Genomic DNA, 56,714 nt, shown 5'->3' on the forward strand with positions numbered 1-56,714 from the left:
CACCCGCGCTGGCATCAAAACCACCGATCGGGGGAAAGTGGGAGGGACCGACCGGGGCCCACCAGGGGCCCCCTTGGAGTGTGACCCCCATGCCGGAGCGATCCCGGGACAGCCGGGAGGACCCCGAGAACCTCCCCGAGGCCCCCCTCAGCGACGCCGAACGTCGAAGGCGCCGCGCCCAGTTCCTCCGTGATCTGGCCGAAGCGCGCGAGTTGCGGCGCCGGGTGCAACCGCGCCGCGTCCGTGCGGCACGCATGCGACAAGCGATGCGTATGCGGACGTTCCGGGGGTGATCCCACGACCGTCGACGCCCGTCCCGCGGCCGTGTCGAAAGTGACACCCGACACGTTCTGAGGCGTGCGTGACGCGGCCCGGAGCGCCGCGCCCGCCGCTCCCCCACCGTGGATCAAGGCGCTCCCGCCCCGGCGGGAAGCGGCTCGCGAAGGGCGCGCGCGGGGGGCACGACAGCGGTCGCCCGAGGTGGCGCACACCCCGGGCGGAGCACGCGACGCGCACACAGCAGGCGGAAGACCCCTCCTCAGGCCGTGGTTTCTGCCACGATTCCGATGGGCGGGGCACTCGCACCGTACGGCCCGCCCACAACCTCCGCCGGGGGGAACCCCAAGCGGCACGCCTCAGACCAGTGGGAGAGTCACGGTGTACTTCGCCGCACTGCTCGCGCGCACCGAAGACGGGTGGGAAGCGAGCGACACGGAGCTAGACGATGTGGAGTCCCTGTCGGACCTGGCCGAACTGGCCCGCGAAGCCTCAACCGACGACGACACCGTCCTCGTCCTCCTCGAACAGGAGGACGCATGGTTCGGAGTCGTCCGCGTGGACGGTGAGGAAGACCCCCGCCTGTACGTGTCGGACGCCGTCGCGGCGTCCCGCAGCTCGTACGGGGAGATCCTGATGAACGAGCTGATCGGACGGGAGTACGGGGACGACGACGTCGACCTCGACTCCCTCGATCTCGACGGTACGGAGGACGGTGAGCCGGAGGGCTCGACCTCCGACGAAGACGGGTCCACCGAAGCCGACGGCCCGGACGCCGTCGCCTCGGGGCCGCTCGGGGACGCGGAGCTGCTCGGCGACCTCGGGGTCCCCGGCCGGGAGCTGCGAACCCTGGAACCGGGCGACGCGCTGGGCGGCATCGCCGAGGCCCTGGGTGCTTCGGAGATGCTCGAAGCAGTGCGTTAGCGCACCGCCGGGTGCGCGGCGGTGCCCCGTCCGGCACCCCGCGCCCCGCGGCGCCCGCCCGGGCCGCGTCGGTAGGTTGGACCCGTGAACGATGCGGTACGAGGCCCCTGGGAAGGGGTCATGAGGGTGGCCCTGGACCAGGCGCGCGAAGCGCTCGCCGGGGGTGACGTGCCGGTCGGCGCGGTGGTGGTCGGCCCCCGGGGCGACCTCATCGCCACCGGCCACAACGACCGGGAGGCCACCGGCGACCCCACGGGGCACGCCGAGATCGTGGCGATCCGGCGGGCCGCCACCGCCCTCGGCGAGTGGCGGTTGGCCCACTGCACCCTGGTCGTCACCCTGGAGCCCTGCACCATGTGCGCGGGCGCCCTCGTCCAGTCCCGCCTCGACCGGGTGGTCTACGGCGCCCGCGACGAGAAGGCGGGCGCCGCGGGCTCGCTGTGGGACGTCGTACGGGACCGGCGGCTGAACCACCGTCCGGAGGTCGTCGCCGGGGTGCTCGCCGAGGAGTGCGGGCGGCTGCTCACCGACTTCTTCCGCGCCGGCCGCTGAGGCGTCGAGGTGCGCGGCCGGAGCCCGGATATCGATTTCGGCGCACGGCACACCTTGGGGTAGGGTCTCTCCCGGTAGCGTGTCCGAGCGGCCGAAGGAGCTCGCCTCGAAAGCGAGTGTGGGGAAACTCACCGAGGGTTCAAATCCCTCCGCTACCGCTTCTAGCACCCTCCTGATCTGCGGAAACGCGATCAGGGGGGTGCTGTGCGTTCCGCCGCCGATGCCGTGCGGGGGGGATGGTCCCGGTGGTCGGCCCCGCGCGGGTGAAGTCGCTCAGCAGTCCCCGCACCTGCGGGTTGGTCCGGTGAGGACACGCCCCAGGTGCAGTCAGGCACCTTGCCCCCATCGCCGCTCACCACCTCGACGTGGCCTCCATGGAGCACCATGCAACACATGAAGGCCACTGCCCGGGAGTTCAGCCAGAAGTCATCACAGATCCTCGCCGCGGCGGCACGCGGAGAAACCGTCACCGTCACCGAGAACGGCGTAGCGATCGCTCGCGTGGTACCCGTCAGCGACGAGGTCCCGCCCTACCCGACCGACCCCATGGGCGCCATAGACCTTCCTGACCTGGGGCTACCCGATCTCACCACCGGCGAGGTCGACGACGTACTCAAGAGCCAGGCGTTCCGGCTGCGTCCCGACGACCTGTAGAGGAACCCGACGCACGGAAAGGGCGCGTGTCCTCCGCCCCACCGGAGGACACGCGCCCTGGCCTGGCGGGAGGAGCGGCAACGGGGGGAGTGCCACCCCTCCCCTGAGGACGTTCCCCAAGTCCGGCCCGCATCAGGGGACAAGCGGTGCGAACCGGACCCCGCAGTGGGGTTCGTCCCTGAACCCCGCGGGGATTCCTGCCAGATCCCGCCGGGCTCGCACCCAGCCTCCCGCGCCGCACCCGCCCCCGGCGACGGACAAAGGGCCCGGATGGGCGGGCCGTTGGTCCCGGGATACACTGCACCGCCGATGGCGGGGGACGTACGAGGCTGATCGACAGGGGAGGGCGCCCGATGGTGCGCACGAAAATGATCGCGCTGTACGTCGTCATCGTCTTCCTGCTCTACGTGATCATCACCGACCCCGCCAAGGCCGCGGACTACGTCCAGATAGGCTTCGAAGGCATCTCCAACGCCGCTCACGCCATCGGCGACTTCATGACCTGGGTCGCCAACGCCGGCGGGTAGCCGCACCGCCACCCCGCCCACCCGGCACGCGGCCCCGTCACGCCAAGGAGCCCCCGTGATCCGTCACCTCGTCCTGTTCAAGCTCAACGACGGCGTGCAGCGCGACGACCCGCGCGTGGTCGCGGGCGTGGAGGCGTTCCGCGCGCTGGGCGGACAGATCCCGGAGCTGGCGTTCTGGGAGTGCGCGTGGAACATCAGCGACCGGCCGATCGCCTACGACTTCGCGATCAACTCGGCCGTCGCGGACGCCGACGACCTGAAGCGGTACCTGGAGCACCCCGCCCACCAGGCCGGAGTGGCCCGGTGGCGCGAGTTCGCGACCTGGGTCGTCGCCGACTACCCGTTCTGACAGGGCACCAGTCCGGCCGCACCCCTCCGGTCGACGGGCCCGACGGCACCCCGCCGCCCCGGACGCACCCCGTCCCGGACGCACGCCACCCCGAACACCCGGAACACCCCGACCCCCCGACGCCCTCCACGGTCACCGTGGAGGGCTTTCTTATCGGATATATGTCCCTCAACACGGTGTTTTAGGGTGCTTGCACACAGTGCACATGTCTTGTGATGCTATGACCGCTTTTGCAGGATGAGTTGACCTGTGTGAACCCGCGCGTCGAAGGGGTGGCGTTGACCGTGCCGGCCAGTACTGCGCCTCAGGCTCCGCCCCAGGAAGCCGCGGCACCCGAGTCCAACGACCCCGACTGCGCCCCGACCGAAGCGGCGGCACCCACGGGCACCGCGCCCGGCGGGATCCCCGGAGCCTCCGCACCCGAGGCACCCCCCGCGCCCCACGAATGCTCCCCCGTGCTCCCCGAACACCGGTCCGCGCCCCCCGTCCGCCCCGGTGCTCCCCTTGAACCCCGGCACGCCCCCCATGACACGGACCCGCGCCCGACCGCCCCGCGAGCCCCCCTCAGCCGGGCCACCGCGACCGTCGCCGGGCCCGTCGTGCCCCACGCGCCCACCCCTCCGCCCACCGACCGGACCGCGGCCCCGCGCAGCCGCGGGGCCGACACCCGGGCCCTCACCCAGGTGCTGTTCGGCCAGCTCAGGCACCTGGAACCCGGCACCCCCGAGCACACCCGGGTACGGGGCGCGCTGATCGAGGCCAACCTGCCGCTGGTGCGGTACGCGGCGGCCCGGTTCCGCAGTCGCAACGAACCCATGGAGGACGTCGTCCAGGTCGGCACCATCGGTCTGATCAACGCCATCGACCGCTTCGACCCGGACCGCGGCGTGCAGTTCCCGACCTTCGCCATGCCGACCGTCGTCGGCGAGATCAAACGCTACTTCCGCGACAACGTCCGCACCGTGCACGTCCCGCGTCGGCTGCACGAGCTGTGGGTCCAGGTCAACGGGGCGACGGAGGACCTGACCACCAGCTTCGGACGCTCGCCCACCACCGCCGAGATCGCCGAGCGGCTGCGGATCACCGAGGACGAGGTGCTCGCCTGCATCGAGGCCGGGCGCTCGTACCACGCGACCTCCCTCGAAGCCGCCCAGGAGGGTGACGGACTGCCCGGCCTGCTGGACCGACTGGGCTACGAGGACCCCGCCCTCGACGGCGTCGAACACCGCGACCTCGTACGCCACCTCCTGGTCCAGTTGCCCGAGCGCGAGCAACGCATCCTGCTGCTGCGCTACTACAGCAACCTGACGCAGTCACAGATCAGCGCGGAGCTCGGCGTCTCCCAGATGCACGTGTCAAGATTGCTCGCGCGAAGTTTCGCCCGACTGCGATCCGCAAACAGGATCGAGGCGTAGCTCGAACGGCTTGACCCCCTTGTGCGCCGGGTACCGACAAACAGCGCACACAAACGACCAAAACCCCCCTTATCCTACGGCCAGCCGACCACTCGATGTCGACAAGTCACTACAGCGTGTTGCCGACATGTGACATTCTGCGGAAAGCGCGTTTGCCGGGGCCCAGGCTCCGGTATTCAGGTGGAGGCTACGTTCCACGGAGGAACGGCCGGCCACCGACCGTCAGCGACCTCAAGGGGGTGGCATGTCCGCAGAACAGGGCAGCTCGAAGGTGCTCACGCTCATGAAGAGCGAATCCGCGCCCGACGAGCTTCACGGCTCCGAGACCTCACAAGCCCTCGCCGTCCCCGGACCCGTCACGGTCGCCGAGGTCGTCCCCGAGGTCCTCCCCGCCCCGGGTGCCATCGACACCCGGACCCTCTCCCGTTCCCTGTTCCTGCGGCTCGCCGCGCTCGACGAGAACAGCCCCGAACGCGTCTACGTGCGCGACACCCTGATCGAGCTGAACCTGCCGCTCGTGCGGTACGCGGCGGCCCGGTTCCGCAGTCGCAACGAGCCGATGGAGGACATCGTCCAGGTCGGCACCATCGGCCTGATCAAGGCGATCGACCGCTTCGACTGCGAACGCGGCGTCGAGTTCCCGACGTTCGCGATGCCGACCGTCGTCGGGGAGATCAAGCGGTTCTTCCGGGACACCTCCTGGTCGGTGCGGGTGCCGCGGCGCCTCCAGGAGCTGCGGCTCGCCCTCACCAAGGCGAGCGACGAACTGTCCCAGAAGCTCGACCGTTCGCCCACCGTCCCCGAACTCGCCGCAGTGCTCGGCGTGTCCGAGGAGGACGTGGTCGACGGGCTCGCCGTGGGCAACGCCTACACGGCCTCGTCCCTCGACTCGCCGGCCCCCGAGGACGACGGCGGCGAGGGCTCCCTCGCGGACCGCCTCGGTTACGAGGACACCGCCCTGGAGGGGGTCGAGTACCGGGAGTCCCTGAAGCCGCTGCTCGCCAAACTCCCGCCCAGGGAGCGGCGGATCATCATGCTGCGGTTCTTCGCGAACATGACGCAGTCGCAGATCGGCGAGGAGGTCGGCATCTCCCAGATGCACGTGTCCCGGCTGCTGACCCGTACGCTCGCCCAGCTCCGCGACGGACTGCTCATCGCCGACTGACCGGCGGCCCCGGAGGCCGACCGGACGCACACGAGCGCGCGCCCGCTCGACGGGCCCCCTGAGGGCCGCGTCGGACGGGCGCGCGCTCGTTGTCGTGCCGATCCGCTCCGGTCCGCTTCGATCCGGTCCGCTTCGATCCGGGAGGATCAGCCCAGCGCCAGCCAGGCGACGCCCGCAAGGACGACGATCGCCACGACGACGCCGAGGATCAGACCGACCCGGGGCCCGGACGAACCGGTGCTCTGGGCGGAGACCTGGGGGGTGCCGCCTTCGTCGACGAAGGCGCGGAACATCTGGGTGTTGCCCGCGGGGTCGTGTCCGCCCTGGGGGCCTTGTGGGGCTTGGGGGTTCTGTGCCATGGGGCAGGACACTAGCCGAATTCGGGCAGCTCCCCCAAGGGCGGGGTGGCCTCCCGGGCGGTCCGTCGGCCACCCGCCGACCCGTCCGCGCCCTGCCGAGACCCCCGGCTGACTCCCCGCAGCAGCACTCACCCCCCTCACACCCCTCCCACCTGCGGCTTTCCCCTCCCGCTCAGGCGTTTGCCAGGTTTTTAGCCGCCCCATGCCCCTTACATTGCCTGCGGCAACCAATTACCCCTTATGGTTGCTCTAAGCAACGAAAGGGGAGGGTCATGGCCGCACGGTCCGCGTACGGGGAACTGGTCCGGCAGTTGAACGCCGTGGGGGCCGTGAACCGGGGGCTCGCCCGCGCGCTGCCCGCCCAGTGCCCACCGGGGGCGGCCACCGTGCTGCACGTACTGTCCCGCGAGGGCGAGATGCGGCTGAGCCGACTGGCCGAACTCCTCTCCGTGGACGTCTCGGTGACCAGCCGTCACGTCGCCCACGTCACCGAACGCGGCTGGGTGGACCGCACACCCGACCCGGACGACCGACGCTCGCGCCTGCTGCGGCTCACCCCGTCCGGCGAGGCCCAACTCGCCGATCTGCGCGAACGCTGCACGGGAGCCCTCGCCCACCGGCTGAGCGACTGGTCCGACGAGGACGTCACCCAACTGACCGACCTGCTCGCCCGGCTCCGCACCGGCTTCGGTGACTGCCGTGCCCCCTCCGGACGCCATCCGCACCCCGGGGAACGGCCCGCGTCCGGATGAACCCCACCGAACACGCACCACCCGGCCCCCAGCGCAACGAAAGAACAGGAGCGGGCACGCAGATGGCAACGACCACACCGTCCGGGGTGCGCAGCGGCGAAGGGGCGGGCCCCCCGGGGACTCGGACCGGGGCCGCCTCCGACGACGGCCACCCGCAGATGACCCACCGGCAGATCATGGAGGCCCTGTCGGGCCTGATGCTCGGCATGTTCGTGGCGATCCTGTCGTCCACGATCGTCACCAACGCCCTGCCCCAGATCATCGGCGACCTCGGCGGCGGCCAGAGCGCGTACACCTGGGTCGTCACCGCGGCCCTGCTCGCCATGACCGCGACGACCCCGCTGTGGGGCAAACTCGCCGACCTCTTCTCCAAGAAGCTGCTGGTCCAGATATCCCTCGTCATCTACGTGGCCGGATCGGTGGTCGCCGGACTCGCGCAGAGCCCGGGCATGCTGATCGCCTGCCGGATCGTCCAGGGCGTCGGCGTCGGCGGACTGTCCGCACTCGCCCAGATCGTGCTGGCCGCGATGATCTCCCCCCGCGAGCGGGGCCGCTACAGCGGCTACCTCGGCGCCAACTTCGCCGTGGCCACGGTCGGCGGCCCGCTGCTCGGCGGAGTCATCACCGACACCCCGTGGCTCGGCTGGCGCTGGTGCTTCTACGTCGGGGTGCCGTTCGCCGTGCTGGCGCTCGTCCTGCTCCAGAAGACCCTGCGACTGCCCGTGGTGAAGCGGGACGTCAAGGTCGACTGGACCGGTGCATTCCTCGTCTCGGCCGCCGTCTCCCTGCTGCTGGTGTGGGTCACCTTCGCCGGCGACGCCTACGCCTGGTGGTCCTGGCAGACCGTGTTGATGGTCGCCGGTTCGCTGCTGCTCGGCGCCGCCTTCCTGCTGGTGGAGACCCGGGCCGCGGAGCCCGTCATCCCGCTGCGCCTGTTCCGGAACCGGACGATCACCCTCGCCTCGCTCGCCTCGCTGTTCGTGGGGGTCGCGATGTTCTCCGGGACGGTGTTCTTCAGCCAGTACTTCCAGTTCGCACGGGGACAGTCACCGACGATGTCCGGGGTGCTGACGATCCCGCTGATCGCCGGCCTGTTCGTCTCCTCGACCGCGTCGGGGCTCATCATCACCCGCACCGGGAAGTGGAAGGCGTGGCTCGTCTCCGGCGGGGTCCTCCTCACCGCCGGACTGGGGCTGTTGGGGACGATGCGCCACGACACCCCGTACGCGTACCTCGCCCTGTCCATGGTCCTGACCGGGCTCGGCCTGGGCATGATGATGCAGAACCTGGTCCTGTGCACCCAGAACCAGGTGGGCCCCGAAGACCTGGGCGCCGCCAGTTCGGTGGTCACGTTCTTCCGGTCGCTCGGCGGCGCGGTCGGCGTCTCCGCACTCGGCGCGGTGATGGCCGCCCGGGTCAGCGAACACACCCGCAACGGCCTCACCGCACTCGGCCCCGAGGGCGCCCGCCTCGGCCACGGCGGCACCGAGGGCGGCGGCATCCCGGACTTCGACGCGCTACCGGAACCGGTGCGGAACGTGGTCGAGGGCGCGTACGGGCACGGGATCGGGGACGTGTTCCTGCTCTCCGCCCCGCTGGCCGCACTGGCGTTCCTGATCACGCTGTTCATCAAGGAGGTGCCGCTCAAGGGACGCCGCAGGCCCGACGCGGAGGCACACGGCACGGAACCCCACGGCACGCAACCCCACGACGGGACGGCCGCCGCTTCGGTGCCGATGCCGGTCCCGTCCGAGAAGGCGTGACGGTCGAAGGCGCATCGGTTGGAGGCGTCGCGGCCGAAGGCGTCACGGTCAGGGGGAGCCGGCCCCGGCCCCGCCGCGTCCACGCGCGGCCATCGCCTCGATCCCGGCGATGAGCAGCTCCAACGCGAAGGCGAAGTCCGCCTCCCGCATCTCCTCGACGGTGTCCCCCGCGCGCGCCGCCATCATCTCCGACACGTCGTCCAGCATCGGGGCGGCGCTCGGCGTCCCGGCGATCGTCCGCATCGCCTCGCGGTGGAACTCGTCCTGGCTCACCCCCGCCTCCGCGCACCGCTGCCGGAAGTGGCCCTCGATGGTTCCGAAGCCGTACACGAACTGGAAGACCGCCGAGATCGCCCCCGTCTGCCCGTACGCGGGCACCCCCGTCCACCGGATGACCTGGTGCACCGTGCGGGAGAACTCCAGCGACCGCGGGCCGATGTTGAGGAAGTGTCCGGCGAGCGCGGACAGCCAGGGGTGGCGCACCAGCAGGCCGCGGTACTCACCCGCGGTGGCCCGCAGCAGTGCGCGCCAGTCGACGGACGCCTCCTCGACGGCCCCCGGCTCGGGCACCTCGGGCAGCCGCAATTCACCGTAGGCGGCGTCGACGGCCAGTTCCAACAGGTCGTCCTTGGTGTCGACGTACCAGTACACGGACATCGCGGTGACGTTCAGCTCCGCGGCCAGTCGGCGCATCGAGAACTTCGCCGGCCCGTCCTGGTCCAGCAGCCGTACGGTGGTCCGGGTGATCACGTCCCGGTCCAGTCCGGACGGGGACGGATGGGCGCCGCGGCGGGACGGAGCCTGACGCCGCCCGTCGTCCAGCAGCCAGACGCTCGATCGCGCCGGACGTCCGCCCCGGTCGTCGGTCTTCCCCATCGCGCACCTCTCTCCGTCCCGGGGCCCGTGACGGCCCCCTCAGCACCCGCACACCGCGCACCGGCAGCGGGCGCCGCGCACGGCACCCGCTGACGCATGGTAGGCACGGGTCACCCCGTCCTCGTGGCCCCGCTTCCCTTGACCGCACCGTCCGCACCGTCCGCACCGTCCGCACCGCCGGCGTCGACCGCCCCGTCACCGTGCGGCGCACCGGAGTCGGGGTCCGCGTCGAGGACCGGCACGGGGGCCTCCGCCGGGGCCTGCGCGGGGACCACCGGCTGGGTCCGCTCCGCGCGCCGGAGCAGTGCCGCCGCCAGCAGCCCGCCGAGGAACACGGCTGCCGCGCCCACCAGTTGACTGGTCTCCAGGCCGGAGGCGAACGCGTCGGCGATCTCGCGCCGTTCCTGCGCCGACCCGGCCGCGGCGAGGGCGGCCGGCAGGGAGGCCGCCGACACCGAAACCAGCGCGAAGAAGCGGGCGTTGAGCACGGCACCGAGGATCGCGACCCCCAGCCCGTTGCCGAACTCGGCCATGGTGCCGTTGATGCCCGCGCCCACCCCGGCCTTCGCCGGCGGTATGGCGCTCATCAGGGCGTTCGCCATGGCGGGCATCGCCATCGCGATGCCCGCGCCCATCATCACGAGGCCGAGGAACACCCCCGCGTACGTGCCGTCCGCACCGCCGGACAGCAGGGCCACCGAGGCGAGCCCGGCGGCCAGCAGGGACATGCCGCTGAGGATGGTCGCGGGGGTGCCGAGCTTGGGCACCAGGCGGGCGCCGAGCCCGGTGAGGTTGAGCAGCACCACGGTGACCGCCAGCGGGGCGGTCCGCATCCCGGCCTCCAACGGCCCGTAGCCGAGGACGAACTGGAGGTGCTGGGTCAGCAGGAACAGCGAGCCGCCCAGACCGAACGAGACGAGCACCGCGCCCGCGATGGCGCCCACGAACCGCTGGTTGCGGAAGAAGTGCATGTCGAGCATCGGGTACGGCACCTTCAGCTCCCACAGCACGAACGCGCCCAGCACCAGCACCCCGACGGCGCCCGAGACGAGGACCCGGCCGGAGGTCCAGCCGTGTTCCGGGCCGGAGATGATCGCGAAGACGGCGCCCGTCATGCCGATGGTCGACAGGACCGCGCCGCCCAGGTCGGGCCGGTCGCCCTGCGGGTTCTTGGACTCCGGCACCATCCGGACCACGGCCCACAGGCCGATCAGCGCGACGGGGATGTTGATCAGGAAGATCGCGCCCCACCAGAAGTGGTCCAGCGTGATCCCGCCGATGAGCGGCCCCGCGGCGAAGCCGAGCGAGTTGACGGTCGACCAGAGCCCGATCGCCTTGACCCGTTCGGAGTCGTCGAAGATCTGCACCACGACGGCCAGGGTGGTCGTCATCAGCAGCGCTCCGCCGACCCCCATCCCGGCCCGTGCGGCGATCAGCTGTCCGGAGCTCTGGGCGAGCCCCGCCGCGAGCGAGCCGACCCCGAAGACCGCGAGTCCGGCGATGAGCAGCTTCCGGCGCCCGTAGCGGTCGGCCGCGCTGCCGACGGTCAGCAGCAGCCCGGACTGCACCAGGGAGTAGGCGTTGATCATCCACTGTATGTCGGCGGAGGAGGCGTCGAGCTCGCGCGTCAGCGAGGGGATGGCGACGTTCAGCACGGTGTTGTCGAGCAGCACGGTCAGCTGGGCCAGCAGGATCACCCCGAGGATCAGCCACCGCTGGGGGTGTCCCTGGGACACCTCAGGGGATCGCACGGTCATCCACTCACTCCTCTACAGCGTACGTCTGGATCGTCGTACACTGTAGAACACTCCGCTATACGCCGTACAAGGCTTTTTGTCGTTCGGCGTTTCCGCAGGTCAGGCGGGCTGTGTTCGGGGACAGGAGCGGATGGTGGGAGCGGACGGCGGGAGTGGGTGTCACAGCGGGACGGCGGGCTTGATCAGATATCCCGCGCCGCGGCGCGTGTGAATCATCGGTTCCCGCCCGGCGTCGATCTTCCGCCGCAGATACGAGATGTACAGCTCGACGACGTTCGCCCGCCCACCGAAGTCGTAACTCCAGACCCGATCGAGGATCTGCGCCTTGCTGAGCACCCGGCGCGGGTTGCGCATCAGGTAGCGCAGCAGCTCGAACTCCGTGGCCGTGAGGTGGATCGCGGTGCCGCCCCGGGCCACCTCGTGACTGTCCTCGTCCAGGGTCAGGTCCCCCACGACCAACACGGAACCACCGTACGAGCCCACCACGCCCGCCCGCCGGATCAGCCCGCGCAGCCGGCCCACCACGTCCTCCAGGCCGAACGGCTTGGTGACGTACTCGTCGCCGCCGGCCGTCAGCCCCGCGATCCGGTCCGGCCCGGAGTCCTTGGCGGTGAGGAACAGCACCGGCACACCGGGGTGCTCCTGCCGCAACCTGGCCCGTACCGACAGGCCGTCCAGATCGGGCAGCGCCACGGCGAGGACGACGGCGTCGGGCCGGAACTCCCGTGCGGCCCGTAGCCCGCCCTGCCCGTCGGCCGCGCTGCATATTCGCCACCCCTCGCTGTGCAGGGCGATCGACAGCAGTTCGGTGAGGGACGGGTCGTCATCGACGACGAGCACCCGGACCGGCTTTCCGGCCGGCCGCAGCATGTCCGTGCGTTCCTGGGTGGCGGTCATGACGGCCACCCTGGCGCCGAGCCCTGAAAGACGACTGTGCCCGATCTATGAAAACCCTGAGAATCCCGCCGGTCGGCCGCGGCCAGGTGCCCCACGTCGCCCCACTCGGAACAGGCCCGCTCAGAACAGTCCGCCCTGCACGGCCGACACGTCCCGCACCGGCACACTCACCACCCCGCCCTCTCCCCCGTGCCCGTTGTCCCCGTCATCCCGCACGAGTTCCCACCCCGCCATCAACCGACCGTCCACCACCACGACGGCACCGGTGCTGATACTGGGCTTGTTGCTGTTGCTGTTGCTGTTCACGAGAAGGTGCAGATCAGGTCCCGCGGCGGCGAGCAGGGTCCCCCGCACCACCCCGCCGTCCCGCAGTTCGGTGACCACCGCCGTCGCCGGGGGCAGTCCGGCGAGCCCGAAGACCCCGCCGTGGTCCACGACCACGCACTCCGCGGCCCGCTGGAGCGACTCGGGCCACCCCGGCAGCCCCACCGCGACCCGGTGCACCTCCCTCAGCACGCCCGCCCGGACCTCCACCGCGGGCAACTCGGCCCGCACGGCACGCTTGCGGTCGTACGGGATGCGGTCCGGCACGCCCAGCGCGGCCCGCAACAACTCCTCCGTCCGCCGCGCGGCCATGAGCGGTCCGGACCCGAGCCAGGCGAACGCGACGGCACCCTGCTCCAGCAGCCGCGCCGACCCCCGTTCGACCCGGGTGATCCCCACCTTGACCAGGCCGTCCCCGAACCAGGCGAGGTACACCCGGTACGGACGGGGGTCGTCCACGTAGGTGTCGGCCGCGACGGACCTCACCCGGTCGAGCCGGGCGCACTGCGGACACTGGGCCCGGGTCGTCCGCGCTCCCAGCACCGCGGCCTCCGCGCAGTCCACCCACCGCCCGCCCCGCCACACCCCCGCACAGCGCCGGGCGCCCACGGCCCGGAACCCCAACACCTCCCCGTACCGCAGCTCACGTTCCCGGCCGGCGCCGGTGTCCCCCCGCCACCCGAGCACGGGCCGACCCGTCCCCGCGTCCCACCGCACCCCGGTACTCCACCACGTCACCCCTCGACGCTACCGGGCCCCACTGACACGGGGGCGGGCGCCGCCCGCCTCCGCGGTCAACGCACCGCAGACTCTGAGGCTTTGGCGCAGAGCTCCACGGTGATCGTGTGGCCGCGATGGTCTCCCCTGATGCGCACCCGGGTCGCGTAGGCAGTGACCAGGGCCAAGCCCCGACCGCCGAAAGCCTCGTCGTCCGGATGTTCGACGTGCGGGCGCGTGCTGGTGCCGCCCGAGTCGGTCACGGTGACAGTGACGGCGGTCTCGGAACAGTTGACGGCCAGCAGAAAGCTGCCTCCCCGGCTGGCGGTATGCGCGATCGCGTTGGTGCCCAACTCGGTGACGACGAGCAGGGCGTCGTCCGTGCACGGATGGCCGCCAAGAACGGACCGGGCCCAGCGGCGCGCATGGCCGATCTCCTGAGGCAGGCCGGTGAAGGTGCGTCGGTGAGTCGGCATGGTGCGTCCTCCATCCCTCATGACCTGCGGCTCCGCAAAGCCCGACAGGCACACGACTGACACGGCAATCCCGTAAGCCGTATATTTAGTACCAGTACCGTACTCTGAATGCGGATCCCTAAAGTACGTGGTCTGACTTTTCGTGCGGATGGACGCGGCTTAGCGTTCGCCGTAGGCCGGTGCCCGGCCGCTTCGCCGATGAGAGAGGGGCCCGGGATGTTCGGGCTGATGGTGCGGTTCACCTGCAAGGACGAGGATGCCGCGGCCGCATTCGACGAGCTGGTCGCACGGACCGGGGAGCAGATTCGTACGAACGAACCAGGAACGGTGGTCTACACCGTGCACCGTGTTGACGGCCGACCACTGGAGCGGATCTTCTACGAGCTGTACCGAGACGTCGCCGCCTTCGAGGAGCACGAGGCCCAGCAGTACGTGCGGGAGTTTCTTGCGACACGGGAACGGTTCCTCGTTTCGACCCAGGTGGATCGCCTGGACTTCGTGTCGGGCAAGGGTGTCCCCGATGAGCACTGAGTACGAGAAGGCGCTCGGCCGGAAGATCGCGTCCCACCGCAAGCGACGAGGGCTGTCGCAGAAGGAGTTCGCCGGCCTGATCGACCGGTCCGAGGCCTGGGTGTCCCAGGTGGAGCGGGGCGTTCGCCGCGTCGACCGGATGACGGTCCTGGAGAAGGTCGCCGAAGTCCTGGACGTGCCCGTCGCCGAGTTGGCCGCGGAAGCGCCCGTCGTCGCGTCAGCCGCCGCCGGGGAGTCACCAGGGGCACGCCAGTTGCGGCTCGTGCTGAGCACGGCACACTCGTTGCAGGCGACCCTCGCTGGACCGCGCCCACCCGACGTCCAGGCTCTGCGGGTTGATGTCGAGCGCGCCTGGGAACTCACGCATCGGGGCGACTACGCCGACTTGGCCGAACTGTTGGAGGTACTGGTCCCCCGTCTGGAGTCGGCCACGCGTGCGGGTTCCGATGAGGAGCGCCCGGGACTCTTCCGGTTGCTGGCCACGATGTACCACAGCTGTAGTGCGGCGCTGGCGGGCGCGGGCGAGCCCGAAGCCGCCTGGATCGCGGTGGACCGGGCCGTGGTGGCTGCCGAGCGCGCAGGCGATCCGCTCCTGATGGCGGCCGGAGAGTTCCGGCTGTGCATCGTCTTCCTGGGGGCACGGCACTACGAGCAGGCCGCTCGGGCATCGGGAAGCACCGCCGACGCGCTCGCGCCGCTCACGGAGGACGGCGAGCCCGAGGCCGTTGCCGTGCGCGGGGCCCTCACCCTCCAGCGCGCCCTTGCCGCCGCCCGGTTGAACCGGGCGGACGACGCCTACGCGTACCTCCGACAGGCGAAGCAGCTCGCAGAGCGGATCGGTGACGGGCGCAACGACTACCACACGGAGTTCGGTCCCACCAATGTCGCACTCCACGAGGTCGCCGTGGCCGTCGACCTGGGTGATGCTGGTGTTGCCCTGCGGGCGGCCGAGAACATGGACGCCTCTGGCCTGTCCCCGGAACGTCAGGCCCACTTCCACCTCGATCTCGCCAGGGCGCACGCCCAACGCCGCCAGATCGAACGGGCAGTGGACTCCCTGATCAGGGCCCGTGAACTGCTCCCCGAGGTGTTCCGCGCCAAGCCGGCCGTCAAGCAGCTCGTTTCCGACCTGCTCGCGATGAGCCCGCTGCCGTCCGATCAGCTGCGTGAGCTCGCGCGGGGGCTGTGATGAGTCACGCGGTCGGCCACCGCAGCTCGTGACCGTCCATCCAGTGCTGGGGAGGCCGGTGCCCGGTGGCCCGCGCGAACTCGCCGTAGTCGGCATTCGTGGTCGGGTAGACGTCAATGGCGTAGCCGTCCAGCCACGCTGGGGCGCTGTCCGGGCAGGCCAGTTCTTCGGCGCGCTCGTCCTGAGCCATCGCGGCGCCCTCCCCCTACAGTTCCTCGCCGGGGACCGACAGGTAGAGCTCGTGCAGTTCGGTGAGCACAGAGTGCTCCACCGCCAAGGCCGTGGTGTCGATGGCCGACAGCGCACGGACGCCGATCGAGGTGTTGGTGGCGAACGCGGCTGCCATGCCCTTGGCCTCGTCCAGGGTGACCGGGGCGACCTTGTGCTCGGAGCGTTCCTGGAGCAGCGCCATGGTCACCCCGGGAAGGACCGGGGCCTCGGGCCAGATCACCGTTCCGTCGACGTCGATGAACGCCAGATTCCATGTGCCGCCCTCGGACACCCTGCCGTCGGTGCCGACGAACAGCGCGTCATCGAACCCCGCGAGTTGGGCGGAACGTCGGGCGTGCAGCGCGCCGAAGAGCCCACAGTGCTTCACCAGCGGAACGTCACGCTCGTACGGCACGCTCATGGCAGTCAGCGGCGCCGGGGGCAGCGCGCCGGCAGGGCGGACGGTCACCAGCAACTGCGGCTGGTCGGCATCGACCGGACGGCCCAGGTTCACCGCCGGGTCGTAGTGGGTGACCCGGACCACGCAGGGCTCGCTCCGGCCTTCGAGCGCCTGGCGGACGAGGCCCCGCACCTGCTGGGGGTCCACCCCCGTCCCGAACACCGCACGGCTGTCCCGGTCCAGGCGGTCCAGGTGGAGGGACAGCCCACGGATTCGGCCGTCGTCGTCGGCGCGCATGGACGTGAAGTGCCCGTACGAGGTGAGCGCGAGTGGCATCAAGTCGTCGGCGGTGGCGGGCTGATCGTGGAGTGTGGCCATGTCCGTCAGCATGGCACCGGCCCGATCCTGCGGTACCGCTCTGCCGCGAAGGGGGCAGCGACCTGGCGAGCGTCGCAGAGGGCCAGACCAGGCTCGCGTCCCCGGGAGATCCTCCACTCCCCAAGGAGTCACGTATGACCGCGATCGACACCGACAAGCCGGTGGCCGAAGGCCCGCAGCCCGCTGGCGCTGTCGATGACGCCGACCCGTTCGGGCTCGGCCGACCGCGTCGGACCGACCGGAAGGACAAGCCCGTGTCCGGCACTCCCCCGCACCTCCCGACCGCCGTGCTCGACGCGCTCCGCCCCACCGCCCACCGCCTGGTCGTCCACCGCCGCGGCTCCACCGTCTGGGACGTCACCAGCCCCCACGGCCGCCACGCCGTGAAACTCGGGCACCCCATCGAAGCCACCCCCGACTGGCCCGCCCAACCCTGGACCGCCCTCGCCCCCGCCCGCGAACACGCCGTCCTCACCCACCTCGGCGTCGACGGCACGGCATCCGGCACCTGGCAACACGGCACCTGGAACGTCCAGCCATGGCGCGAGGGCACCGACCTCCACACCCACTGGGCATCCCACCGACAAGCCGGGTCAACCGCCGACCTGGACACCTGCACCGCCCTGGCCTGCGTCAAGGCGCTGGCCGACCTCCACGCGCAGGGATGGGTCCACGGCGACGTACAACCCGCCCACCTCCTCATCGCCCCCGACCGAACCCACCTCATCGACCTCGCCCTCGCCCGCGGCGGCCCCGTACCCACCGAGCACGACTTCCCGTACCGCGGCTGCCTCGTCCACTACGAAGCACCCGAGATCGCCCACAGCGTCCTCACCACCGGCCGGGCCAAACCCACCCGCGCATCCGACGTCTACGCGCTCGGCGCCGCCCTGCTCATCTCCGCCACCGGCTGGCGAGCCGTCGCCTACCCCGACGACGCGCCCCGCCCCGTACAACGCCGAGCCGTCGCCAACGGCCACCGGCGCCCCGTACGCGCACCCGGCCAGCTCGGCGACCTCATCGACGCCATGCTCAGCCACCGCGCCGACGACCGCCCCACCCTCCACCAGGTCCACAGCGCCCTGAGGTGAAACCGGACCCCGGCCAGCAAGAGAAAGACCGAAGGCCCCGTGGAGTGATCCACAGGGCCTTCGGTTCGATGTGCACTCGGCAGGATTCGAACCTGCAACCTTCTGATCCGTAGTCAGATGCTCTATCCGTTAAGCTACGAGTGCTTGTGTTCTGTTGTGCTCTTCGCTCTTCCGCTCCGGCTTTGTTGGCCGGTCGGCGTTGCGGGAACAACATTACATGACCGGCGCCGTGAGGCGAAATCCATTAGGCGCACCCGCCCTGACCTGCGGTTTTACGGTTCCGCGGCAAGGGCGCGCGGTCGCTCTCCGCGCCCCCCGACAGGGGGTCCGGGGGCTGAAAAGGGGGCGGCGCGTACCGCACGGTCCGTACCGGCCCGGGAACGACCGAAGCCCCGGCCGCAGGGGCCGGGGCTTCGGGTACACGGTGCGGAGGCGGAGGGATTTGAACCCTCGATGGGCTTTAAGGCCCAAACCGCATTAGCAGTGCGGCGCCATAGACCGGACTAGGCGACGCCTCCCGCACAACCCCCCGCGCGAGCGCGAGTGGTGCGTGCAGATGATGACACAGCCCAGCGGGCTGTCACCAATCGGCCCCTACGGTACTAGGAGGGCCGCCCGCAGGGCAAAGCCTCGTCCGGGCCCGGCGCGGACCGCGCGGAGGGCCCTTCGGGGGCCCGCTCGGAGACCCGTCACCACGGCGTGCGTACCGGCGGCCGGAGCGTCGGGCGGGGGCGCGTCCGCAACCCGTGCCGCCCCCGCGCGTTAGACCCGGCGGGCCACCCCCGCCCGGCACCACGTCGCCGGACCGTTTCCGCACCGCCGAAGGACCCCCATGCCGCAGCGCCTCCTCCGTACCGCCGCAGCCGCCCTCACCGTCGTCTCGGGGCTCGCCGCAGCCCCCGGCACCGCCCAGGCCCTGGACCGGGTCTCCCTGGAGCAGGTGCCCCTGGAGCAGCTCTCGCTGCCGCCGATCTTCGCCGCGCCCGACCGGCTCACCGTCGAGGTGACCGGCACCGGGCGGGCCGTCGACGGCTCGTACCGCCTGGAGTGCGGGCCGGCCGGCGGCACCCACCCTGAGGCCACCCGGGCGTGCGACCGGCTGACGGACCTGTCGGCCGAAGGAGGCGACCCCTTCGCCCCCGTCCCGTCGGGCGCCATCTGCACGCTCCAGCACGGCGGGAACGCCACCGCCCGGATCACCGGCCGTTGGCACGGCCGGTACGTCGACGCCGAGTTCTCCCGGACCGACGGGTGCGAGATCTCCCGCTGGAACGGTCTGGTGCCCGTCCTGCCCGGCACCGGTCCGGCCTGACACGCCCTCGGGGAGCGGGTGCGACGGGATCCGGCCGAACACCCGACGCGGCCCGGCACAGGCCGTCCCTGGTCAGCCCGGGGTCGCCGGACGGGGACCGGATCCCGCACGCACTCCGCGCGCCGACTCCCCCTCATCCGCCGTCGCGAGCGCAACCCGGGGTCGTAGACTCCGGCGTGACACGTTGCGGACCGCGCGGCAAGATGGCCTCGGTGGTCGGCAGGATGCGTAACAGGGAGGAAGCGTCTCGTGAGCAGCAGGCCGTCCCGAGGCGCTGCTCGCCTCGCAGCCATACTCGACGCTCTCCCGGACGCGTTGGTACTGGTCAACGCCAACGGAACCGTCGTCAACGCGAACACCATCGCATTGGAAGCGTTCGAGGCTCCGGGCACTGCGCTGGTGGGCCGCGGGTTGTTGGACCTGCTTCCCGAGTTCGATTCGCGACTGATCCCCGGCTCGATGCGCCGCCCGGCGACCACGGACCCCCGTGGCCGCACCAAGCCGAAGCGGATGACCGCCCGCCGCACGGACGGCGGCGAGTTCCCGGTCGAGGTCACATCCGCGAATCTTGAGAACGGTCAACAGGCGTACGACGGGCACGGCTACACGGGTGACGAACTGCTGATGCTGGTGGTCCGGGACCTGTCCGGCACCGTCGACACCGAAGCGGAACTGGCACGTTCGCAACGGCAGACCGAGATGATCCTGCGGGCCGCGTCCGAGGGGGTCATCGGCACCGACCTGGACGGGCGGATCGTGCTCGTCAACCCGGCCGCCGCGCAGATCCTCGGCTACCGGGCGAACGACCTGGGCGGCAAGGAACTGCACACCCTCGTCCTCCATTCGCGTGATGACGGCGAGCCGTTCCCCTACGAGGGCTCGCCGCTCGCCGACACCCTGAAGTCCGGTCGCAAGCACCGGGTGCGCGGCCAGGTCCTGTGGTCCAAGAAGGGCGACAAGGTCCCCGTCGACCTGACCACCGCGCCGGTCCGCGACGGCGACCAGCTCGTCGGCGCGGTCATGACGTTCACCGACCGCAGGCCGTACGACGCGCTGGCCCAGGAGAAGGACCGGGTGGAGCGGGAGCACACGGCCGAGCTGGCGCGGCTGCGCGAGGGCCACACCGCGGAACTCGCCGAGCACGCGGAGCTGCACGCGGAGGAGATCGCGGCCGAGAAGGACCGGTACGCGGCGCTCGCCGAGCGGGAGCAGGACCGCCACGAGGCCCAGGGCGCCCGCTACGAACAGTTGCTCGCCGTGCTGGACGGATCGCTGCGGGGCCCGTTGGACGAGCTGCGCCACGAACTGGCCGGGCTCGCCGCGGATGACGCCGGGCAGCTGTGGCCCGAGGCCAACCAGATCCTGCACCACCTCGCCGCCGGGTACTCCCGGATCACCACCCTGGTCGACAACGTCCTGCGCTACCAGCGGCTCGACTGCGGTGCCGAACGGCTGACGCGACGGCCCGTGATGCTGGACGCCGTCGTCGCGGCCGGGGTCGACGGCGCGGTGGAGCTGATCGGCCCGGGCCGGGCCCAGTTCGCGGTGCACGCCCCGCCGATCGAGGCCGAGGTCGACCCCGAGCGGCTGGCGACGGCCCTGGCCCATCTGGTCGCGGACGTCGCGGGCGTCGACTCCACCGGCAACGCCCCGGTCGCCGCGGACGGCTACATGGACTCCACGATCGTCGTCGCCGCCGCCCAGCGCGGTGAGGTCGTCCGGATCGAGGTGCGCGGGCCCTACGGGGGCGGCGACCCGGTCCACGAGCCGATCGTCCGGGGCATCGTGCGGGCCCACGGAGGGGTGCTCCAGACGCACGAGGTGCCCGGGGCGGGCGGCAGTGCGTTCGTCCTGGAAGTACCGATCGGCGGCGGCGCAGGAGCGGTGCCCGCCGGTCAGCCCGCGCACGACCCGGTCGGGGTCGACGGCACCGACGGGTCCGGGCTGCCCGCCGGTGGCACCGACGGTTCGGGGTCGACCGACGGCGGCACCGGCGGGGGTCGGCGCCGGGCCCGCCGGGGCTCCACCGACGCCTTCCTGGAGGGCGCCCATCCGCAGGGCAGACCCGACGACGGTGCGGAGGACGGCGCGGACGGAACGCCGACCGGACGCCGCCGTGGACGCCGGGCGGCCGAGGCCACACCGGACGACCGGGACGAACGGGCCGCGTTGGCGCAGGCGTCCGGCGGTACGGACGGCACGGGCCGCCGGCGCGGCCGACCCAGCGGCGCCCAGGACACCGCCCACGCCCCCGCCCACGCCCCCGTCAACAACCCCGTCGGCCCCGTCGAGGGCTACCCGAACGGGCCGGCCGGGCTCGGACAGGTGCCGCCCGGGGGCCAGGGCGGCGGTCAGGGCGCGCAGGTGGCGCTCAGGTCCGGACCGGGGGCGGGTGGACGGGAGGGCGGCGGTGCCGGGATTCCCGCGCTGCCGCCGGCCGCGGCGGACGGACCGTCCGGCCCGCAGCCCGTGAACCCGGCGGGCCTCTCGGGCCACCCGGGCCACCCCGGTCAGCCGAGCCACCCCGGTCAGCCGGTGCCGCCGGGCGGGGCGCAGCAGAGCGCGCGGCGGACCCGTCGCGCACTCGCCCCCGCGGCCGGCGGCCCGGCGGAAGAGGTCCAGGGAGGCCCGCGGAGCGCCTTCGCGCTGCCCCCGGCCGAGGCTGACCGCCCCGTGGACCACAGGTACACCGGCCAAGCGGGCCGCGACCGGCGGGTGCCCGGCGGTGGTTTCGACCCGGCAGCGCAGCAGGGCAGCGCCCCGCACGATCCGATCGAGGAGCACACCCCGCCCCAGCCCCATCCCACCGAGCGGCCCACCGGACGGCGACGTGCCGTGGGGTCGGGGGTGAGCGGGGTGTCGGAGGAACGCACGGACGTCGGGGTGACCCGGCCGGGCGAGGAGGGTCCCGCCGCGCCTCCGTACGGCCCGCCCGCGCCCGCTCATCCGCAGGTCGCCGGCTATCCGAGCACCGTGGCCGTCCCGCACGGCGCGCACGGTGCGCAGGACGGGCCCGTACCGCCGCAGGGCATCGCGTCGGGCGGCTTCCCCGCTCAGGGCGTCCCCGCCGACGGGATTCCGCTCCAGCCGTCGGCCCCGGGACAGCCTCATGCCCCGTTGGCCCCGTCCGCTCCGACCGCGCCCCGCGCTCAGGGGGGACCGGTGCCGGCCGGGGGGCTCCCGTCCCAGGCCGCGCCGCCGTACGTCCCGCAGGCGCCGACGGCCACCGAGGGCGCGGGCGTGCCCGTGCAGATGCCGCACGCCGCTCAGGGCGGCCAGCCGCTGCCCCCCGCTCAGTCCGTTCCGGGGACCCACCCGGTGCCGGCCGGGCACCCCGCGCAGCCGGCCCAGCCCACCGGTTCCACGTGGGGAACGCCGGCGCCCGGTGCCTCGCTGCCCCCACAGCAAGTGGAGCCGCCACGCACGCCGGGCACGGGGCCCCACAGCAACGGGGCCCAGGACCCGCATGCCACGCAGGGCCGTGCGTTCAGCGTGCGCACGCTCGGGCAGGGAGTTCCCGTGGCCCGGTCGAGCGCCGAGGCACAGCCCGCTCCCCCGGTCGCCGGCGGTCAGGGCCAGCCCGGCGGCAGTGGCGCCGCGAACGGCTCCGGGCGACGACGCAAGCTCGGTACGCGACCGGACGCCTTCGCCGACGAGCCGGACGGCCCAGACGGCACGGACGGTCCGGGTCGACCGTTGCCGCCCCAGCAGTCCGCCCCGGCGGGTGCGCCGCAGCGGCTCGCGGGCCCGGCCACCGGGCCCGGACGGTCGTACGCCATAGGGGCACCGGATCAGCACGCCGCCGAAGGGCCCGAGCCGCTGGACGGGCCGGGCGGTGCCGTGGAGATCGCCGATCAGCCGCACCCGCGGCCGATGGACGACGAGTTGCCCCCGGAGCCGCTCGACAACCCCCGGCGGCTGTTGGTGTGGCCCGCCCCCGACATGAGCACCCAGCAGGCGCTGAGCGACCGGGGGTACCGTCCGGTCATCGTGCACTCCCGTGAGGAGGTGGACGCCCAGATCGCCGCCTTCCCGGCCGCGCTCTTCGTCGACCCGCTCACCGGACCGATCACCCGGACCGCGCTCCAGTCGCTACGGCAGGCCGCTGTCGCCGCCGAGGTACCGGTGCTGGTGACGGCCGGGCTCGGTCAGGCGACGCGCGAGGCGGCCTACGGGGCCGATCCGGCCGTGCTGTTGAAGGCCCTGGCCCCGAGGGACAGCGAGCAACACCCGTCGCGCGTGCTGCTGATCGAGGAGCACCCGGAGATCGCGCTGGCATTGACGTCCACGCTGGAGCGGCGGGGCATGCAGGTCGCCCGGGCGGTGACGGACGCCGATGCGGTGACCCTGGCCACGCAGATGCGACCGAACCTCGTGGTGATGGACCTGATGCAGGTGCGGCGTCGCCGGGCGGGAATCGTCGACTGGCTGCGGGCGAACGGTCAGTTGAACCGCACGCCGTTGGTCGTCTACACCGCTGCCGTGGACCACACGGAACTGCCCCGACTGGCGGCCGGGGAGACCGTGTTGTTCCTCGCCGAACGGTCGACCAGCGCTGAGGTGCAGAGCAGGATCGTGGACCTGTTGGCGCGGATCGGCACCAACTGAACGGAAGTGGGGGTGTTTCACGTGAAACACCCCCACTCGGCGTAAGCGACCACCGCGGCCGGTCGGGGTCAGAGCTGGGTGACGTCCAGGTCGCCGTCCGCGTACTGCTTGCGGATGACCTTCTTGTCGAACTTGCCGACGCTGGTCTTCGGCACGGTCTGCACCACGCTCCACCGTTCCGGGAGCTGCCACCTGGCGACCTTCCCGGCGAGGAAGGCGCGCAGGGCCTCGAAGTCGGCCGTGGCGCCTTCCTTGAGGACGACGGTGGCCAAGGGGCGTTCGCCCCACTTCTCGTCGGGGACGGCGACGACCGCGGCCTCCGCCACCTCGGGGTGGCCCATGAGCGCGTTCTCCAGCTCCACCGAGGAGATCCACTCACCGCCGGACTTGATGACGTCCTTGGCCCGGTCGGTCAGGGCGAGGTACCCCTCCTGCGTGATGGTGCCGACGTCGCCCGTCTTGAGCCAGCCGTCCTCGCTGAACTTCTCGGCGGGGCGCAGCGGCTCCCCGTCGGGCCCCGGGTAGTACGCCCCGGCGATCCACGGTCCGCGCACCTCCAGCTCGCCCGCTGACCGACCGTCCCAGGGCAGGGTGTCGCCGTCCGGGCCGCGCAGCCTCGCCTCGACGGAGGCCGGGAAACGCCCTTGGGTGACGCGGTAGCCGAACTCCTCGTCGGTGCCGACGGCGTGGCCCGGGGCCCGGGCTATGGTGCCGAGCGGTGAGGTCTCGGTCATGCCCCAGGCGTGGCACACCCGCATGCCGAGTGCGTCGAACGCCTCCATCAGGGCGGGCGGGCAGGCCGACCCTCCGATGGTGACCTGACCGAGGGTGGAGACGTCGCGGGGTCTGGCCGTCAGTTCGGCGAGCAGGCCCTGCCAGATGGTGGGCACGGCGGCGGCGTGCGTCGGGCGCACGGACTCGATCATCTCGGCGAGCGGTCCGGGCTGGAGGAACCGGTCCGGCATCAGCAGGTTGAAGCCGGTCATGAGCGCCGCGTGGGGCAGCCCCCAGGCGTTCACATGGAACTGGGGGACGACCACCAGGCTGGTGTCGGCGTCCGTGAGCCCCATGGACTGGGCCATGTTCACCTGCATCGAGTGCAGGTACACCGAGCGGTGGGAGAAGACGACGCCCTTGGGGTCGCCGGTGGTGCCGGAGGTGTAACACATGGCGGCGGCCCGGCGTTCGTCCAGCTCCGGCCAGTCGTACGCGGTGGGCCTCCCCGCGATCAGCTCCTCGTAGTCGTGCACCCGTGGGCGTACGCCTTCGAGCCCGGAACGGTCACCGGGTCCGGAGACCACGACGTGCTCGACCGAGCGGAGGTGCGGCAGCAGGGGAACGAGGAGGGGCAGCAGCGAGCCGTCCACCAGGACCACCCGGTCCTCGGCGTGGTTCACGACCCAGGCGAGCTGCTGCGGTGGCAGGCGCAGGTTCAGGGTGTGGAGCACGGCGCCCATCGACGGGGCGGCGAAGTAGGTCTCGACGTGCTCCGCGTGGTTCCACATGAGGGTTCCGACCCGGTCGCCCTCCCGGACGCCGAGTTCGTCCCGGAGGGCGTGCGCGAGTTGGGCGGTCCGGCTGCCGATCTCGGCGAAGCTCCGGCGGCGGGGCTCGGCACCGTCGGTCCAGGTGATCACCTGGGACGAGGCGTGGACCGTCGCCCCGTGCCGAAGGATGCGGGAGATCAGCAGCGGTACGTCCTGCATGGTGCTCAGCACGGTGGCCTCCGGGAGGGGTGTGAGTGACACGGGAGGGGTACGGGAACGGACTGCCGATTCTGCGGTCGTACCGAGCGGTCTGTCACTACCCTCGGGCGCCGGACACGCTGCCGCCCGGTGCCGGAGACGCTGCCTGCGGACCGTCGTGGAGCCGGTCACGCGCCGTACACGACGGTCGGGAGTCTCGGGGCCGAACCCCTAGGGACGTCATACCGGCCTCCACCTTCAGTAGGTGGGACGGGCTGCTTTCCTACAACCTGAGGCGGACAACCCTTCGCGACCTGCGGGCGATCCGCCGGGCCCGGGCCCGAACCTAGCGTGGAGGCATGACCGCAACCATCGCGCCTGTCTGCACCAGCGCATCGAAGCCCGTGGCACCGATGACCACGGCCCACGCGGCCCTGAACCGGATACCGGCCGTGACGTCCACACGGTCCACGGCATCCGCCGCCACGCCGAGCGCATCATCCGCTCCCGTCCCGGTGTCCCATCTGACCTACCCGTCCTTCGCGTCGTACGTGCACGCCCGCGGGCCCGTACTGCTGCGTACCGCGCGGTCGCTGACGGCGAACCCGAGCGACGCCGAGGACCTGCTCCAGACCGCCCTCACCAAGACGTTCGTCGCCTGGGATCGGATCATGGACCACCGTGCGCTCGACGGCTACGTGCGGCGGGCCCTGGTGAACACGCGGACCTCGCAGTGGCGCAAGCGGAAGGTCGACGAGTTCGCCTGCGACGAGTTGCCCGAACCGGAGACGGTGCCGCTGGGCGACCCGGCGGAGCAGCAGGCGCTGCGGGACGCGATGTGGCGGGCGATCATGAAGCTGCCGGCCCGTCAGCGCGCCATGGTCGTCCTGCGGTACTACGAGGACCTGAGCGAGGCGCAGACCGCCGCGGTGCTGGGGGTCTCGATAGGCACGGTCAAGAGCGCGGTCTCCCGTGCGTTGGGCAAGCTGCGCGAGGACCCCGAACTCATCGCCGCCTGACCGCTCCCGGATCGACCGCCCGTCGTGCGTGGCACGTCAGGCGGATCTCGTGACACGTCCGGCGGGTCTGCGGCACGTCGGCGGGTCTGCGGCACCCTTCCCTTCTTCGAACATGTGCACGAAAATGAACCATGGCCACCACCGTTCGGCACACCGCTTCCCTCTCGGCCCTGGCCCTCGCCCACGCCCTGTCCGCCGCGGCCCGCGGCCTGGCGGTCTTCCCCCTGACCCGCGGCAAGCTCCCCGCCCTGCGATCACCGCACCGCGACGGGAGCGGCCCCTCGAACTGCCGGGGCACGTGCGGACGCCCGGGCCACGGGGTGCACGACGCGACGACCGACCCGCACCGCATCCGCGCGCTCTTCCGCGCCGCGCCCTGGGCGACGGGGTACGGCATCGCCTGCGGCCTGGCCCCGCACCACCTCATCGGCGTCGACCTGGACGTCACCCCGGGACCTGAGCCCTCGGCGGCCCTGCGGGAGCTGGCCCTGCGCCATCTGTTCTCGATCCCCGACACGGTGGTCGTCGTCACACCCCGCGACGGGCGCCACGTGTGGCTCACCGGCCCGCCCGACCGGGTCGTCCCGAACTCCGCGGGCCGCCTCGCCCCGGGCATCGACGTCCGGGGCGCCGGGGGGTACCTCGTCGGCCCCGGGTCCCGCTCGCAGGACGGCGTCTACAGCGCGGTGCCCGGCACGGCACACCTCACGCCCGCGCCCTGCCCGCCCGCGCTGCTGCGCATCCTGGCGCCGCCGCGCCCCCGGCACCACGGTGAGGGTTCCTCCGCGGGGGACGCGGCCGGACGGGGGCTCGTGCAGTTCGTCCTCGCCGCGCACACCGGCCAGCGCAACACCCGTCTCTTCTGGGCCGCCTGCCGCGCCTACGAGACCGGGGCCGGCACCGAGCTCCGGGACGCCCTGGTGGAGGCGGCGGTGCGCACCGGCCTGACCGAACGCGAGTGCCGGGCCACGGTCGCCTCCGCCGCCCGCCTCACCGGGAACCGCCCCTGACGGTCTCCACGACCTCTACGACCTCTACGACCCGATCAGCTCCGTCACCTCCCCGGGCGTCCAACGACCCGCCGCACCCGGCGCGCGGGCCAGGTACCGGGCGACCGCCGACGCGTCCCACGCCCCGGTGGCGAGCAGACCGCGGGCGAGGTGGCGCAGGTACGCCGCCGACGGCCGCACCGCCGTGACCTCGTCGAGTCGCCACGGCGCGGTGCAGGTCACCACCGGGAGGCCGTCCAGGAGGCCCGGGCACACCAACGTCTCGTAACGGCCGGGGCCCAGCTCGGCGCGGCCCTCCCGCAGCACCGTCGAGAGGTCGAGGTCCGTCCCCGGGGGCCGGTACATCTCCTGGGCGGCGATGTCGGAGAACTGCCCGACCGTGACCAGGTGGGCCCGGCCCCACAGCCGGCCGTCGGCGTACGGGTCGTAGAACGCCCGGCCACCGGTCCAGAGCGCGGACTCGGTCGCGAAGTACAGGGCGCCCGGCAGCAGCACCGCTTCGGAGCGCTCCGGCGGGCGCGGGTCACGGCACCCGGGACAGGCCCGGGCCGCGCCCGGTGGCCGACCGCCGCCGAGGTAGTGACGAAGCCTGTCCGTGTCGGTGTTGGACCCGTACGAGGCGTACCAGATCCGCTCGACGGGACCCACGGGCCGCAGTGCCGTGAGGGTGCGGACGGAACTCAAGGGTGCCTCCCTGGGACGGGGCGGACGGCGACCTGGGTAGCCACTCCAGTGGAACACCCGCACCGCGGTCCGCACCCGCGCCGGGGCCGAACCCACCGGTCGGCCGCCGCCCGCCGCAGGGCATGCTGAACGTCCGGACACCGATCGGGAGGGTCACGCACGTGCGCTGGGAAGTTCACGGGGAGCAGCAGCTCTACGGCAACGAGTGGTTGAGGCTGTGCCAGCTGGACGTCGAACAGCCGGACGGACGCCGGGTGGACTACTACGCCGTCCGGCTCAGGAACCTGGCGGTGGCCGCGGTGCTCAACGACCGCCGGGAGGTGCTGATGATGTGGCGGCACCGCTTCGTCACCGACTCGTGGGCCTGGGAGCTGCCCATGGGTCTGGTCGAGGACGGCGAGTCGCCCGCTGAGGCGGCGGCCCGCGAGGTGCTGGAGGAGACGGGCTGGCGCCCCGGTCCCGTCCGTCCCCTGATCTACGCGGAGCCCGCAGCCGGCATCACCGACACGCAGCACCACGTCTTCCGGGCCGACGGCGCCACCCGCGTCGGACCGCCCGCGGAGCGGAACGAGTCCGACCGCATCGAGTGGATCCCGCTCGACGAGGTCCGCGGGATGATCGACCGCCGGGAGATCGTCAGCAGCGGCACCCTGGTCGGCCTGCTGTACCTGCTCATGACCGAAGGAGCCGCAGACCCTGGGGGGTCTGAGGGGCCTGAGGGGTCTAAGAGGTCTGAAGGGGTTCGGTGAGGGGGGAGGCCGTCGGCGCGAGGACGAGCTTCCCGGCGGTGCGCTTCGATTCGATCGCCCGGTGGGCCTCGGCCGCCTCGGCCAGGGGGTAGGTGCGCTGGACCACCAGCCGCAGCCGGCCCGCCTCCACCCGCTCGGTGATCCCCTCCAGCACCTCCCCCAAGGGCCGGGCGGTGACCCAGGCGTAGCGCAGCCCACGCGCGGCGGCCTGCCGCTCGTCGGTCCCCGGATCGATCGACGCGCCGACGAGCAGACCACCCGGCCGCAGCACGTCGAGGGAGCGCGGCCCGTACGAGCCGCCGACCAGGTCCAGCACGGTGTCCACGGGGGCCACGGCGGTCCGGAAGTCGGTGGTCGAGTAGTCGACGAGTTCGTCGGCGCCCAACTCGCGCAGCAGTTCGTGACGGGCCGCCCGCGCGGTGCCGATGACATGGGCACCGAGGTCCTTGGCGAGTTGCACCGCGACATGGCCCACCCCGCCCGCCGCCGCGTGGATCAGGACCCGGTCACCGGGCCGGACCCGGGCCAGCACGGCCAGCGCCTGCCACGCGGTGAACGCGACCAGGGGCAGCCCGCCGGCGTGCACCAGGTCGAGGTTCGCCGGGGCGGGAGCCAGTACGTCGGCCGGTACGGCGGTGTACTCGGCGTACGCGCCGCGGCGTCCGAGCGCCGTCATCCCGTACACCCGGTCGCCCGGCGCGCACCGCGTCACCCCCGCGCCGACCCGCTCCACCACGCCGGCGACGTCGCTGCCGGGCGTCCACGGCAGGGCGACCAACTCCGGTACGCGGCCGGCCCGGAGGATCGCGTCACCCGGGTTGACCCCGGCACCGGCGACCCGGACCAGCACCTCCCCGGGACCGGGCTGCGGCACGTCGACCTCGGTGTGGACGAGCACTTCCGGACCGCCGAACGCGGACTGGACGATGGCATGCATACGGGCGGACAACAGGACTCCTCGTCAGTGGGTCAGGATGCGCCCATCGTCGGTCCGGGCGACGCCCGCCCGGAAGAAGGCACTTATCTGATAGCGAGGTTCCTCATGGATACCGGCTTCGACCTGAGGCGACACGGGGGCGTGGAGGTCTTCCTCCGCGACTGCCCCACCCGTGCGGTGCTGGAGCTGATCGCCAGCAAGTGGACCATGCTGGTCCTGGTGGTGCTGGAGGACGACCGGCCCGTGCGGTTCGCCGAACTGCGCCGGCGGTTGGACGGCGTGACCCCGAAGGTCCTGACGCGGACCCTGCGCGCACTGGAGCGCGAGGGGCTGCTGACCCGCACGGTGTACCCGACGGTGCCGCCGCGCGTCGAGTACCGGTTGACCGACCTCGGCCGGGAGCTGGGCGAACTGGTGCAGGGCATCACCGACTGGTCCCGCACGAACCTCACCGCTCTCCGGTCCGCGCGCAAGGAGTTCGACGAGCGCACCGACCCGCCGGCCCCGGACGCCGCCCCCTAGAACGAACACCCCGAGCACGCGGAAGGGGTGCCCCTGATGCGGGGCACCCCTTGTGACCAGCTACGTCGCTGGGCGCTGCGGAGACGGTGGGATTTGAACCCACGGTGACATCGCTGCCACGACGGTTTTCAAGACCGTTCCCTTAGGCCGCTCGGGCACGTCTCCCCGCGCCGTCCGACCGGAGCGGCGCGGGGACAAGAATAACGGGTCAGCTGCTGTCGCCCTCGCGTTCGCCCAGGACCAGGTCGACCGTGCGCTCCTTGCCGTCGCGCTCGTAGGTGATTTTGACGGCGTCACCCGGCTTGTGGGTCCAGATCTCACCGATCAGGGTGGGCCCGCTGTCGATCACCGTGTCGTCGAGCTTGGTGATGACGTCACCGGACTGGAGGCCCGCCTTGGCCGCCGGGCCGCCCGGGATGACGGAGTCCGAACCGCCGGCGCCCTCCTGCGTGATGGTGGCGCCGTCGCCGTTCTCCTCCAGGGAGACCGACGCGCCGATGACCGCGTACACGGGCTTGCCGGTCTTGATGAGCGTCTGGGCGACCGTCGTGGCCTGGTTGATGGGGATGGCGAAGCCGAGGCCGATGGAGCCCGCCTGGCCCGCGCCGCCCATGCCGCTGCCCGCGGACTGGATGGCCGAGTTGACGCCGATGACGGCGCCCCGCGCGTCCAGCAGCGGACCGCCCGAGTTGCCGGGGTTGATCGAGGCGTCGGTCTGGAGGGCGCTCATGTACGACGCCTTGCCGCTGCTGCCGCCGTCGCTGGAGGCGACGGGACGGTCCTTGGCGCTGACGATGCCCGTGGTGACCGTGTTGGACAGGCCGAAGGGGGCGCCGATGGCGATGGTGGAGTCCCCGACGGCGACCTTGTCGGAGTTGCCGAGCCGCAGCGGCTTCAGGTCGCCGGGGGCGTTCTTCAGCTTCAGGACCGCCACGTCGTACCCCTGGGCGCGGCCGATCACCTCGGCCGCGTACTTCTTCCCGTTGGAGAAGGTCGCGGACAGTTCGCCGCTGTCGGCCGCCGATGCCACCACGTGGTTGTTGGTGAGGATGTGGCCCTCGCGGTCGTAGATGAAGCCCGTGCCGGTGCCGCCCTCGCCGTCACCTCCCTTGGCGTCGATCGTGACGACGCTGGGCAGCGCGGCGGCGGCGATGCCGGCGACCGAGCCGGGCTCGCGCTTCAGGTCGGCCGGGCTGTCGGAGGCGGCGACCGTGGTCGAACCGGGGGAGTCGTCGTTGTTCTTCGCGACCTGGTAGCCGACGCCTCCGCCGAGGGCGCTCGCGACGAGCGCGGCGGCGGCGATGGCCACGACGAGCCCGCCGCGGCGACGGCCGGCCGGCTTGGCCCCCGGGGCGTCGCCGGGGTGACCGGCGGGGTGGGCCTCGGGATACGAGGAGCCCCAGCCCGTCCCGCCGTCGTTCCCGGCGTAGGCGGGCACGGTGGGCGGCGGCCAGTCCCCGACGGGCGCACCGGACTGCGCCGGGTACGCCGCGGCCGGCGGCTGCGGCGGCGGGTAGGAGGCGTACGCGGGCGCAGCGGGCTGCTCGGGGGCGCCCCCGGCGTGGGTTCCCGGGGCACCGGTGGTGGGCAGCGTCGCGGTCTGCTGCTCCGGCGCCTCCTGGTAGATGCCGTGGGTGCCGTCCTGGTGCGGATGGTCCGCGGGGGCGGCGCCCGGGCCCGGCCCGCCAGCCGGAGCCCCACCGGCGGGGGCCGCACCGGCCGGAGCCGCCCCGGCGGGGGGAGCCGCTTCGGCGGGAGCCGGGGGGTGAGTCGCGGGAGCGTCCACCGGCACGGGAGGTGCGGACGGCGCCGGGGGTGCCGGGGTGCCCTCGTTCTCGGTGCTCACAGCTTTCTCTCCTCGGTCCACGACTCGGTCGACGGTTCGTCGGTCACGCCTTGACGTCCTTGCTCCACTGTCCTGATCCGCTGACGGTCACGCCGCGTTCCGTCCACGGCCGTCACCGGTCCGCGGCGGACGTGGTGCCCCGTAGCCTTTCCCATGGGGCGTCAGGGCACCATAAGCCGATCCTGTGCGTACGATGACATTCTTTATGCCGGACATCTTGGACACGTTCACGGAAGGTCCCCCGGCCGGGCGAGACCCACGCCCGTGCGCCCTTCGCTCGGCCCCGGATGGCACGATGACGCGGTGACCCACGCAGACCGGCATCCGACCCGCCCCGTCCAGGTGGTGGCCCACCGGGGCGCCTCCGAGGACGAGCCGGAACACACCCTGGCCGCCTACCGGAAGGCCATCGAGGACGGCGCCGACGCCCTGGAGTGCGACGTGCGACTCACCGCCGACGGCCACCTCGTCTGTGTCCACGACCGTCGCGTCAACCGTACGTCGAACGGCCGCGGAGCGGTGTCGGCACTCGAACTCGCCGACCTCGCCGCCCTCGACTTCGGTTCCTGGAAGCGCCGCTCGGCGGGGCGGGAGGGCCCCGGCTGGGAGGAGAGCCCCGACTGGGAGAGCAGCCCGGAGCGGGCGGGCACCTCGGTGCTCACCCTGGAACGACTCCTGGAACTGGTCGCCGACGCGGACCGGCCGGTCGAGCTGGCCATCGAGACCAAACACCCCACCCGCTGGGCCGGGCAGGTCGAGGAACGCCTCCTCGACCAGCTCCGGCGCTTCGGGCTCGCCGCGCCGCGCTCGGCGGAGGAGTCCCCGGTACGGATCATGAGCTTCTCGGCACGCTCGCTGCACCGGGTGCGGGCCGCCGCTCCGGAGCTCCCCACCGTGCACCTGACGCAGTTCCTGACCCCCCGGCTGCGCGAGGGGCGGCTCCCCCGGGACGTACGGATCGCGGGCCCCTCGATCCGGCTGGTGCGCAACCACCCGGGACACGTGGCGAAGCTCCGACAGGCCGGTCACCAGGTGCACGTGTGGACCGTGAACGAGCCCGCGGACGTCGACCTCTGCGTGCGCCTCGGCGTCGACGCGATCATCACCAACCGGCCGGCGCAGGTGCTCGCCCGACTCGGCCGGACCCCGTAACCCGACCGGCCGCACCGGACCGGGCGGCCGCACACCGGACCGGACCGGACGAGACCGCACCGCACCGGCGTCCCGACCATGGCTGGAAACCGACCCGGGAGGCGACCGGAGCGGAGCCGGACGGGGGCTCGACGGGCACCCGGACGGCCGCGGTGCGGGAGCCTCCGGCGACCGACCGGAGGGGACGTCGATTACGGGGAGTGCGCTGGCGCGTTCGCTGTGTATCGAGGGGTCGCGAGTGCGACAGCCGGGTCCGGCGGGCCGGTTTCCGGTCCAGTCCAATGGGGCATCCACACGATGGCGTGGGGCGAAGGAGGTCTCGGGGGTGGCGTTGGTGGTGACACAGGAGGTACCCACGTCGTCGAGCATGGCCGTGCCCCATGGCCCTGCGGGCGTAGGGGAAGCCAGGCGCCGGATGCGGGCGCAGCTACGGGGCGGCGGAGTGCCGGAAGCGGTCGTCGACGACGCGGTGTTGGTCCTTTCCGAACTGCTGAGCAACGCGTGCCGACACGGCCGCCCCCTCGGTGACGCGTTCGCCGGCGACGGCGACGTCAGGGCGGCGTGGCGCACGGACGCGTCGGGCCGGCTGACGGTGGAGGTGACGGATGGCGGCGGTCCGACCCGCCCGATCCCGTCGACGCCTTCGGTCACCGCGCACGGCGGTCGCGGGCTGAACATCATCGGCGCGCTCGCCGACGACTGGGGCGTCCGCGACAACGACCGCGGCGAAGTGACCGTGTGGGTCGTGGTGCGGGACGACTCCCGCACCGACTCCCGCCGTACCGGCTCGCCCACCGGTTCCCGTAGCGAATCCCCCACCGGTTCCGGCACGGGCTCCCCCGCCGAATCCCGTACCGACTCGCGCACGGCGGATGTTCACGGCGATTTCGCTACGCGCGTCACATCACTCCAGGACACGGGCCCGTCGCTACGGGACACGGGCGCCACGCCGCTCGGGGACGCGAGCGCCATATCGCTCGGGGACACGGGCGCCGCATCGCTCGGGGGCGCGAGCGCCGCATCGATCCGGGACACTCCCGCTCCGGAGCGGGAGTTCGGCGATTCCCTCGCCCCCGACACGTTCGGCCACGACGACTGACCTCGTCCGCCCCGACGCACCCCACCGGCGCGGGGCGGGCGCTGTCGGCGGGAGCGGATAGGCTCGCGGAGTTACGAGACGAGCCGTGATCGGGAGACAGGCACGATGGCCAAGAAGCGCCCCCAGACGAAGGCCACACCGCGCTCCGCCAGCGCCGACGACCGGGAGGTCCCCGTCGTAGGAGCCCGCGAGCCCTGCCCCTGCGGATCGGGGCGGCGCTACAAGGCGTGCCACGGCCGCGCGGCCTCCCACGCAGCGACCGAGCTGGTCCAGCGCCCCTTCGAGGGGTTGCCCGGCGAGGGCGACTGGGTGGCGCTGCGCGAGCTGGTCCCGGCGGCGACGGTCGCCCTGACGCTCAAGGGCGGGCTGCCCGAGGGCGTGCCGTCGGTGACGCTGGCGACGGTCCTGCCGATGGCCTGGCCGGCACTGCGCCGCGACGACGGCTCGGTGCTGCTGGGCGTGCAGAACGACACCTCCTCCGGTGACATCAGCCGGGACCTCGCCGACACCCTGGAGCGCGCCCTCGTGGCCGAGCCGGGCACCCCGGTGCAGGGCCGCCGGGCGCCGGCGGACGGACCGCGCCTCCAGGACCTGATCGAGCCCGACAGCGCCTTCGAGCCGACCGTGCACCCGGGCTTCGAGTTCTGGGTTCCGGACGCGGAGAACGCCGCACCGGACGTCACCGCCTCCCTGGAGCGCGCCAACGAGGCGGCCATCCCGACGGTCAAGCTCGCCGGTGTGGACGCCGCGTACTGGTGCGAGACCCCGGAGAAGAACCACCTGCGCTGGGTCATGCCGTACCCCGAGGAGCAGCTGCTGGACGCGCTGGCCCGGCTGCACGCCGCCGGCGTCTCCTCACTGGGCGAGGGCACCCGGCTGGTCGGTTCGTTCCGGGCGCACGGTCTGACGGTCCCGGTGTGGGACCTGCCGACGGGCGTCACCGCCGAGGACGTCGAGAAGCCGGCGGCCGCGTTCGCGGAGCGGCTGGTGTCCGCCCTCGCCGTCGACGCGCCGTTGACCCCGGACGAGCGGCGGGCCCGCGGCGGTCTCACCAACCGTCAGGTCACCCTGAGCTGATCCGCCCGGCCGGAGGCGGTGCGTCGGACCGGTGGCAACACCGCCCCGGTCCGACGCACCGCGATGTCACCGCACGGCCCCGCACACCGCGAGGTCACCGCACCGGCCCTCCTACGCCGCACGCCCTCGTACGCCGCACGCCCCCGTACGACGGGTACGACGCCCCCCGGTACGACACGCGCCCCACACACACGGCCCCGCACCCGTACCCGCGGACACCCGCACCCGCCCCCGTACGGACGCACTCGCACGGGCATGCGTACGCACACCGCGGCGAACGATCCGCAGCCGTGCGTGAAGGGTGCGTCACTGACCGACCAGTCAGCATGCGGAACGGGTGACTCCTGTCACAACTACCCGCGCCCACGCGCAAATCGCTGGCCAAATAGGCGGCATCGAATTTGCTAACCGCCGATCTCTTGTTACGGTTCGGATAGCCCGGTTGCTGGTGCATCCCCCGTCGCCAGCAACCGGGCGCTTCCATGTCCGGGCCCGCGTGTCGCACCCGCCGGCCGGCACCCACCCCCTCATCAGCGCTTTCAACTCCCCCGCCGATCTACGGAGTTGTCGTGCCCCTGACCGGAGGGGCCTCGCGCACCGCATCGCCGGGCCGCGCCCCGCGGCGGCCCCGAGGGGCTCCCCGTCCCGCGGGGCTCGCCCCGCAGGGGTGCAGCGCGCCCGGTCGTCCGCGAGGGCCCCGCCCCCTCCCGCACCGCTCCGCGTTCGCCCGTGCGACCCCCGGGCCGACCCACCCTCGTCAACCGGCCATATCAACGGAGTCCGAAGCACCCGAAGTTCCCGCCACCACCCCCGACCGGCGGCCTCCGTCCGGCCGGCCCGCCGCAACCGCGGGCCCGGACGGGGCACGAACAAGCAGGCGAGCGAACGGACGAGCAAGCGGACAAGACGGCGGCGGCCCCGGGTCAGCCACCCCGGGACCGCCGCGCAGTCCGTCCACACTCCCCGCACCCGAGGCGACGGGTCCTAGAGTTCCGGCGCGTTCACCTCCGCACGGATGAGGGCGTCCACGACCCCGTCCACCACGGCCTCCACGTCCGGCACCCAGGGGCGCGCCGAACCGGGCAGCGGCGCCCGCTCCCACCGGACCTGACCCACGCCGGTCCCCGAGGGCGGCAGGGCGAGGTAGCCGCCCTCACCGTGGAACCGGAGCGAGCCCGGGACGTGGTCCTTCGCGTAGAGCAACTCGCCCAGCCGCTCGAAGGAGTACGGGGCGACGAGCAGCGCCCAGCGCTCCGGGGTCGCGATCACGGGGCCCAGGCGGATGCCCGCCCGGTCGAGCGCGGTGAGGGCGCGGGCCGCCGGGAGGGCGGGCAGACTGACGGCGCAGGGCGCCGCGCCGCCCGTGGCCAGGATGACGGGCGCCTGCGGACGGTTGGTCCACCACCAGCGCACCATCCGCTCGTCCGTGGTGGCCGCGAGCAGCCCGGGCTCGAAGGGGTGCGCCCCGGGCACCCCGCAGTCCGGGTCGGGGCAGGAACAGCCGGCACCGCGCGGCCGAGTCCCCACCCCCGGGAGTACGGGCCACTGCCAGAGCGTCGCGAAGGTCAGTGCCGCACCGATGACCTCGGGCCGCCCGTCATTGCGCCTGGACAGGAGCCCGCGTCGCCTTCCGAGGATCTCGCGCATGAGCGCTCGTTCCTTTCCTTGAACGCCGAAGACCACATCACAGCATGTGTCGATCAGTTGATCAGTTAACCGTGCACACGAAACGGCTGTTCGCCGTGCGTGCGTGCTGGCGCGTCACCACCCCTGCCTCAGGCACGGGGAGCCCCGAAGGGTCGATCCTTTGGGTGCGGCCGTTGCGCTGCCGCGTCTGGTTAGAGCATGGCCGTGGCATGGGGTGGCGGCGTCGGTCTCGTGCCGTCACGCGTCGTACTCGCTACCGGTGCCACGGACGATGGGGCACGGTCACTGCTGGTGATGACGCCCGGTTCCGTCGCCAGGTTCCACGACCGCGGTGTTCTGCACCGGGTCACTCCTGGCCTTCACCGATTACGTACCCATCAAGACCGCCATGACGCTCCGTCGAACAATGCCAGTCGACCGCAATGAGCCGTTCCCATGGGCAGTTTTTTGCCAACTTGCGATGTTGCCGAAAACCCCACGGACACCAGGGATCCCAGCAGGACAATGCTGGACATCCCCTCTCCACTCCGTGTAGATGTGGAGACATTGTCGGCACCGCGAAATGACAGGGGGTTTGCGATGCTATTCAGCATTACGCACCGGCCCGGGAGTCGGACACCATGACAACCCCCCCTCCGCCGAAAGTGGCCGGAATCGATTCTGCGGTTCCCGCCCCCGCGCACACTGTCACGCCCGTCGCTCCCACCTCGTCCCCCGCGGACCCGGGAGCCGGCCCCCCCGGGGACGAGCCGGCCGGCGGCGCCCCGGAGAGCGGGCCCGAGGGGGCCCCGCCCCCGCCTGCCGGAGCGGTCCTCCAGGACCGGTTGGCCGGATGGGTCTCGGACCTCACGACCCTGCACGAGCTGACCGAGTGCCTGACGCGTCGGGCGACGGTCGAGGAGGCGCTGCACGAGGTGCTGCGCGCCGGCGCGGCCCTCGTGGGCGCCCGGCGCGGGCTGGTCGTCCTCGAACCTGCTGACGGATTCGGGCCGGACACCACGGTCGGGCTGGGCCTGGCACGGGCGGACATCGGCCATATCGAGACAGTTCCGCGCAGCTCGACGTCGTACGGCCGACTCCTGGACGCACCTGCCGCGGACCACGAGATCGCCCACCCCGACCTGCTGCGCGACGACGCCGTCGACCCGCGCCACCGTGAGGTCGCCGCCCGTCTCGGCTACGCGGCCAGTTACGCACTGCCACTGACGGCGGAGGGAACCGGCCGGCTCGGGGCGGCCGTGTGGCTGTACGACGAACCCGCCGAACCGACGGAGCGCCAGCGCCACCTGGTCGGCCTCTACACCCGGCACGCAGGGGAGCACCTGGCGCGGCTCCTCGATCTGGAGCGGGCCCGCACCGCCGCTTCGGCGCTCACCACAGAGCTGTTGCCGAAACGGTTGGCCCGGGTGCCCGGGGTGCAGTTGGCCGTGCGCCACCACAGCGGTCAGCGCGGCGGCGGCGACTGGTTCGACGCCCTGCCGCTGCCGGAGGGCGCGCTGGGGCTGTCGGTCGGTTCGGTCACCGGGTCGGGGCCGAGCGCGGTCGCCGCGATGGGCCGGCTGCGGGCCTCGCTGCGGGCGTACGCGGTGATGGAGGGCGAGGACCCGGTGGCGGTCCTGTCCGACCTGGAGCTGCTGCTGCGACTGACCGAGCCGGCCCGCGGCGCCACCGCCCTGTTCGCGTACTGCGAACCCGCCCTGCGCAAGGTCACCTTGGCCGGGGCCGGGCACTGTCCGCCGCTGATCGTCGGCGAGCGGCGCACCGAGTACGTGGAGACCACGCTGTCGGCGCCGTTGGGGATGCTGGCGTGCTGGGAGGCTCCGAGCGTGGAGCTGCACCCCGAGCCAGGAGAAACGGTGCTGCTGTTCACCGACGGGCTGCTCCAGCGCACCGGGGACCCGATGGACCGGGCCTTCGCCCGACTGCACTCGGCGGCGGCCGGCGTGCCCGCGCGGCTCCGGGACGACCCCGGGGCGATCGCCGACCACGTGGTGCGGGCGATGGCGCCGCAGGGCCTTGAGGACCCGGACAGCGACGAGGACGTGGTGCTGCTGGCGGCCCGGTTCCGCTGAGCCGTTGAGCCGTCACGCCCGACGCTGACCGCCGCGCCCACCCCCGTACCACCGCACCGCGACGCCACCGCACCGACCCGGCGCAGGGTCCGGTCGCCCCGGTTCGGGGGGCGCGTCCGGGGGTGCCCCCCGTCCGGGGGTGCCCGGGACGCGACGGGACGGGAGCGCGGTCAGCAGCCCGCGATCACCGAACGCGAACCGTCGACCGCTCACCGTGTACATGGCAGATACACGGGCCACGCCTTCCGGCCACGACCCCCCTTCCGCACGACCGTACGATGGAGGGGGTCCAAAGCCGCATCCAAGGAGGAAGACCGTGTCGGAGGAGCTCAACCCGGAGAACCCGGAGGCCCCGGAGACCGCTGCAAGGCTCGCGAACCCGGAGAACCCGGAGGAGCAGGGCATCACGGGCGCTCCGGAGGGCACCGAGGAGGGGGAGCCGATCCAGCAGCGCAAGAACGGCCTCTACCCCGGCGTGTCCGATGAACTGGCCGAAAACATGCGGTCGGGCTGGGCGGACACGGAACGGCAGGATCTCGCCCCGATCCCGCAGGCGTCCGAGACGGCCGCCCGCCGGGCCGCCCTGTCCACACGCTTCCCCGGTGAACGCCTCGTCATTCCCGCGGGCAACCTGAAGACCCGCTCGAACGACACCGAGTACCCGTTCCGCTCCTCGGTGGAGTACGCGTACCTCACCGGCAACCAGACCGAGGACGGCGTCCTCGTGCTGGAGCCGACCGACACCGGGCACGACGCCACGATCTACCTGCTGCCGCGTTCCGACCGGGAGAACGGCGAGTTCTGGCTCGACGGCCAGGGCGAGCTGTGGGTGGGCCGACGCGACTCGCTCACCGAGGCCGCGCAGCTGTACGGCGTCCCCGCCTCCGACGTCCGCAAGCTGCCCGACGCGCTGCGCGCGGCGAGCGGCCCGGTCCGGGTGGTCCGCGGTTACGACCGGGGCGTCGAGGCGGCCCTCACCGACAAGGTGACCGGCGAGCGCGACGAGGAGCTGCGGGTCTTCCTCTCCGAGGCCCGCCTGGTCAAGGACTCCTTCGAGGTCGGCGAACTCCAGAAGGCGGTCGACTCGACCCTGCGGGGCTTCGAGGACGTCGTCAAGGTGCTCGACCGGGCCCAGGCCACCAGCGAGCGCTACATCGAAGGCACCTTCTTCCTGCGCGCCCGCGTCGAGGGCAACGACATCGGCTACGGCTCGATCTGCGCCTCCGGCGCCCACGCCACCACCCTGCACTGGGTCCGCAACGACGGCCCCGTCCGGGCCGGCGACCTGCTGCTGCTGGACGCGGGGGTCGAGACCCACACCCTCTACACCGCCGACATCACCCGCACCCTGCCGGTCGACGGAACCTTCAGCGAGCTCCAGAAGAAGATCTACGACGCGGTGTACGACGCCCAGGAGGCCGGGATCGCCGCGGTGCGACCGGGCGCCAAGTACCGCGAGTTCCACGACGCCGCACAGCGTGTCCTCGCCGAGCGGCTGGTCGAGTGGGGGCTCGTCGAGGGCCCGGTGGAGCGGGTCCTCGAACTGGGCCTCCAGCGCCGCTGGACGCTGCACGGCACCGGCCACATGCTCGGCATGGACGTGCACGACTGCGCCGCCGCCCGCACCGAGACGTACGTCGGGGGCACCCTGGAGCCGGGCATGTGCCTGACGGTGGAGCCGGGCCTGTACTTCCAGGCCGACGACCTCACCGTGCCCGAGGAGTACCGGGGCATCGGTGTCCGGATCGAGGACGACATCCTCGTCACCGAGGACGGCAACGTGAACCTGTCCGCCGCCCTGCCGCGCCGCTCCGACGAGATCGAGCGGTGGATGGCGGAGCTCCAGCAGGGCTGACCCACCGCGCCCGCGGCCCGGAACCCGCCCGCCCCGCACCCGGTCACCTCCGGGTGCGGGGCGGCAGTCGCTACCCTGACGGGCCACGGGCACCCGCGGGGGAACGCGAACGGGGCTCACCACCGGGGCCGGACCCACCTCCGCGGCCGTGCCCCGCGTCCGGGAGACGGCCGATGATCGAGCTGACCGACCCGCAACTCGTCGAACAGGACCTGGTCCTGACCCCCGCGGACGCCCTGCGGGACGTCCCCGCCGAGGGCGACCCCGCGGACCCGCCGCTCGCCGGACGGGTCCGGCTCGGCGGACCGCACGCGCTGCGGCTGACGCCCGACGAACTCGCCGCCGACCCCGACCTGGCCCGCTACGCCGAGGACCAGGCCGCCCTGTACGACCACTACCTGGTTCGGCTGTCGCTCACCTTCGCGCCCGAACCCCGTGGCCCCCGGCTGGAGTTCGCGCACCTCGGCCTGACCCTGTCGTCCACCGCGTTCGCCCCGCAGCCCGTCGCCCACTCGATGGACCCGGTGCGGCTCACCGACGCGGTGCAGGTCCAACGGGTGCGCCGGATCGGCCCGCAACTCTCCCTGCTCGGCGCCGACGCGTCCCTCGGCGAGGTGGGCCGCACCGTCACGTTCACCCGCAACCGGCCCCTCCTCCAGGCCCTGGACCTCGGAGGCTCCGCACCGGCCTGGGAGTTCCGGCGCACCGAGGCGACGGAACTCACCGGCAGTTACCCGCTGAGCCTGGTCGTCCGGTCGGGGGCCGGCGCCGTGACCGAACTGGGCTGCACGGTCACCGCCGGGGTGAAGGCGCCCCTGCTCCGGCGCTACCACCGCGTACTGCCCGACCCGCTGCGGCTGAACACGGTGTTGTAGGACCCCACGGCCCCCGAGGTGCCGCGCGGGGTCAGGCGATCGCCAGCGGGGCGGCGTCCGCTCGCCACTTGAGGGCCTTGTCGAAGCTGACGACCGCGCCCCCGCGGCCCGGCCGGTTGGTGAAGTGGACGTCGTCGGCCAACTCCCGGATGAGCAACAGCCCCCGCCCGTGCTCGGCGTCGTCCCCGGCGGACCCGGCGGACCCGGCGGACCCGCTCACCGCGGCGACGGGGTGCCCGGCGGGCACGGGACGGGGTCCGCGCCGGTGCGCCACCGGGAAACCGGGGCCCGAGTCGGCGACCTCGATCCGACACATCTCCCCGTCCAGGTAGGCCGACACCCGGTACGCACCCGGGGCGCCACCGGGATGCGGAGCGCCCCCGTGCTCCACCGCGTTGGCACAGGCCTCGCTGAGGGCGACCGACACCTCGTAGCAGACCTCCGGGTCCACCCCCGCCGTCTCCATCGTCCGCTGGAGCAGACGCCGTGCCAGCGGGACACTCGCCGCGTCGCACCGCAAGTGGACAGACCACGAGATGCTCATGCTCCGGGCTCCCGGCTGCGGTTCGACATACCGTTACGTATTGCCATCGGGGAGTGACCGCAATCGCGGCGTCGACGTGATGCCGCCCATACGGCCGACGCGCCGGACCGGGCGCCCGTGCACCAGGCGCCACCAGCGGATACCGCGGCCCCTTCGGCACCCGCCCCGGCGGCCACCGGCCGGTCGGCCGTACGGCGGCGGGGGCGCCCGTCCCGGATCGGACCGCCGGGGACCGACCTGCCGCACCGCGCTCCGCCGCCCAGTGCGATGATGACCCGGCCATGACTGCCCCCCACCCGTGCGAGGAACGCGCCGGGAGAGACCTCCGGCTGCTGCGGGCCGCGGTGTTCGCCGCGGTCTGCGTCGTGCTGTCCGCAGTCGGTCATGTGCTCGCCTCGTACCAGGCTGTTCCGCTGTGGACGGTGCTCGCGGGGTTCCTCGGGGTGTTCGTGGTGGCCGTGCCGCTCGCCGGACGGGCCCGGTCGCTGGCCGGGATCGCCGCACTGCTCGGCTTCGGTCAGCTCGTCCTGCACACCGTCTTCGGCATCGGCCAACACACCGGGGCGGGCACCGCGAGCGCGGCGTCGTCCGATTCCTGGCTGATCGCCCAGGCCGCCCAACTCGTCTGCGGGGCCGGCGCCTCGGCCATCGACCCGGTGCAGGCCCAGCGCATCCTCGACGCGTCCGCGGCGCTCCCCGGTACGGCCCTCGGCCAGGGGCAGCACTCCCTCGACGCGGCCGGGTCAGCCGGGCTCTGGGCCCTGCTGCCCACCCTGCCGATGCTCCTCGGGCACGTCCTGTCGGCCGCCGCGGCCGGCTGGCTGCTGCGGCGGGGCGACCTCGCACTGGTCCGGCTCGTCCGGCTCTCCGTGCAGGGCGTCGCCGAAGGCGCACTGATCCGTGCGCTGCGCGCCGCCCTCGCCTTCGTCCGGGCCCAGCTCGCGGGGCTCACCGGGGCGCCGGCGAACGGCCCCCGGACCACGGTCGTCGACCGGTCCCGAGTGCCCTGCCCGCGGACCGGGCCGCTGCACCACACGGTGATCCGGCGGGGGCCGCCGTTCACCGTGGCCTTCGGCGCATCTCCCGCGTAGCCGCGCTCACCGGCGGCTCCCGGGCACCGCGCTGACCGTCGCCGAACGGCAACGGACGCCGATCCCGGCACCGACCCGTTCCCCCGCACCGACCCGACCCCGACACGTCCACCGCGCCGCGCTCCGCCGCGCGGACCCACGCCGTGTCGGCGCGCCGGCGCCCGCCCGCACCCGCACCCGCACGCCCCGCGTGCCGCGGACGGACGTCACCGCGCCCGCATCCCCACCGGATGCGTTCCCGGGTCCCGGTGCGTCGGGCGCGACCCGGTGCCGACCGATCCGCCGTCGCGTGCCACCCCCACGCGCCTTCCCGCGTCTTCCCGGGCGGGCCCGATGGCACGGCCGCCGTTCTCCCTGCCAGTCCCACGCCCGTACCACCGAACCGCCGTGGACCGCCACGGCAACTGGAGTGCTTCCGCGATGAAGAAGTCCCGTGTGCTGCTGACCGCCGCCACCTCCGCGACCGCCGTGTTCGTGCTGTCGTCGCCCGCGTTCGCGCACGTCAGCGTGCAGCCCGACGGCGAGGCCGCCAAGGGTGGCTACGCGACGATCGGCTTCAAGGTGCCGAACGAGCGCGACGACGCCTCGACCACCAAGCTGGAGATCACCTTCCCCACCGAGCACCCCCTGGCCTCCGTGCTGCCGCAGCCCGTGCCCGGCTGGAAGGCCAAGGTCACCAAGAGCAAGCTCGACAAGCCGATCGAGGTCCACGGCAACAAGATCACCGAGGCCGTCACCAAGGTCACCTGGACCGCCGAGGGCAAGGGCGTCGAGCCGGGCTTCTTCCAGCGCTTCCCGGTCTCCGTGGGTCAGCTGCCCGAGAACAGTGACCAGTTGGTCTTCAAGGCCCTGCAGACCTACTCCAACAAGGAGGTCGTCCGCTGGATCGAGGCGCCCACCGAGGGCGGCGAGGAGCCGCAGTACCCGGCGCCCGTGCTGGCCCTGAGCGCCGCCGAGGAAGGCCACCACGGCGGCACCGGCGGGGACGCCAAGGACGCCGAAGGCTCCGAGGAGAAGGAGGCCAAGGCCGAGAAGGGCGAGAAGGACGCCGGCCACGGCCACGAGGACGGGGCGAAGGACACCGCGTCCTCGTCCCACGACAGCGACACCACGGCCCGGGTGCTCGGCATCGCCGGCATCGCCGTCGGCGCGGCCGGAGTGGCCTTCGGCGTGCTCGCCGGCCGCCGGGCGGCCGGCAGCGGCACCAAGAGCTGACCTCCGCCCACCCGTCGCGGGCCGGCGCCACCGCGCCGGTCCGCACCCCGACGCCCGGGGCGACACGGCCCGTCGGCCGGACGACCGGTCCGACCGACGGCCGCCCGTCGCCCTTCTGGAGAATTGCCCCATGCGTACCAAGACCCTCATCGCCTCCGCCCTGACCCTCACCGCCGCCCTCACCCTCACCGCGTGCGGCAGCAGTGACGGCGACTCCGACGCCGCCGTCACCGACAAGGTGGCCGTCGACACGAAGCGCCAGGCCGGCACCGTCCTCGACTCGCCCTTCACCAAGCCCGACTTCGTCCTCACCGACACCCACGGGAAGTCCTTCGACCTGCGGGCGAAGACCCAGGGCAAGCCGACCCTGATCTACTTCGGCTACACCAACTGCCCCGACGTCTGCCCGCTGACCATGGGCAACCTCGCCCAGGCCAAGAAGCAGCTCCCGAAGGCCGACCAGGACGAACTCCAGGTCGTCCTGGTGACCACCGACCCCGAGCGGGACACCCCGGCTTCCCTCGGCAAGTGGCTCAAGGCCCAGGACCCCGCCTTCATCGGACTGACCGGCGACTTCGACACCATCCAGGCCGGGGCCCGCCAGCTCGGCATCGCCATCGAACCGCCCAAGAAGAACGCCAAGGGCAAGGTCGAGTCGATGCACGGCAAGCAGGTCGTCGCCTTCTCGCCGAAGACCGACAAGGGGTACGTCCTCTACAACGGCGAAACCACCACCATCGACGAGTACGCCAAGGACCTGCCGAAGCTGATCAAGGGTGAGGCCCCGTGACCCGCCCCGCGATCCGCAGCGCCGTCCCCGGCGCCGTCCCCGGCGCGGTACGCCGCGCGGTCCGCCCCGTGCGGGCGACGGCCCTGGCCGCGGCCCTCACCACCGGGCTGCTCCTCACCGGCTGCGGCGGCGACACCGCCGACGAGGGCGAACCGCGGCTGTCCGTGGAGGGCGCGTACATACCCGCACCCCCCACCGCCGACCTCGCCTCCGGGTACTTCGTGGTCAGCAACTCCGGCGGCGCCGACCGGCTCACCTCGGTCACCACCGACCTCGCCGAGACGGTCACCCTGCACAGCACGGCCAACGGCCGGATGAAGGAGAAGTCCTCCTTCACCGTGCCGGCCGACGGCACGCTGGAGTTCGCCCGCGGCGGCAACCACCTCATGTTCGAGGAGCTGACCCGCAAGCCCGAGCAGGGCGACCGGGTCACGCTGAAGCTGCGTTTCGAGAAGGCGGGGGTCATCACCCTGGAGGTGCCCGTCCGCGAGGCCACGTACAACCCGGCGAACGGGAAGTCCGCGCCGTCCTCGCACCCGTCCGACGCTGACCACCACTGAGGGAAGGCCCGCCCGTGCAGACCGTCGCTCCCCGTCTGAGAACCGTGCTCCTGCTGTTCCTGTTCGTCACCGGGACACTGGTGACCGGCGCCGCTCCGGCCTCCGCGCACGCCGCGCTGACCGGCAGCGACCCGGAGCGGGGATCGGTGGTCGACACGGCCCCCGAACAGGTCTCGGTCACCTTCTCCGAGAACGTGGCCCTGGCCGACGACTCCCTGCGTGTGCTCGACCCCCGGGGCGACCGCGCCGACACCGGGCCCACCTCGGAGGTCGGCGCCACCTCGTACTCCGTGAAGCTCAAGCCGGGCCTGCCCAACGGCACGTTCACGGTGACGTACCAGGTGGTCTCGGCCGACAGCCACCCCGTCGCCGGGGCCTTCACCTTCTCGGTGGGGGCGCCGTCCAAGACGTCCGTGGCGGTGCCGGACCAGACGGCGGGCGGCGGCGTCGTCGGCACCCTGTACGACATCGGCCGCTACGTGTCCTACGCGGGGTACGTGCTCATGGTCGGCGGCGCGGTCTTCGTCCTCGCCTGCTGGCCGCGCGGCTCGGCCGTGCGGTCCGTCCAGCGGGTCGTCGTCGGCGGCTGGCTCGCACTCGTCGCGGCGACCCTGTGGCTGCTGGGGACCCGCGGCGCGTACCTCACCTCCGGCAGCCCCGGTGACCTCTTCGACCTGAAGCTCCTCGGCGAGGTCCTCCCGACGAAGACGGGCGCCGCTCTCGTCTCCCGGCTGCTGCTGCTCGCCGCCGCCGCGCTGTTCATCGCCGTGCTGTTCGGCGTGTACGCCCGGACGGTGGCGGATCGCGACGCCGCCCCCGGCGAGGACGAGCGCGAGGAAGGACCCGGGGACGGGGACGGGGCCCGGGACGTCGGGGTCGCCGAACGCGACCTCACGTTCGGCCTCGGGGTCGGCGGGGTCGTGGTCGCCGCCGGTATCGCCGCGACCTGGGCCCTGTCCGAACACGCCTCGACCGGTATCCAGACCGGGCTGGCCATGCCCCTCGACGTGGTGCACCTGCTGGCCGTCGCCGCTTGGCTCGGCGGACTCGTCACCCTGGTGACCGCCCTGTACCGGGCGCCCTCGATCGACGCCGTCGCGGTGCGCCGGTTCTCCGCGCTCGCCTTCGGCAGCGTGGTCGTCCTCGCCGCGACCGGGCTCTACCAGTCCTGGCGGCAGGTCGGCAGTTGGTCGGGCCTGACCGGTACGGACTACGGCCGGCTGCTCCTGCTGAAGGTGGGACTGGTCGCCGTGGTGCTCGGCGCGGCCTGGTTCTCCCGCCGCTGGACCGCACGCCTGTCGAACCACCCCGCCGGGACGACCACCGAGAACGCCCAGGGCGCCGAGGACACCGCCGGGACGGACGCTCCGGCCGCCGACGACGGCACCGTCCGCACCGCACCGGACCCTGCGAGCACTGACCCGGCGGACACCGACCCGACGAGCACAGACCCGACGGACACCGACGCGCCCGGTACCGAGCGGGCCGCCCAGCTCGCCCGCCAGCGCACCGCCGTGGCCACCGCACGGGTGAAGCGGGCCCGTGACGCCGACCCCGCCCGCTCGGGCCTGCGCCGCTCGGTCCTCGCCGAGACCTCCGTCGCGGTGGTGCTGCTCGCGGTGACCACCGTGCTCACCACGACCGAGCCGGCGCGCACCCAGGAGTCGGCGGAACGCGCCAGCACCAGCGGCGCCGCGAGGTCGGGACCGCTGAGCGTGGAGCTGCCGTTCGACACCGGCAGCGCCGAGGGCAAGGGCCTCGTGACGGTCGACCTGGCCCCCGGGTCCATCGGCAGCAACGGCCTGCACGTCTATGTGGAGCGGCCCAACGGGAGCGGCTACGACGTCCCCGAGATCAAGGTCGCCTTCACCCTGAAGGAGAAGGACATCGGTCCGCTGGCCGTCGCACCGGACCGCATCGCCACCGCACACTGGAGTGCCAGCGGAGTGCAGCTCCCGGTCGCGGGCGAGTGGGAGATCGCCGTGACGGTGCGGACCTCGGACATCGACCAGGTCACGGTGAAGAAGAACGTGAAGATCGGCTGAACCATGGCAGACCCCACCCGAACCACCCCTCCCACGCCGAAGAACGGGCCGCGGTCCGGGCCGCAGGTACCTAAGGACGGGCCTCAGGTCTCGGGCCCCCCGGCCACCGGCGGGCCCGGCGTCACCCGCCGCCGTCTGCTCGGCACGGCCGGGGCCACCGGCCTCGCACTCGGCGCGGTGGGCGCCGCCTCCGGCTACGCCCTCGCCGACTCGGGCAGCCCGGGAGCCACCCCGCTGTCCTCGGTCGGCGCGGACACGGCAATGTTTCACGGGAAACATCAGCCCGGGATCACCACCGCGATGCAGACCCACGGTCATCTCATCGCCTTCGACCTGGCGCGGGGGGCGGGTCGCAGGGAGGCGAGCGCCCTACTGCGCCGCTGGTCGGTCACGGCCGCACGGCTGATGGCGGGTGAGGACCGCGACGAGGACACGGGGGTCGCCCGGGACGCCGGCCCTTCGCTGCTGACGGTCACCTTCGGTCTCGGGCACAGCTTCTTCACCCGGACGGGACTGGAGAAGCAGCGTCCCGTGGCGCTCGATCCCCTGCCGGACTTCTCCTCGGACCGCCTCGACAAGGCACGCAGCAACGGTGATCTATGGGTGCAGATCGGGGCGAACGACGGACTCGTCGCCTTCCACGCCCTGCGCGCGATCCAGAAGCAGGCGGGCGACGCGGCCCGGGTGCGTTGGCAGATGAACGGGTTCAACCGTTCCCCGGGCGCGACCGCCCGGCCGATGACCGCCCGCAACCTGATGGGCCAGGTCGACGGTACGCGCAACCCGAAGCCGTCCGATCCGGACTTCGCCCAGCGGCTCTTCGTCCCCGACGAGCCGAGCGGCACCAGTACGGCCGAGGTCCCGGGCGGCGGCTCACCGGAGTGGATGGCGGGCGGCTCCTACGCAGTGGTCCGCCGCATCCGGATGCTGTTGGACTCCTGGGAGGACCTGCCCGTCAAGGAGCAGGAGGCGGTGATCGGGCGCCACAAGTCGGACGGCGCCCCGTTGACCGGGGGCGAGGAGACCACGGAGCCCGATCTGGAGAAGCTGGGCCCGGACGGTTCCTTGGTGATCCCGCTGGATGCGCACGCCCGGATCAGCCGTCCCGACGAGAACGGGGGCGCGGCGATGCTGCGCCGCCCGTTCTCCTACCACGACGGGTACGACGCGAAGGGCGCCCCGGACGCGGGGCTGCTGTTCGTCTGTTGGCAGGCCGATCCCGCCCGCGGTTTCGTCCCGGTGCAGCGCAAGCTGGACCGGGGGGATGCGCTGTCGCGGTTCATCCGGCACGAGTCGAGTGGACTGTTCGCCGTGCCGGGCGGCGCGGAGCGGGGCGGTTACGTGGGCCAGCCGCTGCTGGAGGGCTGAGCGCCGGGCCGTGACCGCGCCCGAGCCGGGGCCCCCGGCCCCGGCCCCGCACAGCGGAGACCGCGGGGCACCTCTGGGGGCGAGAGTGTCGGGCGCACTGGACCACGGGGCATCGCAGAGCCACGGGGAGGACCTCGACCGTGCGGAGCAAACGCGGGGCGACCGCCCATGAGCCCACTAGGGTGACCGTATGTCGGCCACGCGCTACACCTATCTGGGCCCCGAGGGAACCTTCACCGAGGCCGCCCTCCGTACGCTTCCGGAAGCCGCCACGCGGGAGCTGATCCCGATGGTTTCGGTGCCCGCCGCGTTGGACGCGGTGCGGGTCGGCAACGCGGCGGGGGCACTGGTCCCGATCGAGAACTCGGTCGAGGGCGGAGTCACCGCGACCCTGGACGAGCTGGCCAGGGGCGGACCGCTGATGATCTACCGCGAGGTGGTCCTCCCGATCGCCTTCGCGCTGCTGGTCAGGCCGGGTACCCAGCTGTCCGGGATCAAGACCGTGACCGGTCATCCGGTCGCCCAGCCCCAGGTCCGCAACTGGCTAGCCGCCCATCTGCCCGATGCCGTGTGGGAGTCGGCGGCGTCGAACGCGGACGGGGCGCGGCTCGTCCAGGAAGGGCGGTTCGACGCGGCCTTCGCGGGGGAGTTCGCGGCGGTGACGTACGGGCTGGAGGCCCTGGTCACGGACATCCACGACGCGGCGAACGCCGAGACCCGGTTCGTCCTGGTGGGCCGCCCCGCGCGACCGGCCGCGCCGACCGGGGCGGACAAGACGTCCGTGGTTGCCTGGCTGGGCGACGACCACCCAGGCGCGCTGCTCGCCCTGCTCCAGGAGTTCGCGATCCGGGGCGTCAACCTGATGCGCATCGAGTCCCGACCGACCGGCCAGGGCATCGGCAACTACTGCTTCTCCATCGATGCCGAGGGTCACATCACCGATCGGCGGGTGGGCGAGGCCCTGATGGGGCTGAAACGCACCTGCCCGCAGGTCCGTTTCCTCGGCTCGTACCCCCGGGCGGGCGTGTCCCCCGACGAGGTGACGCCCGTCCGGCCCGGCACCTCCGACCAGGAGTTCTCGGAGGCTTCGGACTGGCTTTCGTGGTCCCTGGACGGGCGTTTCTAGCCACTGATCGGGTAGTCGCACGTTCCCCTCACCCGTCCACCACTCGGCGGGGTTCCTTCGGGAAAAGTTATCCACAGCCCCCCGTGCATCCTGGGGACAAGTCGACAAGCGCGCCCACGGGCATCGACAAATCAGCTAGGCCGATTGGCCCCGTCCACAGAACTGCACGTCACACCCCATCCATGACTTCCCTTGATCAACCCGTGAGAGTGAAGGCAATTCACTCGAAAGTGAGCGGGAGAGTGGTTTCCTCCAAGGTTTCCTCGCTATGGGTGCAGTCGCTGGAATGATCAGCTCCGTCATCCACAGATCTCTCACACAGCCTGTGGATAACCTTCCCGGCACTCCCTCCCTGTGGACAACAGCCACCCGCCACCGTCACCAACTCCCCTTCCGCCCACGGGAAACGGGGTCAACCAGCGGCCCCGCACCTCACCGTCCCGAAGGAACAGGCACGATTTGTGGACGCCGGGTACGAAGCACTGCGCCCCTCCGGCACGCCTCGCCCCAGCCCACCCGCACCCCCGCGGCCACCACCACCGCACCCCCCGACGGTCACCGCACGAAGGATGACCACGCACCCCGCGAAACAGGTTCACGTCCGCTAAACGCCCCTGATTTCGCCACCCCCCGACCCACTCGTCAGCACCGGCGCACCCCGCCCATTTTCATCGGACCGCCATTCCCCACCGGCTTAACAATCCGACAATTAGGATATTGCTCACAGCGCGCAAAACGCAGTCGTGGGCCGGAAGCGGGCACCGGTAGCCTTGAGGGGTGATTGACCTTCGCCAGCTCCGTGAGGACCCCGACCGTGTCCGCGCCTCGCAGCGCGCCCGTGGAGAGGACGTCGACCTCGTCGACGCCGTGCTCTCCGCAGACGAGCGGCGCAGGTCCTCCGGGCTCCGTTTCGACGAGCTGCGCTCCGAGCAGAAGGCGCTCGGCAAGCTGATCCCCAAGGCCACCGGGGACGAGAAGCAGGAACTCCTCAAGAAGGCCGGCGAGCTGGCCGCCGCCGTCAAGGCCGCGAACGCCGCGCAGGACGAGGCCGAGGAGGAGACCAAGCGGCTCTCCCTCAAGCTCGGCAACCTGGTGCACCCCGACGTCCCGGTGGGCGGCGAGGAGGACTTCGTCGTCCTGGAGACCCACGGCACCATCCGCGACTTCGCGGCCGAGGGCTTCGAGCCCAAGGACCACCTGGAGCTGGGCGAGGCCCTCGGCGCCATCGACGTCGAACGCGGCGCCAAGGTCTCCGGCTCGCGCTTCTACTACCTCACCGGCGTCGGCGCCCTGCTGGAGCTCGCCCTCGTCAACGCGGCGATCGCCCAGGCCACCGACGCCGGGTTCATCCCGATGCTCACCCCCGCGCTGGTCCGCCCGCGCGCCATGGAAGGCACCGGATTCCTCGGCCAGGCGTCCGAGAACGTGTACCACCTGGAGAAGGACGACTACTACCTCGTCGGCACCTCCGAGGTCCCGCTCGCCGCGTACCACATGGACGAGATCCTCGACGCCGACAGCCTCCCGCTGCGCTACGCCGGTTTCTCGCCCTGCTTCCGCCGCGAGGCCGGCACGTACGGCAAGGACACCCGGGGCATCTTCCGGGTGCACCAGTTCGACAAGGTCGAGATGTTCTCCTACGTCGCGCCCGAGGACGCCGAGGCCGAACACCAGCGACTGCTGGACTGGGAGAAGCAGTGGCTCTCGGGCCTCGAACTGCCCTTCCAGGTGATCGACGTGGCCAGTGGCGACCTCGGCGCCTCGGCCTCGCGCAAGTTCGACTGCGAGGCGTGGATCCCCACCCAGGGCAAGTACCGCGAGCTGACGTCCGCCTCGAACTGCAACAGCTTCCAGGCCCGACGGCTGTCCGTGCGGATGCGGGACACCGCGGGCGGCAAGAAGGTGCTCCAGCCGCTGGCGACGCTGAACGGCACGCTGTGCGCGGTACCGCGGACGATCGTGGCGATCCTGGAGAATCACCAGCAGGCCGACGGCTCCGTGGTGGTGCCCCGGGTACTGCGCCCGTACCTCGGTGGCCGCGAGGTCCTCGAACCGAAGTAGGGCACCCGCGCGTCGGCGCCCGCCCCCGAACTCAGCTTGGAGCCGATCAGCACGTGAACCCCGCGTCGACCCCCGCCGAGCAGCCCGCCCGTCCCGTTTCCGTGCCCTCCCCCGCCGGGGAGCCGTCGCCCGGCGCGCCGGGCGCCCGGCGGGGCGCCGAGCCCGGTGCGTTCCCCTACCGGCTGGTCGCCACGGACCTCGACGGCACGCTGCTGCGGAGCGACGACACCATCTCCGAGCGCACCCGTGAGGCCCTCGCGGCGAGCACCGCCGCCGGGGCCGCGCACATCGTCGTCACCGGCCGTGCAGTGCCCTGGACCCGGCACATCCTCGACACCCTCGGGTACGAGGGACTCGCGGTGTGCGCCCAGGGAGCGCAGGTGTACGACGCGGGTTCCGGGCGGCTGCTGACCTCCGTGACGCTGGACCGCGGGACCGCCCGGCTCGCCCTGGAGAAGATCGAGTCCGAGGTGGGGACGCTGGCGCTGGCCGTCAGCCGGGACGGACTGGACGGGAACGTGATCGTCGAGCCCGGCTACGCCACCAGCGACGCCGGACCGCTGCCGTACGTCCCCTTCACCGACCGGGCCGAGGCGTGGGCCGAGCCGCTGAACAAGATCTACATCCAGCGCCCCGGACTCGGCGACGACGAACTCGCCGAGGCCGCGCGGGCCGCTGCGGGCGCGCTGGTCGGGGTGGTCATGGCGGGTCCGGGGATAGTGGAGATCCTGCCGCTGGGCCTCACCAAGGCGACGGGTCTGTCGATCGCCGCGCGCCGACTCGGCGTCAAGCCCGCGGAGACCATCGCCTTCGGCGACATGCCCAACGACCTGCCCATGTTCGGCTGGGCCGGGTACGGGGTCGCCATGGGCAACGCCCACGAGGACCTGCGCGCGATCGCCGACGAGGTCACCACGGCCAACGACGACGACGGCATCGCCCACGTCCTGGAGCGCCTCCTCACCGCCGGTGGGACGAACGCCTTCACGGGTGCTTGACGGTCCGCCGGGCGCCGTCCCGTCGGTCACGGCGCCGAACTGTTTTGCGGAGGATGCGCGATTCGAACGCGCGCGGGCACAACCCGACCACGGCTTAGCAAGCCGGTGCCTTCCCACTCGGCCAATCCTCCGGGAGGGCGACCCGCGCTTTCGCGCGCTCGAAGCGGTCGCCCCGGGCAACTCCCCGTACGGAGCGGACTCCACGGAGTGACTACTCCGGTGTTGCGCTCCGCCCGTCGCCCTGCGGGGAACGGGACGTACTCAGGCACACGTCGCGCTCCTCCCCGGTCGTCAGCGCCGGACCACCCGGCGGCACACAACCAATGTCCCGCACCGGGTAGTTGGCCGCCACCGAATTAGCCCGCGGCTCAGCGCTTGCGCCACTTCCGGCGCCGCGCCTTGGACCAGAACCACCCGGCGGGCGGCTCGTCCGAACGCCACGGCTGCGGGTCGGGCGCCTGCCCGCGCCACTTCTCGGCCAGCATCCGCGCCCGTGCGGACGGCTCCTGGGCCTCCGCGGCCCGGACGAACGCCTCGTCGAACTCAACGGCGTCCCAGTCGTCGCGGTCGTCCCCCTCCGGGGTACCACCCCGCGGCGTAGGTTCCCCTGCCATCGTGGCTCCTTCCTCGGGCCGTCCCGTACCAACGGGCCGCCCCTCCCCCAGGGTTCCCGGAGGAGGGTGAAGGCACCGTCAAGACGGCCGGACGATCAGATGGACCGGGCCCGGACTCACTCCTCCCCGGCCAGCTTCAGCGTGCGCAGCTTCTGCCCCGCGTACAGGGTCGCGAGGACGGTGACCCCGACCAGCAACACGGTGGCGAAGGTGAGGCTCACGTCCGAGGTGACGAGGTCGTTGCCCGCGACCTCGTGCGCCACGGCCAGCGACCACTGCTGGACACTGAGCGTGCGCGCCCCTGCGACGAGCGTGCCGAACACCGCCTCCCACACCAGTGCGTACACCAGACCGAAGACCACGGCGTGCCGGGTGATGGTGCCGAGCAGCAGGAACAGGGCGGCGTAGGCGATGGAGCCGACGAGCGCGGCGACGGTGTAGGCGACGGCTATCTGCTGGCCGTTGCCGTTGAGGATGTATCCCGCGATCAGCGTGGGCACGGCGGAGAACGCCATGGTCACCGCCACGGCGACGATCAGCTTGGTGAAGATGATCGTCGGCCGCTTGATCGGCTTGGCGAGGAGGTAGACGACGGAGCCGTCGTCGATCTCGGGGGCGATCGCACCCGTACCGGCGATGACGCCGATGATCGGGACCATCGTGGCGAGCGCGAAGCCGCCGAGCACGTCGGAGGCGACCTGGTCGTCCGCGCCGGTGAAACTGCGGACGGCCACGGCGAGCGCGATGAGCAGCGCGGGCAGGGCGAAGAGGATGAGGGCGCGACGGCGGCCGAGCAGGGCCCGGTAGGTGAGTCGGGCGACAGTGGGGTCGTACATCGTGGGCCTCCTACGCCGCGACCAGGTAAGAGAACACGGACTCAAGAGATTCGTCGGACGGGGAGACCGTGAGCAGCCGGATGCCGTGGGCCCGGGCCACCTTGGGCAGCAGTTCGGTGAAGCGTCCGAAGTCGACGGCCTGGATGCGCAGGACGCCCTCCTTGACGTCGACCTCGATGCCCGCGGTGGACGGGTCGGCTATCAGCGCGGCGGCGAGCGCCCGGTCGTCGCTGGAACGGACGGTGTAGAGGTGGGGTCGGTCGGTCATCAGACGGCGGATGCGGCGGAAGTCGCCGCTCGCCGCGTGCCGTCCCGCGACGATCACCTCGATGTGCGAGGCGAGTTGCTCGACCTCCTCCAGGATGTGCGAGGAGAACAGGACGGTGCGGCCCTCTTCCCCCATGCGGCGCAGCAGGTCCATGAGGTGCATGCGCTGACGCGGGTCCATGCCGTTGAACGGCTCGTCGAGGAGCAGCACCGACGGCTGGTGGACCAGCGCGGACGCCATCTTCACCCGCTGGCGCATGCCCTTGCTGTACGTGGAGATCTTGCGGTCCTGCGCGTACTCCATCGCCACGGTGGCGAGGGCCTCCTGGGCCTCCCGGTCGCCGAGGCCGTGGAGTTCGGCGTTGGCGACGACGAACTCGCGTCCGGTGAGGAAGTCGTACATCGCCTCGCGTTCGGGGACGATGCCGATGTGCTGGTAGATCTTCTCGTTGCGCCAGATGCCCTGGCCGTCGAGGGTGACGGTGCCGTTGGAGGGGGCGAGGAAGCCGCCCATCATGTTGATGAGGGTGGACTTCCCGGCGCCGTTGGGACCGAGCAGCCCGGTGACGCCCGGGCCGATGCTCATGGTGATGTCGTTGACGGCGACCACGTTGCCGAACCAGCGGGAGGCGTGGTCGATCTCGATGGTGGTCACAGCCCGACCTTCCGGTAGCGACGGGCCATCAGGGCGTAGGAGCCCACGATGACGGCCAGGATGACGAGCAGGTAGACGACTCCCTCGGCGGCGGACGGTCCCTTGTTGCCGGGGAAGGCGGAGGTGGCACCGAGGAACGCGGTGCTCAGCCCGTCCATCAGGGTGGCCGGGGAGAAGAGGCCGATCCAGGTGACGGCCTCGGCGTTGTCCTGCTCATAGGCGATGGCCTGCACGGTGGAGACGGCGCCGTAGGAAATGGTCAGCACGGCGATCACGGCGGCGATACCGAAGCCCCGGCGCGGGGTGACTGCGGATATCACCAGGCCGATGCCGGCGAACAGCAGCGATAGGACGGCCACGGACACCATGCCCTGGAGGAACCCCTCGGTCTGGTCGGCGAAGTCGAGTTTGGCGAGCAGTGCGCCGATGTAGAGGATCAGCAGCGGCCCGCCGGTCAGGATGAGCAGGGCGGACGCCATCGCGGCGAACTTGGCGAGGACGTAGTCGACGTGCTCGATGGGGCGCGAGAAGTACAGGGGCACCGTCTTGAAGCGCAGGTCGCGGGAGACGGCCTGCGGTGCCTGGGAAGCGAGGTACAGGGCGATGACGGCCTGGAGGACGACCGCGTAGCGCGTGTACTCCAGGGGGAGGTCCTTCGCCTTGGTCGCCACGGCGACCGCCACCATGATCAGCGCCGGGGCGCACATCACGGCAAACAGCAGCATGGGCAGGACCTTGGACTTGGCGGACCTGCCGAGTCCGTAGGAGCCGCGCAACGTCTGGGAGAAGAGCGAGCGGCGGGCGTAGGACCGG

Annotated in this window: 50 protein-coding genes, 5 tRNA genes and 2 pseudogenes (1 of these 57 only partly in view); 35 read left to right on the top strand and 22 right to left on the bottom strand. The window is 72.4% G+C overall.

Translation table 11 applies throughout. The features are described 5' to 3' along the window. The first annotated feature begins 89 nt into the window (after window positions 1–89). The 9 genes from ACFV88_RS02110 (at window position 90) to ACFV88_RS02150 (ending at window position 5,862) form a co-directional block, all read left to right on the top strand. Window positions 90–293 carry a hypothetical protein gene (locus ACFV88_RS02110; protein ID WP_385484982.1) on the top strand — a complete coding sequence of 68 codons (204 nt, stop codon included), beginning with the start codon at window positions 90–92 and terminating at the stop codon, window positions 291–293. A gap of 364 nt (window positions 294–657) precedes the next feature. Continuing rightward, window positions 658–1,200 carry a hypothetical protein gene (locus tag ACFV88_RS02115; protein ID WP_385484984.1) on the top strand — a complete coding sequence of 181 codons (543 nt, stop codon included), beginning with the start codon at window positions 658–660 and terminating at the stop codon, window positions 1,198–1,200. A gap of 120 nt (window positions 1,201–1,320) precedes the next feature. Continuing rightward, window positions 1,321–1,752: a tRNA adenosine(34) deaminase TadA gene (gene tadA, locus ACFV88_RS02120; RefSeq protein ID WP_385484986.1), complete on the top strand. Its 432-nt coding sequence runs from the start codon at window positions 1,321–1,323 to the stop codon at window positions 1,750–1,752. 73 nt (window positions 1,753–1,825) lie between these two features. Next, window positions 1,826–1,910, top strand: a tRNA-Ser gene (locus ACFV88_RS02125). 235 nt (window positions 1,911–2,145) lie between these two features. Continuing rightward, window positions 2,146–2,406 (top strand): type II toxin-antitoxin system Phd/YefM family antitoxin, encoded by a 261-nt coding sequence (locus ACFV88_RS02130; protein ID WP_385484987.1) that lies wholly within the window; start codon window positions 2,146–2,148, stop codon window positions 2,404–2,406. Window positions 2,407–2,759: 353 nt separating this feature from the next. Next, window positions 2,760–2,933, top strand: coding sequence for a hypothetical protein (locus tag ACFV88_RS02135; protein WP_385484989.1), 174 nt, complete (start codon window positions 2,760–2,762; stop codon window positions 2,931–2,933). A gap of 55 nt (window positions 2,934–2,988) precedes the next feature. Next, the gene (locus ACFV88_RS02140) at window positions 2,989–3,282 is read left to right on the top strand and encodes a Dabb family protein (protein ID WP_385484991.1); all 294 of its coding nucleotides are present in this window, start codon (window positions 2,989–2,991) and stop codon (window positions 3,280–3,282) included. Window positions 3,283–3,881: 599 nt separating this feature from the next. Beyond that, on the top strand, window positions 3,882–4,697 hold the full coding sequence (locus tag ACFV88_RS02145; RefSeq protein WP_385484993.1) for an RNA polymerase sigma factor SigF: 816 nt from the start codon (window positions 3,882–3,884) through the stop codon (window positions 4,695–4,697). 244 nt (window positions 4,698–4,941) lie between these two features. Beyond that, the gene (locus ACFV88_RS02150) at window positions 4,942–5,862 is read left to right on the top strand and encodes an RNA polymerase sigma factor SigF (protein ID WP_385484994.1); all 921 of its coding nucleotides are present in this window, start codon (window positions 4,942–4,944) and stop codon (window positions 5,860–5,862) included. A 146-nt stretch (window positions 5,863–6,008) separates the two neighbouring features. Here ACFV88_RS02150 and ACFV88_RS02155 read toward each other — a convergent pair whose 3' ends face one another. Further along, window positions 6,009–6,221, bottom strand: coding sequence for a hypothetical protein (locus ACFV88_RS02155; RefSeq protein ID WP_385484996.1), 213 nt, complete (start codon window positions 6,219–6,221; stop codon window positions 6,009–6,011). 272 nt (window positions 6,222–6,493) lie between these two features. Here ACFV88_RS02155 and ACFV88_RS02160 point away from each other — a divergent pair, with 272 nt between their 5' ends. Together ACFV88_RS02160 and ACFV88_RS02165 are read left to right on the top strand one after the other, a co-directional pair. After that, on the top strand, window positions 6,494–6,973 hold the full coding sequence (locus ACFV88_RS02160; RefSeq protein WP_385484998.1) for a MarR family winged helix-turn-helix transcriptional regulator: 480 nt from the start codon (window positions 6,494–6,496) through the stop codon (window positions 6,971–6,973). A 62-nt stretch (window positions 6,974–7,035) separates the two neighbouring features. Further along, a pseudogene (locus ACFV88_RS02165) lies at window positions 7,036–8,623 on the top strand (MDR family MFS transporter); the annotation flags it as partial. 161 nt (window positions 8,624–8,784) lie between these two features. Here the strand turns inward: ACFV88_RS02165 and ACFV88_RS02170 are convergent. The 5 genes from ACFV88_RS02170 to ACFV88_RS02190 all read right to left on the bottom strand — a co-directional run bounded on the left by ACFV88_RS02170 (window position 8,785) and on the right by ACFV88_RS02190 (window position 13,846). Then, on the bottom strand, window positions 8,785–9,612 hold the full coding sequence (locus tag ACFV88_RS02170) for a TetR/AcrR family transcriptional regulator (RefSeq protein ID WP_385485000.1): 828 nt from the start codon (window positions 9,610–9,612) through the stop codon (window positions 8,785–8,787). Window positions 9,613–9,722: 110 nt separating this feature from the next. Next, window positions 9,723–11,369: an MFS transporter gene (locus ACFV88_RS02175; RefSeq protein WP_385485002.1), complete on the bottom strand. Its 1,647-nt coding sequence runs from the start codon at window positions 11,367–11,369 to the stop codon at window positions 9,723–9,725. A gap of 159 nt (window positions 11,370–11,528) precedes the next feature. Next, window positions 11,529–12,266, bottom strand: coding sequence for a response regulator transcription factor (locus ACFV88_RS02180; protein WP_385485004.1), 738 nt, complete (start codon window positions 12,264–12,266; stop codon window positions 11,529–11,531). A gap of 120 nt (window positions 12,267–12,386) precedes the next feature. Then, window positions 12,387–13,328 (bottom strand): DUF2797 domain-containing protein, encoded by a 942-nt coding sequence (locus tag ACFV88_RS02185; protein ID WP_385485005.1) that lies wholly within the window; start codon window positions 13,326–13,328, stop codon window positions 12,387–12,389. Between the two features lie 56 nt (window positions 13,329–13,384). After that, complete coding sequence (locus ACFV88_RS02190) at window positions 13,385–13,846, bottom strand: ATP-binding protein (protein ID WP_385485007.1); 462 nt, start codon at window positions 13,844–13,846, stop codon at window positions 13,385–13,387. 135 nt (window positions 13,847–13,981) lie between these two features. On the opposite strand from ACFV88_RS02190, the gene ACFV88_RS02195 reads away from it, so the two are divergent. After that, entirely contained in the window at window positions 13,982–14,314 is a 333-nt protein-coding gene (locus tag ACFV88_RS02195; protein WP_385485008.1) for a putative quinol monooxygenase, read from the top strand. Beyond that, window positions 14,304–15,503, top strand: a complete 1,200-nt coding sequence (locus tag ACFV88_RS02200; protein WP_385485010.1) for a helix-turn-helix domain-containing protein — start codon at window positions 14,304–14,306, stop codon at window positions 15,501–15,503. The genes ACFV88_RS02195 and ACFV88_RS02200 overlap by 11 nt, the downstream gene beginning before the upstream one ends. Before the next feature lie 4 nt (window positions 15,504–15,507). Here ACFV88_RS02200 and ACFV88_RS02205 read toward each other — a convergent pair whose 3' ends face one another. Beyond that, on the bottom strand, window positions 15,508–15,693 hold the full coding sequence (locus ACFV88_RS02205; RefSeq protein WP_385485012.1) for a hypothetical protein: 186 nt from the start codon (window positions 15,691–15,693) through the stop codon (window positions 15,508–15,510). 15 nt (window positions 15,694–15,708) lie between these two features. Then, complete coding sequence (locus ACFV88_RS02210) at window positions 15,709–16,491, bottom strand: aminotransferase class IV family protein (protein ID WP_385485014.1); 783 nt, start codon at window positions 16,489–16,491, stop codon at window positions 15,709–15,711. A 254-nt stretch (window positions 16,492–16,745) separates the two neighbouring features. Here ACFV88_RS02210 and ACFV88_RS02215 point away from each other — a divergent pair, with 254 nt between their 5' ends. Then, complete coding sequence (locus ACFV88_RS02215; protein WP_385485189.1) at window positions 16,746–17,582, top strand: protein kinase; 837 nt, start codon at window positions 16,746–16,748, stop codon at window positions 17,580–17,582. A 71-nt stretch (window positions 17,583–17,653) separates the two neighbouring features. Here the strand turns inward: ACFV88_RS02215 and ACFV88_RS02220 are convergent. Both ACFV88_RS02220 and ACFV88_RS02225 read right to left on the bottom strand, forming a co-directional pair. Next, window positions 17,654–17,726, bottom strand: a tRNA-Arg gene (locus ACFV88_RS02220). A gap of 283 nt (window positions 17,727–18,009) precedes the next feature. Beyond that, window positions 18,010–18,100: transfer RNA gene (locus ACFV88_RS02225), tRNA-Ser, on the bottom strand. Window positions 18,101–18,414: 314 nt separating this feature from the next. Between ACFV88_RS02225 and ACFV88_RS02230 the strand changes: the two genes are divergently transcribed. Together ACFV88_RS02230 and ACFV88_RS02235 are read left to right on the top strand one after the other, a co-directional pair. Continuing rightward, the gene (locus ACFV88_RS02230; RefSeq protein ID WP_385485016.1) at window positions 18,415–18,894 is read left to right on the top strand and encodes an SSI family serine proteinase inhibitor; all 480 of its coding nucleotides are present in this window, start codon (window positions 18,415–18,417) and stop codon (window positions 18,892–18,894) included. Window positions 18,895–19,143: 249 nt separating this feature from the next. Then, window positions 19,144–23,502 (top strand): PAS domain-containing protein, encoded by a 4,359-nt coding sequence (locus tag ACFV88_RS02235; protein ID WP_385485018.1) that lies wholly within the window; start codon window positions 19,144–19,146, stop codon window positions 23,500–23,502. 68 nt (window positions 23,503–23,570) lie between these two features. On the opposite strand, the gene ACFV88_RS02240 is transcribed toward ACFV88_RS02235, so the two are convergent. Next, window positions 23,571–25,220: a long-chain fatty acid--CoA ligase gene (locus ACFV88_RS02240; RefSeq protein WP_385485191.1), complete on the bottom strand. Its 1,650-nt coding sequence runs from the start codon at window positions 25,218–25,220 to the stop codon at window positions 23,571–23,573. A gap of 326 nt (window positions 25,221–25,546) precedes the next feature. Here ACFV88_RS02240 and ACFV88_RS02245 point away from each other — a divergent pair, with 326 nt between their 5' ends. Both ACFV88_RS02245 and ACFV88_RS02250 read left to right on the top strand, forming a co-directional pair. Continuing rightward, window positions 25,547–26,206 (top strand): SigE family RNA polymerase sigma factor, encoded by a 660-nt coding sequence (locus tag ACFV88_RS02245; protein ID WP_385485020.1) that lies wholly within the window; start codon window positions 25,547–25,549, stop codon window positions 26,204–26,206. Window positions 26,207–26,337: 131 nt separating this feature from the next. Continuing rightward, a complete protein-coding gene (locus ACFV88_RS02250; protein WP_385485022.1) occupies window positions 26,338–27,216 on the top strand; it encodes a bifunctional DNA primase/polymerase in 879 nt (292 codons plus the stop codon). Between the two features lie 24 nt (window positions 27,217–27,240). Here ACFV88_RS02250 and ACFV88_RS02255 read toward each other — a convergent pair whose 3' ends face one another. Continuing rightward, window positions 27,241–27,900: a histone deacetylase gene (locus ACFV88_RS02255; RefSeq protein WP_385485024.1), complete on the bottom strand. Its 660-nt coding sequence runs from the start codon at window positions 27,898–27,900 to the stop codon at window positions 27,241–27,243. A gap of 161 nt (window positions 27,901–28,061) precedes the next feature. Between ACFV88_RS02255 and ACFV88_RS02260 the strand changes: the two genes are divergently transcribed. Continuing rightward, window positions 28,062–28,649 (top strand): NUDIX hydrolase, encoded by a 588-nt coding sequence (locus ACFV88_RS02260; RefSeq protein ID WP_385485026.1) that lies wholly within the window; start codon window positions 28,062–28,064, stop codon window positions 28,647–28,649. On the opposite strand, the gene ACFV88_RS02265 is transcribed toward ACFV88_RS02260, so the two are convergent. Further along, window positions 28,624–29,598: an NADP-dependent oxidoreductase gene (locus ACFV88_RS02265; protein WP_385485028.1), complete on the bottom strand. Its 975-nt coding sequence runs from the start codon at window positions 29,596–29,598 to the stop codon at window positions 28,624–28,626. The two genes, ACFV88_RS02260 and ACFV88_RS02265, sit on opposite strands and share 26 nt — an antisense overlap. 93 nt (window positions 29,599–29,691) lie before the next feature. Here ACFV88_RS02265 and ACFV88_RS02270 point away from each other — a divergent pair, with 93 nt between their 5' ends. After that, window positions 29,692–30,108: a winged helix-turn-helix transcriptional regulator gene (locus ACFV88_RS02270; protein WP_385485030.1), complete on the top strand. Its 417-nt coding sequence runs from the start codon at window positions 29,692–29,694 to the stop codon at window positions 30,106–30,108. Between the two features lie 78 nt (window positions 30,109–30,186). Here the strand turns inward: ACFV88_RS02270 and ACFV88_RS02275 are convergent. Together ACFV88_RS02275 and ACFV88_RS02280 are read right to left on the bottom strand one after the other, a co-directional pair. Then, window positions 30,187–30,273 (bottom strand) — tRNA-Ser (locus ACFV88_RS02275). A 43-nt stretch (window positions 30,274–30,316) separates the two neighbouring features. Further along, window positions 30,317–31,954 (bottom strand): S1C family serine protease, encoded by a 1,638-nt coding sequence (locus tag ACFV88_RS02280; RefSeq protein WP_385485032.1) that lies wholly within the window; start codon window positions 31,952–31,954, stop codon window positions 30,317–30,319. Window positions 31,955–32,257: 303 nt separating this feature from the next. Between ACFV88_RS02280 and ACFV88_RS02285 the strand changes: the two genes are divergently transcribed. The 3 genes and pseudogenes from ACFV88_RS02285 (at window position 32,258) to ACFV88_RS02295 (ending at window position 35,282) form a co-directional block, all read left to right on the top strand. Continuing rightward, a complete protein-coding gene (locus ACFV88_RS02285) occupies window positions 32,258–33,106 on the top strand; it encodes a glycerophosphodiester phosphodiesterase (RefSeq protein ID WP_385485034.1) in 849 nt (282 codons plus the stop codon). A 238-nt stretch (window positions 33,107–33,344) separates the two neighbouring features. Further along, window positions 33,345–33,866, top strand: a pseudogene (locus tag ACFV88_RS02290) (ATP-binding protein); the annotation flags it as partial. A gap of 444 nt (window positions 33,867–34,310) precedes the next feature. After that, on the top strand, window positions 34,311–35,282 hold the full coding sequence (locus ACFV88_RS02295; RefSeq protein WP_385485036.1) for a DUF5926 family protein: 972 nt from the start codon (window positions 34,311–34,313) through the stop codon (window positions 35,280–35,282). Between the two features lie 984 nt (window positions 35,283–36,266). On the opposite strand, the gene ACFV88_RS02300 is transcribed toward ACFV88_RS02295, so the two are convergent. Then, on the bottom strand, window positions 36,267–36,929 hold the full coding sequence (locus ACFV88_RS02300) for a bifunctional DNA primase/polymerase (RefSeq protein WP_385485038.1): 663 nt from the start codon (window positions 36,927–36,929) through the stop codon (window positions 36,267–36,269). 620 nt (window positions 36,930–37,549) lie between these two features. Between ACFV88_RS02300 and ACFV88_RS02305 the strand changes: the two genes are divergently transcribed. The 3 genes from ACFV88_RS02305 to ACFV88_RS02315 all read left to right on the top strand — a co-directional run bounded on the left by ACFV88_RS02305 (window position 37,550) and on the right by ACFV88_RS02315 (window position 41,731). Beyond that, entirely contained in the window at window positions 37,550–39,001 is a 1,452-nt protein-coding gene (locus ACFV88_RS02305; protein ID WP_385485040.1) for a PP2C family protein-serine/threonine phosphatase, read from the top strand. Window positions 39,002–39,317: 316 nt separating this feature from the next. Further along, complete coding sequence (locus ACFV88_RS02310; RefSeq protein ID WP_385485042.1) at window positions 39,318–40,856, top strand: aminopeptidase P family protein; 1,539 nt, start codon at window positions 39,318–39,320, stop codon at window positions 40,854–40,856. A gap of 173 nt (window positions 40,857–41,029) precedes the next feature. Continuing rightward, window positions 41,030–41,731, top strand: coding sequence for a hypothetical protein (locus ACFV88_RS02315; RefSeq protein ID WP_385485043.1), 702 nt, complete (start codon window positions 41,030–41,032; stop codon window positions 41,729–41,731). Window positions 41,732–41,762: 31 nt separating this feature from the next. Here ACFV88_RS02315 and ACFV88_RS02320 read toward each other — a convergent pair whose 3' ends face one another. After that, window positions 41,763–42,275, bottom strand: coding sequence for an ATP-binding protein (locus tag ACFV88_RS02320; RefSeq protein WP_385485044.1), 513 nt, complete (start codon window positions 42,273–42,275; stop codon window positions 41,763–41,765). Between the two features lie 281 nt (window positions 42,276–42,556). On the opposite strand from ACFV88_RS02320, the gene ACFV88_RS02325 reads away from it, so the two are divergent. The 9 genes from ACFV88_RS02325 (at window position 42,557) to ACFV88_RS02365 (ending at window position 53,529) form a co-directional block, all read left to right on the top strand. Next, window positions 42,557–43,366 (top strand): hypothetical protein, encoded by an 810-nt coding sequence (locus tag ACFV88_RS02325; RefSeq protein WP_385485045.1) that lies wholly within the window; start codon window positions 42,557–42,559, stop codon window positions 43,364–43,366. A 420-nt stretch (window positions 43,367–43,786) separates the two neighbouring features. Next, window positions 43,787–44,581 carry a YcnI family protein gene (locus tag ACFV88_RS02330; RefSeq protein WP_385485046.1) on the top strand — a complete coding sequence of 265 codons (795 nt, stop codon included), beginning with the start codon at window positions 43,787–43,789 and terminating at the stop codon, window positions 44,579–44,581. Between the two features lie 130 nt (window positions 44,582–44,711). Further along, window positions 44,712–45,371, top strand: coding sequence for an SCO family protein (locus ACFV88_RS02335; RefSeq protein WP_385485048.1), 660 nt, complete (start codon window positions 44,712–44,714; stop codon window positions 45,369–45,371). 68 nt (window positions 45,372–45,439) lie between these two features. After that, a complete protein-coding gene (locus ACFV88_RS02340) occupies window positions 45,440–45,931 on the top strand; it encodes a copper chaperone PCu(A)C (RefSeq protein ID WP_385485193.1) in 492 nt (163 codons plus the stop codon). Between the two features lie 14 nt (window positions 45,932–45,945). Beyond that, window positions 45,946–47,976, top strand: a complete 2,031-nt coding sequence (locus ACFV88_RS02345; protein WP_385485049.1) for a copper resistance CopC/CopD family protein — start codon at window positions 45,946–45,948, stop codon at window positions 47,974–47,976. 3 nt (window positions 47,977–47,979) lie between these two features. Next, complete coding sequence (gene efeB, locus ACFV88_RS02350; RefSeq protein ID WP_385485051.1) at window positions 47,980–49,344, top strand: iron uptake transporter deferrochelatase/peroxidase subunit; 1,365 nt, start codon at window positions 47,980–47,982, stop codon at window positions 49,342–49,344. Between the two features lie 190 nt (window positions 49,345–49,534). Further along, a complete protein-coding gene (gene pheA, locus ACFV88_RS02355) occupies window positions 49,535–50,470 on the top strand; it encodes a prephenate dehydratase (RefSeq protein ID WP_385485053.1) in 936 nt (311 codons plus the stop codon). Window positions 50,471–51,247: 777 nt separating this feature from the next. Continuing rightward, window positions 51,248–52,531 carry a serine--tRNA ligase gene (gene serS, locus ACFV88_RS02360; protein ID WP_385485055.1) on the top strand — a complete coding sequence of 428 codons (1,284 nt, stop codon included), beginning with the start codon at window positions 51,248–51,250 and terminating at the stop codon, window positions 52,529–52,531. A gap of 182 nt (window positions 52,532–52,713) precedes the next feature. Next, window positions 52,714–53,529, top strand: a complete 816-nt coding sequence (locus tag ACFV88_RS02365) for an HAD family hydrolase (RefSeq protein ID WP_385485195.1) — start codon at window positions 52,714–52,716, stop codon at window positions 53,527–53,529. A gap of 47 nt (window positions 53,530–53,576) precedes the next feature. Here the strand turns inward: ACFV88_RS02365 and ACFV88_RS02370 are convergent. The 5 genes from ACFV88_RS02370 to ACFV88_RS02390 all read right to left on the bottom strand — a co-directional run. After that, window positions 53,577–53,660, bottom strand: a tRNA-Ser gene (locus ACFV88_RS02370). 237 nt (window positions 53,661–53,897) lie between these two features. Next, a complete protein-coding gene (locus ACFV88_RS02375) occupies window positions 53,898–54,143 on the bottom strand; it encodes a hypothetical protein (protein WP_385485057.1) in 246 nt (81 codons plus the stop codon). A 116-nt stretch (window positions 54,144–54,259) separates the two neighbouring features. Beyond that, entirely contained in the window at window positions 54,260–54,979 is a 720-nt protein-coding gene (locus tag ACFV88_RS02380) for an ABC transporter permease (RefSeq protein WP_385485059.1), read from the bottom strand. A gap of 10 nt (window positions 54,980–54,989) precedes the next feature. Further along, window positions 54,990–55,901: an ABC transporter ATP-binding protein gene (locus ACFV88_RS02385; RefSeq protein WP_385485061.1), complete on the bottom strand. Its 912-nt coding sequence runs from the start codon at window positions 55,899–55,901 to the stop codon at window positions 54,990–54,992. Then, window positions 55,898–56,714 carry the 3' portion of an ABC transporter permease gene (locus ACFV88_RS02390; protein ID WP_385485063.1) on the bottom strand. The gene runs 83 nt beyond the window's last position, so only the last 817 of its 900 coding nucleotides appear in the window; its start codon lies beyond the right edge, outside the window; the stop codon is at window positions 55,898–55,900. The genes ACFV88_RS02385 and ACFV88_RS02390 overlap by 4 nt, the downstream gene beginning before the upstream one ends.

Source organism: Streptomyces sp. NPDC059816 (assembly GCF_042732055.1).
Lineage (GTDB): Bacteria > Actinomycetota > Actinomycetes > Streptomycetales > Streptomycetaceae > Streptomyces.

Bases quoted from the DNA above. Each gene is read 5' to 3' on its own strand.
- ACFV88_RS02110 (WP_385484982.1), top strand. From the start codon at position 90: ATGCCGGAGCGATCCCGGGACAGCCGGGAGGACCCCGAGAACCTCCCC.
- tadA (WP_385484986.1), top strand. From the start codon at position 1,321: ATGAGGGTGGCCCTGGACCAGGCGCGCGAAGCGCTCGCCGGGGGTGAC.
- ACFV88_RS02130 (WP_385484987.1), top strand. From the start codon at position 2,146: ATGAAGGCCACTGCCCGGGAGTTCAGCCAGAAGTCATCACAGATCCTC.
- ACFV88_RS02135 (WP_385484989.1), top strand. From the start codon at position 2,760: ATGGTGCGCACGAAAATGATCGCGCTGTACGTCGTCATCGTCTTCCTG.
- ACFV88_RS02150 (WP_385484994.1), top strand. From the start codon at position 4,942: ATGTCCGCAGAACAGGGCAGCTCGAAGGTGCTCACGCTCATGAAGAGC.
- ACFV88_RS02155 (WP_385484996.1), bottom strand. From the start codon at position 6,221: ATGGCACAGAACCCCCAAGCCCCACAAGGCCCCCAGGGCGGACACGAC.
- ACFV88_RS02160 (WP_385484998.1), top strand. From the start codon at position 6,494: ATGGCCGCACGGTCCGCGTACGGGGAACTGGTCCGGCAGTTGAACGCC.
- ACFV88_RS02170 (WP_385485000.1), bottom strand. From the start codon at position 9,612: ATGGGGAAGACCGACGACCGGGGCGGACGTCCGGCGCGATCGAGCGTC.
- ACFV88_RS02175 (WP_385485002.1), bottom strand. From the start codon at position 11,369: ATGACCGTGCGATCCCCTGAGGTGTCCCAGGGACACCCCCAGCGGTGG.
- ACFV88_RS02180 (WP_385485004.1), bottom strand. From the start codon at position 12,266: ATGACCGCCACCCAGGAACGCACGGACATGCTGCGGCCGGCCGGAAAG.
- ACFV88_RS02195 (WP_385485008.1), top strand. From the start codon at position 13,982: ATGAGAGAGGGGCCCGGGATGTTCGGGCTGATGGTGCGGTTCACCTGC.
- ACFV88_RS02200 (WP_385485010.1), top strand. From the start codon at position 14,304: ATGAGCACTGAGTACGAGAAGGCGCTCGGCCGGAAGATCGCGTCCCAC.
- ACFV88_RS02205 (WP_385485012.1), bottom strand. From the start codon at position 15,693: ATGGCTCAGGACGAGCGCGCCGAAGAACTGGCCTGCCCGGACAGCGCC.
- ACFV88_RS02210 (WP_385485014.1), bottom strand. From the start codon at position 16,491: ATGGCCACACTCCACGATCAGCCCGCCACCGCCGACGACTTGATGCCA.
- ACFV88_RS02230 (WP_385485016.1), top strand. From the start codon at position 18,415: ATGCCGCAGCGCCTCCTCCGTACCGCCGCAGCCGCCCTCACCGTCGTC.
- ACFV88_RS02245 (WP_385485020.1), top strand. From the start codon at position 25,547: ATGACCGCAACCATCGCGCCTGTCTGCACCAGCGCATCGAAGCCCGTG.
- ACFV88_RS02250 (WP_385485022.1), top strand. From the start codon at position 26,338: ATGGCCACCACCGTTCGGCACACCGCTTCCCTCTCGGCCCTGGCCCTC.
- ACFV88_RS02270 (WP_385485030.1), top strand. From the start codon at position 29,692: ATGGATACCGGCTTCGACCTGAGGCGACACGGGGGCGTGGAGGTCTTC.
- ACFV88_RS02295 (WP_385485036.1), top strand. From the start codon at position 34,311: ATGGCCAAGAAGCGCCCCCAGACGAAGGCCACACCGCGCTCCGCCAGC.
- ACFV88_RS02300 (WP_385485038.1), bottom strand. From the start codon at position 36,929: ATGCGCGAGATCCTCGGAAGGCGACGCGGGCTCCTGTCCAGGCGCAAT.
- ACFV88_RS02305 (WP_385485040.1), top strand. From the start codon at position 37,550: ATGACAACCCCCCCTCCGCCGAAAGTGGCCGGAATCGATTCTGCGGTT.
- ACFV88_RS02315 (WP_385485043.1), top strand. From the start codon at position 41,030: ATGATCGAGCTGACCGACCCGCAACTCGTCGAACAGGACCTGGTCCTG.
- ACFV88_RS02320 (WP_385485044.1), bottom strand. From the start codon at position 42,275: ATGAGCATCTCGTGGTCTGTCCACTTGCGGTGCGACGCGGCGAGTGTC.
- ACFV88_RS02325 (WP_385485045.1), top strand. From the start codon at position 42,557: ATGACTGCCCCCCACCCGTGCGAGGAACGCGCCGGGAGAGACCTCCGG.
- ACFV88_RS02330 (WP_385485046.1), top strand. From the start codon at position 43,787: ATGAAGAAGTCCCGTGTGCTGCTGACCGCCGCCACCTCCGCGACCGCC.
- ACFV88_RS02335 (WP_385485048.1), top strand. From the start codon at position 44,712: ATGCGTACCAAGACCCTCATCGCCTCCGCCCTGACCCTCACCGCCGCC.
- efeB (WP_385485051.1), top strand. From the start codon at position 47,980: ATGGCAGACCCCACCCGAACCACCCCTCCCACGCCGAAGAACGGGCCG.
- pheA (WP_385485053.1), top strand. From the start codon at position 49,535: ATGTCGGCCACGCGCTACACCTATCTGGGCCCCGAGGGAACCTTCACC.
- ACFV88_RS02375 (WP_385485057.1), bottom strand. From the start codon at position 54,143: ATGGCAGGGGAACCTACGCCGCGGGGTGGTACCCCGGAGGGGGACGAC.
- ACFV88_RS02380 (WP_385485059.1), bottom strand. From the start codon at position 54,979: ATGTACGACCCCACTGTCGCCCGACTCACCTACCGGGCCCTGCTCGGC.